The sequence below is a fragment of the Cellulomonas sp. NPDC055163 genome, from assembly GCF_053607065.1.
In genome coordinates, this window is the sequence record NZ_JBSGSU010000002.1 from 229,311 (window position 1) to 284,753 (window position 55,443).

Consider the following 55,443-nt stretch of genomic DNA (forward strand, 5'->3'; position numbering starts at 1 on the left):
CGCGCGAGGCGCGGGGACCGGGCACGCCGCCGCGTGACGCCCCGGACCCGGTGTGCGGCGGGACACGACGTGTCCCGCCGCACCGGCGGCCAGGTGGACGGCGGCGCACCCCGCCACCGCCCGGCCGGGTAGGGGCGCGCCTCGCCACCGGCCCGGCCGGGTAGGGGGGCGCACCCCGCCACCGGCCGAGCCGGGCGGCGGCCCGCACGCCGACGGGTGCAGCCGGCAGAGGGTGAGCGGGAGGGGCGTCAGCGGCGCTCCCGGCGGTACAGCCCACGCGCCCACGCGTAGCCGCCGACGCCGATGAGCACCGACCACCCGAGCGCGAGCAGCGCCGTCGAGACGTCGATGCCGGTGCCGGCGAGCAGCCCGCGCATCGTCTCGATCACCGGCGTGAACGGCTGGTACTCGGCGAACCAGGCCACCGCCGGCGGCATGGTCTCGACGGGCACGAACCCGCTGCCGAGGAACGGCAGCGCGGTCAGCAGCATCGGGGTGTTCGACGCCGTCTCGACCGACTTCGCGGCGAGCCCCATCGCGACGCACAACCAGCTCGTCGTGAACGTGACCACGACGAGGAGGCCGGCGAGCGCGAGCCAGTCCAGCGACCCCGCGCCCGGGCGGAAGCCGAGCGCGAGGGCGAGGGCGAGCACCACGAGCACCGCGAGCAGCCCCTGGACGACGGTGCCGAGCACGGGCCCCCCGAGCACGGACGCCGGCGAGATCGCCATCGTCTTGAACCGCGCCATGATCCCGCTCGTGGCGTCCATCGCCGCCGTGATCGCGACGCTCTGCGCCGCCCCGACGACCGCGAACAGCAGGATCGCCGGGGTGATGTAGTCGAGGTACGCCGCCCGGCCATCGGCCCCGGGATCGACCCCGGGTGCCACGCCGGCGCCGAACGCCCCGCCGAACACGAACACGAAGAGCAGGAGCAGGGCGATCGGGATGCCGACCGTGAAGCTCGTCAGGCCCGGGTAGCGCGCGGCGCGGAGCAGGTTGCGGCGCAGCATCGTGAGCGTGTCGGCAACAGGACGGGGGCCCGCGGTGGGGAGCAGGGTCGCGGTGGTCATGAGGCCACCTCCTTCGGGGTCGTCGGGGTGCTGGAGGAGCCGGTGGACGGCTCCGTGAGGCGCAGGAAGACGTCGTCGAGCGAGCCGGCGTCGTGCGCGGCCTTGAGGTCGTCGGGCGCGCCCTCGGCGACGATGCGTCCGCCGTCCAGGACAGCGACGCGGTCCGCGAGCCGGTCCGCCTCCTCGAGGTACTGCGTCGTGAGCAGGATGGTCGTGCCGCCCGCCACCAGGGCCCGCACCTCGTCCCACAGCGTGCGGCGGCTGCGCGGGTCGAGGCCTGTGGTCGGCTCGTCGAGGAAGACCACCGCGGGGCGCCCGACGAGCGTCATCGCGAGATCGAGCTTGCGGCGCATGCCGCCCGACCACGTCGACACCGGCTTTCCGGCCGCCTCGGTCAGCCCGAGCTGGGCGAGCAACTGCTCGACGCGCTCGCGCGCCTCGCGCCGGCCGAGGTGGTGCAGCGCGGTCATGAGCCGCAGGTTCTCGGTGCCCGTGAGCAGATCGTCGACCGCGGACGCCTGACCCGTGACGCCGATCGCGGCGCGCACGGCCCCGGGCTCCGCCACGACGTCATGACCCGCGACGTGGGCACTGCCGCCGTCCGGGCGCAGCAGCGTCGAGAGGACCCCGACGGTCGTCGTCTTGCCGGCGCCGTTCGGGCCGAGCAGCGCCGTGACGGTACCCGGCTGGACGACGAGGTCGACGCCGTCGAGCACGGTCTGGTCCCCGAAGGACTTGCGCAGACCGCGGAGCGCGATCGCAGGAGCTGGTGCAGGCATGGCGGTGTCCCGTCTCGTGGTGTGGGAGGTGTGGGTGGTGCGACGTGGCCGCGACGCCCGGGCGGGCGGGGCCGGATCAGGGCAGGGCCGAGCCAGGTCGGGGCGCGTCCGGGTCAGGAGCGGCCCGGTCGGGCGGGAGCAGTCAGGTCGGGCGGGAGCGGCCCGGTCGGGCGGGAGCAGCGAGGTCGGGCAGGAGCAGCCCGGTCAGGCACCGTCAGGCCAGGGCAGGGCGGCCCGGGCCCGACCGGCGAGGACGGTGGCGTCAGGGGCGGCGCACGATGACGTCGCCGTAGCCGGCGCTGGCGCGGATCTCGGCCGTCGGCTGGTCGCCCACCGGGCCGTCGGTGGGGAGCAGCTGGTTGCGTGCAGTGCCGTGCTCGGAGGAGACGTCGAGCCACGCCGCCGTGCCCTCCGGCACGCCGACCTCGATCGTCCCGTACGACGTCGTGAGCGTGACGGCGCCCTGCTCGACGCGCTCGACGCGGATGCCGGCGGACGCGGCGGTCGCGGTGAGCGTGCCGCGGACCCGTCCGACGGTGATCTCCCCGTGCGCTCCGGTGACCTGCAGCGATCCGGTGACCGAGCCCACGACGGTGGGCCCGTTGCTGGCGCGGATCGTCCCGTCGCCGGTGAGCTCGGCGATGCGCACGGAGCCGGCGGACGCCTTGACGGACGTGGCTCCCGTGCTCCGGCCGACGACGGCGGACCCCGCGGAGACCTTGAGGTCGAGCCGCCCGGCCTCGTCGACGCGCGCGTCGCCGGCGGTGACCTGCGCCTCGACGGCACCGAGGCGCCCCTCGGCGTAGAGGGTGCCGGTCCGGCCGCTGAGGTCGGACCCGGCGGGCAGCTCGACCGTGACGGCGATGCTGCCGGCGGCGAACGGCACGTACTGCTTCCAGGCGGGCGGGCCCGTGATCGTGAGGGCGCCGTCGTCGTGCCCGACGCGGACCTCGTCGGCCGTGCGGACGTCGCCCGCCTTGGCGGCGTCGGCGGGCAGCACGGTCACGACGACGTCGTCGCGGTCACCGGCGACGACGTGCAGGCTGCAGCCCACGGGAAGGTCGACGACGACGGGAAGGGGGGCAGGAGCAGGGAACGTGGGCATGACGACTCCAGGGCATGGGCGGCGTGGACCGGGTCGGGCGGACCCGGGTGGTGACGTGCGACGTTCGACGTGCGGCGTTCGACGCGGCGGGGTCGGGTCAGTGCACCCAGCCGGTGAGGCGCGTGCCGCCGCGGGGCTCGGCGCGCGCCTGTGCGGCCGGCGGGTCCGCGGGCTGCTCGAGCGCCGCGGCCACCGCGCGCACGAGCCAGGTGTTGACGGAGAGGCCGCTCCTGGCGGCGGCGAGCTCGACCTGGGACTTGAGGTGGTCGGGCAGGCGGAGCGTGGTGCGCGTCGTGCCCCCGGTGTCGAGGTCGGGTGCCGCAGGCAGCGCGGTGGCCGTCGGGGCGGCCGGCCCCGCGGGCGTCCAGGTGGGCGACGGCGCCACCTCCGGGCGTGCGACGGGGGCCTCGACGACGAACTCGGGGCCACCGCTGCGCAGGCGCACGTCGACCGAGCCGGGTGCGAGCTCGGCGGAGATCTCCCCCGCGGCGGCGGTCAGCGCGTCCAGCAGCACGAGCCGCACGGCGGCGTCGAGCGGTGCGGCGAGTCGTCCTGCGAGCTCACGGGCGTCCTGGCCGGCGGCGTCGGCGGCCGAGGCCAGCCGGTGCTGCAGGTCGTCGACGTAGGGGGTCAAGTCCATGACGCCATCATGACACCATGCGTGGTGTCATGACAAGAGCGACAGGGCGTTCTGTGGTGTCACATCGACGCGCGGCGACACCACGCGGCGTCGGACCGGGTCGGTCAGCTCCCGGAGCCGATCCTGACCCGACGTCCGTCGATGGTGAGTCCCTCGCGCGCGACGCGGCCCACGACGTCGACCAGGAGCTCGCGCTCGACCGTCTTGATCCGCTCGTGCAGGCTCGCCTCGTCGTCGTCGTCGCGGACGTCCACGGCGCGCTGGGCGATGATCGGGCCGGTGTCGACGCCCTCGTCGATGAGGTGGACCGTGCAGCCGGTGACCTTCGCACCGTGCGCGAGCGCGTCGCGCACGCCGTGCGCGCCCGGGAACGACGGGAGGAGCGCCGGGTGGGTGTTGACGACCCGGCCGCCCCAGCGGGCCAGGAACGGCGCCCCGAGCAGCCGCATGAAGCCGGCGCTGACCACCAGCCCCGGGCTGAACACGGCCACCGCCTCGGCGAGCGCGGCGTCCCACGCGGCGCGGTCGTCGAAGTCCCCGGGCCGGACGACGACGGTCGCGACCCCGGCCGCACGAGCCAGCGCGAGCCCGCCGGCCTCCGGCTGGTCGCTCACGACACCGACGACGCGCGCACCGTACGCGGGGTCGGCGTGCGCCGCGAGCAGCGCCGCGAGGTTCGAGCCGGTCCCGGAGATCAGGACGACGACGCGCGTCGAGGTCGGCAGGACGTCGGGGCTGGGGGTGCGGGGCGGGTTCGGAGCGGGCACGCGCCGACCCTAGCGCCCGGGATGCGCGAGAATGCTCGGGTGAGCAACCCGTACGCGCCGCCGAAGGAGGGTGCCGCGCGTCCGGACCTGCGTCCCGAGACCCCGCGCGCACCGCGGAACCCCGGCGGCCGCCCGGGTGGGTCAGGTCCGCACGGACCCGGCTCCCGCCCGCCGGCACCGCCGCGCGAGCCGCCGGACCCGGACCAGGTCCGCCGCGCGAGCCGTCAGCTGCTGCACTTCTGGCTGCTCGTGCTCGGGGCCGTCGTGACGTTCGGCCTTCCCCTGCCGTGGAAGGCGGGCGCCCTCGTGCTCGTGGGGGCCGCGCTCGTGGTCGGGGGGCTCGCGCTCGTGACGACGTGGCGGGCACGCCTCCCCGGGCTCATGCTCCCGATGATCGTCGCGGGGCTCGGCTTCACGGGCCTGATCGGGGCCGCGCTGCTCGGGACGATCGCGATGTGGCCGCTCGTGCAGGACCGCGAGGAGTGCCTCCGCGGTGCTCTGACCGTGAGCGCCCAGGCCGAGTGCGAGCACACCTTCCAGGACGGGGTCTCGGAGCGGACCGTCGACCTCGAGCAGATGATGCGGAGCCGGCCCAGCGGCGGCTGACGAGCCCCGTCAGCCCTCGCGGGAGCCCTCTCCCGCCGCTCCGCTCTCCGCGCCGTCGCGCGCACCCCGCCGCCACGGCGCGTCCCGCAGCGCGTCACGCACGAGCGGCTCCGCCGGGAGCGTGACCAGCAGGGCGCCGACGGCGACCCCGAGGGCCACGACGCCCCCGACCGGTGCCCAGGCCGCGCCGACCTCGGCCATCCGACCCGGGCCGACCGATCCGCTCGCGAGCGACACGAACCCCGCCGCGCACGCGCCCGCGGCGAGCCCGGCCGCTGCGCCGGCGACCAGCACGTCGCGGGCACGGACCGGGACCGTCCGCCGGTGCAGCCACCAGCCGGCGACACAACCGGCCAGCACGAGCACGACGGGAGCGGCGACGAGCGCACCGCCGGCCATGTCGGGCTGCGGCAGCGCCCCGAGCAGGGGCAACGCGGGGATCGGGCCCGGCACGACCTCGGCCGTCGTGAACGTCGTGCCCGCCCCGAGGTGGAACCCGGGCCCGGCGAGCCAGGTGAACGCCCACACCACCAGGTTCGGGAGGAACGCCAGCTCCGCCAGGGCCAGCACTCCCCCGCCGACCGCGTCGAGGTCGAGCGCCTCGATGACGTCGGCGATCGTCGCGCGCCCCGCGAGCACCCACAGGACGGTGACCAGCGAGGCGGCGGCGAGCACGAGCGCCACGGCGAGCACCCCGGCGGGCACCCCCGCACGCACCGCGGCCGGGACCCGCGACCACAGGGGCCGGGTCAGCCCGCGCAGCGGGGGCGCCTCGGGCCGGCGCGCGAGCCCGGTCGCGAGCCCGAGCCCCGACACGACGAGCGCGCCCGACGCCGCGAGCACCACGTGGCCGAGCGACGCCCGCACGAGCAGCGACAGGACCACCGCGACGACGACGTAGCCCCCGACCCCCGCGGCGAGCGCGAGCGACGTCGGGTACCCCGAGCGACGGGCCGACGCGTGGCACGTGTACAGCGCGAGCAGCGTGAGGCCGAGCGGCACGAGCGTCACGACGTCCGTCCCCACCGCGAGCGGGACACCGTGCGCGAGCAGCCAGAGCCCCGTGCCGAGCTCGAGCGAGCGCGTCCAGGGCACCTCCGCGTTCGACGGGTCCGCCGACGTCACGACGTACGCCGCGACCGCGGGGAGCACCACCACGAGCAGCGACAGGATCGCGCCCTGGAGCCCCGCGAGCAGGCCGGCGACCCAGCGGGCCGGTCCCTCGCCGTCGCCGCGGCGCGAGGCGCCGAACCGGGAGGTGCCGTCGTCGGCCGTGAGCAGCTGACGGCGCACGCGCTGGAGCCGCTCGGTTCCGGTCGGGGTGCTCACGGGGTCCATCGTCGCTGCCGATCGGCCCGCGGTGCGCCAGGCGGCACGGCGTGCCGGGAATGTCGCGCGGACGCCGACGGCGCCGCACCCCCGCGAGGGCACGGCGCCGTCGGCGCTGTCAGGTGCGGTGTGTCAGGAAAGCAGCTCCCGCGCGAGCGCCGCCGTCTCGCTCGGCGTCTTGCCGACCTTGACCCCGGCGGCCTCGAGGGCCTCCTTCTTGGCCTGCGCGGTCCCGGCCGAGCCGGAGACGATCGCGCCGGCGTGGCCCATCGTCTTGCCCTCGGGCGCGGTGAAGCCGGCGACGTAGCCGACGACCGGCTTCGTGACGTGCTCCTGGATGTAGGCCGCGGCCCGCTCCTCGGCGTCGCCGCCGATCTCGCCGATGAGCACGATGAGCTCGGTGTCGGGGTCGGCCTCGAACGCCTCGAGCGCGTCGATGTGCGTCGTGCCGATGATCGGGTCCCCACCGATGCCGATGGCCGTGGAGAACCCGAAGTCCCGCAGCTCGTACATCATCTGGTAGGTCAGCGTGCCCGACTTCGACACGAGGCCGACCTTGCCGGGGCCCGTGATGTCCGCCGGGATGATGCCGACGTTCGACTTCCCGGGGCTGATCAGGCCGGGGCAGTTCGGGCCGATCAGCCGCACGCCCTTGTCCTGCGCGTACGCGAAGAACTCGGCGGTGTCGTCGACCGGCACGCCCTCGGTGATGATGACGACGAGCGGGACGCCCGCGTCGACGGCCTCGACGACCGCGGCCTTGGTGTGGGCCGGCGGCACGAAGATGACCGACACGTCGGCACCGGTCTGCGCGACGGCCTCGGCCACGGAGCCGAACACGGGCACGGACACGGTCGCGGCGTGCGCGCCCGAGCCGGTCGGGAACTCGACGGACGTGCCGGCCTTGCGCGGGTTCACGCCGCCGACGACCATCGTGCCGCTCGCGAGCATGCGCGTCGTGTGCTTCTGGCCCTCGGAGCCGGTCATGCCCTGGACGATGACCTTGGATGCCTCGGTCAGGAAGATCGCCATGTCTGCTGTTCTCTCGTCTCTCGCGTCTGCGCGGGTAGGGGCGGCCGGGCTCAGGCGGCGGCGTGCGCCAGCTCGGCGGCCTTGTCCGCGCCGCCGTCCATGGTCTCGGCGAGCGTGACGAGCGGGTGGCCCGCCTCGGCGAGGATCCGCCGGCCCTCAAGCACGTTGTTGCCGTCGAGGCGCACCACGAGCGGCTTGGTCGCGTGGTCCCCGAGGATCTCGAGCGCCGCGACGATGCCGTTGGCGACCGCGTCGCACGCGGTGATGCCGCCGAAGACGTTGACGAACACGGCCTTGACCTGCGGGTCCGAGAGGATGATGTCAAGGCCCGCAGCCATGACCTCCGCGGAGGCGCCGCCCCCGATGTCGAGGAAGTTGGCGGGCTTGACGCCACCGTGCGCCTCGCCGGCGTACGCGACGACGTCGAGCGTGCTCATGACGAGCCCGGCACCGTTACCGATGATGCCGACCTCGCCGTCGAGCTTGACGTAGTTGAGGTCCTTCGCCTTCGCGGCGGCCTCGAGCGGGTCCGCCGCGTCGGCGTCCTCGAGCGCGGCGTGGTCCGGGTGACGGAACGCGGCGTTGGTGTCGAGCGTGACCTTGCCGTCGAGCGCGACGATCTCGCCGTCCTCCGTGAGGACCAGCGGGTTGACCTCGACGAGCGTCGCGTCCTCGTTCTCGTAGACGTCCCAGAGCTTCTGCAGCACCGCGGCGACCTTGGGCGCCACGTCGGCGTCGAAGCCGGCGGCCTGCACGATCTCGTCGGCCTTCGCCGCGTCGATGCCGGTGCGCGGGTCGACGGCGACCTTCGCGAGGGCCTCGGGCCGCTCGACCGCGAGCTGCTCGATCTCCATGCCGCCCTCGACGCTCGCCATGGCGAGGTAACGCCGCTCGGCCCGGTCGAGCAGCACCGAGAAGTAGTACTCCTTGGCGATCCTCGCGCCGGCCGCGATCATCACGCGGTGGACCGTGTGGCCCTTGATGTCCATGCCGAGGATGGCCTCGGCGTGCTGCGCGGCCTCGTCGGCCGAGCGCGCGAGCTTGACGCCGCCGGCCTTGCCGCGGCCGCCCGTCTTGACCTGGGCCTTCACCACGACGACGCCGGGCTGGCCGCCGAGCAGCTGCTCGGCGCCCGCGCGGGCCTCCTCGGGGGTCGTGGCGACCACGCCGCCGAGCACGGGAACGCCGTGCTTCTCGAAGATGTCACGTGCCTGGTACTCGAACAGGTCCACCTGGCTTGGTCCTTCCGTCGACCCGCGATCGCGACCTCGTCTGGCCGCAGCGCCCCGTCGATCGTAGCCGTGGATCACAAGTATCTTCACATCGAGAGATGTCGGCTGGGCCACACCTCCCGGTCCCGGCGTCAGGACGCCGAGCGCGCCAGCAGCAGCACGGCGAACAGGAACACGACGCCGACGACGCCCCAGACGATCCCCGCGACGACCATGACCGGCCCCGCGAGCCCCGCCGCGCTGCCGCCCTGCGACAGGCGGACGTCCGCCGGACGGGCCGGGTCGACGTAGACCGTGAGGCGGTCCCCGGGGTGCACGAGCAGCCCGCTGCGCCGGACGGTCGAGACGCCCTCGACGCGCGTGGCGCGCAGCCACGAGCCGTCGGGCGCCGGGTAGTCGAACGTGACCCGGTTGGAGCGCGTCGCGTTGCTGAAGTCGACGACGACCGCCTCGACCGGGACGAGCCCGGCCGTCGTGGAGCGGCGGCGCGTGGCCAGGCCACCGACGACGAGGGCGACGGCCGGCACGAGCGTCAGCACCATGACGACGACGGCGAACAGCCCGAGCCCGGGACCGGCCGCCACGTCAGGAGACCGCCAGCGAGCGCAGCGCCTCGAGCGACGTCGAGCCGTCGAGCTCGCCGCCGGGCGCGAAGGCGATCGCGAGGACGACCGTGCCGTCGGCCGTCTCGAGCCACAGCCCGAGCGCGTCGACCTCCGTGGTGCCGCCCTCTGCGAGCGCGACGTCCTCGGTCCAGGTGGCGACGACCGAGGACTCCGAGCCCGGCCACTCGACCGGCGAGCGCACGTAGTCGGACACCGACGGGTCGATGGTGCGGGACTGCTCGGTCGACCAGGACTGCTCGACGGCACCGGCCGGGGCGTCGGCCTGCCACGTCACCTGGATCGCGGGCACCCCGCGCTCCGTCGCGTCCGGCATCCGGACGAGGACCTGCTCGGCACCCGGGATCTCGGTGCCGCCCGGCTCGGTCGTCGAGCCCTCGGGCGCCCGGAACGAGCCGTACCCGCCGAGGTCGATCTCCTCGCCGGTGCCCTCCGCCGGGGTCAGCTCCGAGGGCGCACCGGTCGGGGCCATGACCGAGGCGGCCGTGGGCTCCGCGGTCGACCCCGTGCCCGGCGACGACGCGGGTGCCGGCTCGTCGGCGGAGCACCCGGTGACGGCGAGCACGGCCACCGCGGTCAGTGCGAGGCTCACGCGGCGCACTCGGTCCACGGCTGCCACCCCAATCCGTTGAAGAAGTAGGCGTCGCCCGAGGTCACGGTCGACGTCGAGTTCTCGAACGTCCCGCCCAGCGCGACGGGCCCGACCTTACCTCCGGCCTGGATGCCGAACGACGTGTTGGTGTCGAGCGTGACGTCCTGGCGGGTCATGATGCCGCGGTCGCGTGCGGCGCCCGTGAAGGTGGTGAACGCGTCGTACGCGCTCGCCGCCCGCTGGCCCGGTGTCCCCGGCGGGATGATGCCGGTCGCGCCGAGCAGGTCCAGCGCGATGCGCTCCGTCTCCGGGCCGGTGAGCTCGACCGACGCCTCGAGCAGGCTGCCGCCCGACGGGTGCTCGTTGAACGTCTCGCCGAGGAACACGTTCTCGGCGAACGCCTTCGCGTCGCCGACCGCCAGCGCCTGCGTCGAGACCTTGACCGGGTTGCCCTCGGAGTCGACGGTGACCGCGACCATGACCTTCATCTCGCCGCCGGCCTGCAGCTGGGAGCTTGTGATCGGGTCGTGACCCGTCAGGGCGGCGCTCCCGCTGATCGTCGAGGTGTAGTACACGGTCGTCTCGCCGGTCTTGACGTTGACGCGCGAGCCGAGCGCCGTCGCGGCGGCGCCCTTGACCGCGCCGCCGTTGACGATCCCCGCGGCGCTGGCGCTGCCGTCGCCACCGATCCCGGCCTGGCCGTAGACCTCGTCCGGGGCGGGCGGCGTGTAGCTGTCGCCGGTGAGCCAGTCCCAGACCTCCTTGCCGGCCCAGGCCGCACCCGCCGCGATCCCGCCGACCGGGCCCGTGCTGCTCAGCCCGGCCTGGAGCGTGGCCCAGTCGCGCTGCTCCTTGAGGAAGTCGACGAGCTGGTCCTTGCCCGCCTCGTCGACCACCCAGGTCGCGCCGCCCGCCGCCTCGACGTACGCGGAGCCGGACAGCTGCGCCTCGCCGCCGTGGATGTAGTCGTCGACCGTCACGCTCACCCCGCCGCCGAGCCCCTCGGTGACCCCGACGCCACCGGAGCCCTCGGCCGAGACCCGGTACGTGCCGTCGGACATCTTCTCGACGCGGATCATGCCGCCGCCCTTGACCGCGATGAACGTGACCGCGACGGACGCGTTGCGCTTGTCGGCGGTGTTCTCGAGCACGCAGGCGTTCGTGGGACGGTGCTTCTCGGCCTCGACCGGCACACGGCTGCCGCAGCCGCCCTGGCCCGCCGTCGCGATCTGGCACAGGCCCCAGCGCACGTTGTCGCCGAGCCACGAGCCCCGCGGGCCCACGACCGCGACGATCGCGACCACGAGGATCGCGGCGACCGTCGCGCCACCGAGCGTCTCGAGCGTCGAGGCGCCGGCGTCGCCGCGCAACGACGCCGAGCGGGCGGCGGCCCCGTACCCGCTCGTCGCGGGGTCACGCGCGGGCGGCACGACGAGGGCGCCGGCCGCGGGGGCGAGGGTCCAGAGCAGCAGCGTCGAGAGGACCGCGCCGACCCCGAGCCCGCTCGACGCGCTCGCCGCCGTCGCCGCGGCCGCCGCGGCGCCCAGCAGCAGCACGACCACCGCTCCCGCGAGACCTCCCGCGACCGCGCTCGGCAGGGCGCCCGGACGCGTCGTCGTGCTCCCGCGCCGGCGCATCACGAGGGCGGTCACGACCCCGCTCGCAGCGAGCACGAGCACCTGGAGCGCGAGCACCACGGTCGCCGCGAGCAGCCCGTCCGTCCGCAGCAGGCCACCCGCGAGGAGCGGGAGCACGGTCACCGTGGCCACGAGGTAGGCCACCACCCCGCTGACGGCACCCGCTCCGGCCGCCCGTGCATCGATCGACGTCATGTCCACCCTTTCGCCGCGCTCACCCTAGGGCGAGGCAGGGTCCGCGACGAAGGGCCCCGGGACCTGGCCGTTCACCCCGCATGAGCCCCTGGGCCCACGCGGCGTGCGCGGAGCACGACGCGCGGTGGTGCCGGCGGGCTCCGGTGGCCGCGGTGTGCACGGCGCGGTGTGCACGGCCCGGCGCGGTGTGCCCGGCCCGGCGCGGTGTGCACGGCCCGGCGCGGCGAGCACGGCGCGGCGCGCTCGGCACCGCGCGGTGTGCGCGGCGAGCACGGCGCGGTGTGCGGGGAGCGGGCGCCGGGCCCGGCGCGGCCCGGTCAGAGCTTCGTGACGGGCGAGAACCGCAGCAGCAGCCGCTTGGTCCCCTCGGTGCCGAAGTCCACCTTCGCGACGGCGTTCGGGCCCGAGCCCTCGAGCGCCACGACCGTGCCCATGCCGTACGCGTCGTGCGTGACCTTGTCGCCGAGGGCGAGGCTCGGCACGGCGGCGTCCGGGCGCGGGGTCGCGGAGCCGAACCTCGGTCCGTCCGCGGCCGCCGACCCCGACGCGCTCGGCGCGGTCGAGCGCGCGCGCGACGACGCCGCGCCGCGCGCCCCCTGGCCGGAGCGGGCGCTCCCGCTCGAGCCGTAGTACCCGCCGCTCGACGCCGTGCCGGAGCGCGAGCCGCCGGACCCGTACCCGCCGGAGCCGTAGCCGCCTGACCCGTAGCTGCCGGACCCGTAGCCGGAGCCGCTGCCCGGGCGCCGCAGCACGTCCATGCTCGACTCGCGCCGGCGCCAGTCGACGAGGTCGTCGGGGAGGTCGTCGAGGAACCGGCTCGCCGGGAACTCGTTGGGGACGCCCCACGCCGTGCGTACCGCGGCGCGCGAGATGTACAGCCGCTCCCGGGCGCGCGTCAGGCCGACGTACGCGAGCCGGCGCTCCTCGGCGAGCTGGTCGGTGTCCGCGAGCGAGCGCATGTGCGGGAAGGTGCCGTCCTCCATGCCCGTGAGGAACACGACGGGGAACTCCAGGCCCTTCGCGGTGTGCAGCGTCATGAGCGTCACGACACCCTGGTCGGCGCCGCCCTCGCCGTCGCCGGGGATCTGGTCGGAGTCCGCCACGAGCGAGACGCGCTCGAGGAAGTCCGCGAGACCGCCCTCGGGCTCGGACTCCTCGAACTCGGACGCCACCGCGTGCAGCTCGGAGAGGTTCTCGACGCGCGAGGCGTCCTGCGGGTCCTCGCTCGCGCGCAGCTCCGCGAGGTACCCGGACCGGTCGAGCACCGCGCCCAGCACCTCCGCGGGGCCGGCACCCGAGTCCACCAGCGCCCGCAGCTCGGCCATCATCGTCGCGAAGCCGCGCAGACCCGTGACGGCCCGCGTGCCGAGACCCGGCACCTCGTCGAGCCGCTCGAGCGCCGCACCGAACGAGATGCGCTCGCGCTCCGCGTACGCGCTGACCATCGCCTCCGAGCGGTCGCCGAGCCCGCGCTTCGGGACGTTGAGGATGCGGCGGACGTTGACGTCGTCGTCGGGGTTCGCGAGCGCGCGCAGGTACGCCACCGCGTCCTTGACCTCGCGCCGCTCGTAGAAGCGCGTGCCCCCGACGACCTTGTACGGCAGGCCGACGCGGATCAGCACCTCCTCGAGCGCGCGGGACTGCGCGTTCGCCCGGTAGAACACGGCGACGTCGCCGGGGCGCACGCCCGCGGAGTCCCCGAGGCGGTCGATCTCCTCGGCGACGAACCGCGCCTCCTCGTGCTCGTTGTCCGCGACGTACGCGACGATCTGCGCGCCCGCGCCGGAGTCCGTCCAGAGCCGCTTGGGCCCCCGGCCCGGGTTGCGGCTGATCACGGCGTTCGCCGCCGAGAGGATCGTCTGCGTCGACCGGTAGTTCTGCTCGAGCAGGATCGTGCGGGCGTCCGGGTAGTCGGCCTCGAACTCGAGGATGTTGCGGATCGTCGCGCCGCGGAACGCGTAGATCGACTGGTCGGCGTCGCCGACGACCGTGAGCTCGCCGCGCAGCTCGTCGTGCCCGGGCTCCACCGATCCGGCCTCCACCGACCCGCTCGCCGCCGTACCGTCCGCGACCCCGCCGCCCGCACGCGCACCGGCTGCGTCGCCTGCACCGTCCGCCGCCGCACCCTCGGCCGCGCGCCCCGCCGCCCCGACGCCCGCGAGCTCGCGCACGAGCGTGTACTGCGCGTGGTTGGTGTCCTGGTACTCGTCGACCAGCACGTGCCGGAACCGCCGGCGGTAGTGCTCCGCGACGGCCGGGAACGCCTGCAGCAGGTGGACGGTCGTCATGATGAGGTCGTCGAAGTCGAGCGCGTGGGCCTGGCGCAGCCGGGTCTGGTAGCGCTGGTACACCTGCGCGAGCACCGCGTCGAACGAGCCCGCGTCGCTCGGGGCCGTCGCCGCGAACGTCTCGGGGTCCACGAGCTCGTCCTTGAGCGCCGAGATCTTGGCCCCGAGCGCCTTGGGCGGGTACTTCTTCGAGTCGAGGTCGAGCTCGCGCGCGACCATCGTCAGCAGGCGCTGGGAGTCGGCGGAGTCGTAGATCGAGAACGTCGACCGCAGGCCGAGCGTCGCGGCCTCCTTGCGCAGGATCCGCACGCACGCCGAGTGGAAGGTCGAGACCCACATCATCCGGGCCTGCGGGCCCACGATCGCCTCGACCCGCTCGCGCATCTCGGCGGCGGCCTTGTTGGTGAACGTGATCGCGAGGATCTCGCCGGGGCGGGCCTGGTGGGTCGCGAGCAGGTGCGCGATGCGGTGCGTGAGCACCCGGGTCTTGCCCGAGCCTGCACCGGCGACGATGAGCAGCGGGCTCCCGCGGTGCAGCACGGCCTCGCGCTGCTCGGGGTTGAGGCCCTCGAGCAGCGTGTCCGGGTCCACGCGGGGGCGCCGCGGGCCGCGGGCGTGCTCGTCGTCGCGATGGTCGCGCCCGCCGCCGTCGTGGTGGTCGCGGCGGTCGCCTCCGCCGCCGTCCCTCGCCCCGGCACCGCGCCCTGGCTCCGAGCCGGCGCCGTGCACCCGGCCGTCGTCCGGCTCACCGTCCCCGCGGACCGGGCCGGGCAGCGCGACGTCGTCGGGCGTCCCGTCGGGCACGTCGAGCGTCGCCTGGGTGAACGACCGCCCGCGCGCCCCCGGGGCGCCCGACCCGGCGCCGGGCCCCGCTCCAGGCCCGCGCGAGGGCGCGGCGGCGGTCGGACGGGCGAGGTCGGCTGCGCCGAACCCGGGCAGCGGGAGGTTCTCGAAGAGCGACGTCATGGCACCACCAGCCTAGGCAACGCCACCGACAACCCCGTACACGCACCGCCGCGCGCCCGTCCCCCGCACCGCCGGCACGCCCTGCTCGCGAGGCGTCACCGCCCGCCCCGCACGGCCCCTGACGTGCGGTGCGACGCCGGCGCAGCCTCCGCCCGCCGCCGGAGCCGCCTCCGCCGCCGGAGCAACCTCCGCCGGCGCGGCCCCCGCCCGCCGCCGGCGCAGCCCCTGCCTGCCGCCGGCGCAGCCCCTGCCGTCCGCCGGCCCACGCGGAGCCCGTCGGAGCTCAGCCCTGGAGCACCTGCACCGACTCCTGCAGCCGCCGGCTCGTCGCCTCGAGCTCGCGCGCCGCGTCCCGGATGCCGTCGAGGTCACCCGTCGTGCGGGCCGTGGCCGCCTGGACGTCGCTCAGCGTCGCGACCATGCCGCGCCCGCTCGTCGCGACGTCCGCGACCGCGTGCGCCATGGCGCTGGTCGTCGCGGTCTGCTCCTCGACGGAGCCGGCGATCGTGCCCTGGTAGTCGTGGATCTGGTCGATGATGCGGGCGATCTGCGCGATCTCCGCGGCGGCCTGGTCGACCGCGCCCTGGATGCCGTCGACGCGCGCGGAGATGTCGCCGGTCGCGCGCGCCGTCTCCTGCGCGAGCTCCTTGACCTCTCCCGCGACGACCGCGAACCCCTTGCCCGCCTCCCCCGCGCGGGCGGCCTCGATCGTGGCGTTCAGCGCGAGCAGGTTGGTCTGCTCGGCGATCGCGGTGATGACCTTGACGACGCTGCCGATCTGCGCGGAGGAGTCCCCGAGCTGGGCGACCGTGCGGTTGGTCCGCTCGGCCACCTCGACCGCCTCGGCGGCGATCTTCGCCACGGCGTTCGCGTTGGCGGCGATCTCCGCGATGGAGGCGCCCATCTGGGTCGTCCCGGACGCGACGGCGTCGATGCCCCCGCTGACCTCGTGCGCGGCGGTGCTGGCCTCCGCCGTCCGCTCCGCCGACCCCTCGACGACCGAGCCCATCGCGTCGCTCGTCTCCGCGAGACGCCCGGCGGCCGCGCGCACGTCCCGGGCGACGTCGGTGACGCTCGCCGCGACCGCGGAGGTCCGGTCGAGCGTCGCGTTGAGCGCCGCCGCGAGCCGGTCGAGCTCGGTCGCGCCGCGGCCGGTGTCGAGGCGCGCCCCGAGGTCGCCGCTCGCGAGCACGCCCGCGGCCACGCCGATGGGGCGCACGATGCTGCGCGCGACGACGAGGCTCAGGCCCACGACCAGTGCGAGCACGAGGGCGGAACCCACGACGAGCCCGCGGGCGTCCGCGACCGCGGCACCCCGCACGTCGTCGACGTACACGCCGGAGCCGACGACCCAGCCCCACGGCTCGTAGCCCGCGACGTAGGAGATCTTGGGCTGCGGCTCGTCGGCGCCGGGCTTGGGCCACTGGTAGGCGACGAGCCCCGCACCGTCCGCCTCGACGACCTCGACCATCTCGACGAAGAGGTGCTTGCCGTCGGGGTCCGCGTTCGCGGTGAGGTCCGTGCCGTCGAGCTCGGGCTTCATCGGGTGCATGACCATCGTCGGGCCCATGTCGTTGATCCAGAAGTACTCGTCGCCCGAGTACCGGAGCTCGCGCACCGCTGCGATCGCCTGACCCTGCGCCTCGGCCACGGTGAGCTCACCCGACGAGGCGCGCTCGCCGTACGCGGCGACGACACCGACGGCGGTCTCGACCACCGCGCGCGTCGCGGCCTGGCGCTCCTCGAGGATCCGGCCCTCGGCCTGCCCGACGGCGAGCGTCACGACGGCGACGAGGCCGAGCGCGGTCACGACGACCAGCGCCAGGAGGCGTCCACGGATGGACAGCGAGGCGAGTCTGCTCATGAGGGGCTCCACGACGTCAGGGGATGTCGACGCCCTATCGCCCGGGCGGCACCGGGTGTGAGCGACCGCACCCGATGTCACCCCCTCAGGTGACGGTGACCGCGAGCGCCCACGCTCCGGCGGCGACGAGCGCCCCGGCGAGCTCGACGAGCAGGGTGATCCCCGTGGCCTTGAGCGCCGCGACCGTCGCGGTCCACGCCGCGCGGTGCTCGCGCCGGCGCACCCGCTCGGCGGCGTAGACCCCGAGCACGAACCCCAGCGGCAGGCCGACGACCGGGACCACGAAGAAGCCGACCACCCCGAGCACGCCGCCCCACACGAGCGTCGCGTTGCGCACCCCGGCGACCTTGAGGTGGCGCCCCGCGAGCAGGTACTTGCCGACCGAGGCGGCGGCGATCGCGAGCACGCCGACGGCGAACGTCACCCACGCGACCGCGCCCCCGGTCTCGCCGGCCCACACGAGCACCGCGCCCAGGATGATCAGGCTCCCGGGCAGCACCTGCACGACGACGCCGACGAGGCCGACGAGGATGGCGAGCCCGACGACGACCTCACCGACCGGGTTCACGCGCGGCCCCTCAGCGCCACAGCACGGCGATGGCGACGTTGAGCGCGGTGAGCCCCGCGATCGCGCCGAGCAGACCGGTCGTCACCTTGGCCGGCTTGCGGGCACCCTGCACGACGAGCGCCGTGACGACGACCGCGACGAGCAGCTTGACCGCGATCTTGGAGTTGTCCGGCTCGCCGACGTCCGCGGCCCCCGAGGACGCGAGCCCGACCATGAGCACTCCCGTCACGAGCGCCGTCAGGATGCCGTGCAGCGCGCCCCTGGGCAGCACGCGCTCACGCATCGTCGCGAGGACGCCGCCGAGCACGAGGGCCCAGCCGACGAGGTGGAGCACGAGCAGGACGTAGTACAGGGTCGTCATGCGCCACACCCTAGGCGGTGGCGCACGGACGCGGCGGGCGGGCCCGGGGTCGTCGCCGTCAGAGCAGCCGCCGGGCCGCGGCCCAGCGCGTGAGCTCATGGCGCGAGGAGAGCTGGAGCTTGCGCAGCACCGCCGAGACGTGGGTCTCGACCGTCTTGATCGAGATGAACAGCTCGCTCGCGACCTCCCGGTAGGAGTACCCGCGCGCGATGAGCCGCATGACCTCGCGCTCGCGTGCCGACAGCCGGTCGAGCTCGTCGTCGCCGATCGCCACGTCGCCCGCGGCGGTGCCGAACGCGTCGAGCACGAAGCCCGCGAGCCGCGGGGAGAAGACGGCGTCGCCGCCCGCGACCCGCTGCACGGCGTCCGCGAGGTCGGCACCCGAGATGGCCTTCGTGACGTACCCGCGCGCGCCGGCGCGGATCACCGCGACGACGTCCTCGGACGCGTCGGACACGGAGAGCGCGAGGAAGCGCGTCTCCCCGAGCAGGTCGGTGCACGTGCGGATGACCTCGGCGCCGCCGCCCCCGTCACCCCCGGGCAGGTGCACGTCGAGCAGCACGACCGGCGGGCGCAGCGCGCGCACGACCCGCACCGCCTCGTCGACCGACGCGGCCTCGCCGACGACCCGGACACGGTCGTCGAGCGACGCCTTGACCCCCGTGCGGAACATGAGGTGGTCGTCGACCAGGACCACGTCGACCGGTGCGCTCATACGGATGCCTCTCTGGTGGTGCCGGCCGCGCCGGACGCCGTGGGTGGCGCACCGGGGCCGCGGGGCGGCGCGCCGGGTGCGGGGGTCGGGGGGACGACGGCGGGGGGCGGCGCCGGGGTGGACGCGGCGGTCCGCTGGTCGGGCGGGGCGGCAGGGTCGTCGTGCGTCCCGTCGACGGGCACGCACAGGTGCACCTCGGTGCCGTCCTTCGACCGGACGGTCGCCGTACCTCCGCGCCGGCGCACCCGCCCGAGGATCGACTCGCGCACGCCGAACCGGTCGGACGGGATGGTGTCGAGGTCGAAGCCCTCGCCGCGGTCGCGCACGAACACCTCGACGACGTCGGGCCGGACCTCGAGGTACAGCGACACGGGCGGGCGCCCGTGCACCACGGCGTTGACGAGCGCCTCGCGCGTCGCCTGCAGCAGAGCCTCGGTCGCCGCGTCGGGCACCCGGTCACCCACGACGACCGTGTCGATGGTCACGACCTCGCCCCCGGGGCCGGAGCGCCCGTCTTCGACCTCGGCGACGATGGCCCGCAGTGCCGCGGCGACCGACGTACCGGGCGCGGGCCGGTCGTCGTACAGCCACTCGCGCAGCTCGCGCTCCTGCGCGCGCGCCATGCGAGCGACCTCGGCGGGGTCGTCCGCGCGCGCCCGGATCAGTGCGAGGGTCTGCAGCACGGAGTCGTGCAGGTGGGCGGCGATGTCGGCGCGCTCCGACTCCCGCGCCCGCGCCGCCCGCTCGTCGCCGAGCTCGCGCACGAGCCGCAGCCACCAGGGCGCGATGACGAGCGCGACCCCGGCGAGCACTGCGGCCGCGGCGATCGTCGACTGGACGAGCGCGCCCGGCGCGACCTCCTGCGCGACGAGCAGCAGGATCCCGACCCCGGTCAGCACGAGGCCCCCGACGAGGCGCAGGACGCTCACGGGCATGCGGCCCCCGCCCGCGCGCTCGCGCCACCGCCCGCGCTGCACGGAGTCGAGCTGGCTCCACACGAGCCCGGCGCCCGCGAGCAGGATGATCGACGGCACGACCCACGTCATGCCAAGCTCGGCACCCTGCCGCGTCGCGACGAGCGCGCCCGCACCGACGAGCAGCACGATCGCGACGGCGATGTCCGTCACGGGCCAGCGCGCCGCCGCGCCCTCGGGGCCGAGCTGGCGCTGCGCGAGCCGGGTCAGCGTCGCCGGCCGGACCTCGCCCGCCGCGGCTGCCGGGTCGCCCGTGGGGACCGTGAGCCACAGGAACAGGTAGAAGGGGACGCCGAGCCCCACGAGCGCGAGACCGACCAGTGCGAGGCGCACGTGCGACACCCGCACGTCCAGGTGCGCCGCGATCCCGAGCGCGACGCCGCCGAGCCGCCGACCGTGGGGCGGGCGGCGCAGCGGCAGGCGCACGACGCCGGCACCGGGGGCCCCCCGGGGCACACCGGGCGCCGGCGCCCGGCCGGCCGGGGCAGGAGAGGTGCTCACCCCCTGATCGTCACACGTCCCGGCTCCCCCGAGACCCCGTCCGGGGGAGGATCAGGGGTACCGCGGACGGGAATCAGGGTCGTGTCAGGGGCGCCCCCCGATGCCCGGGGGCACGCCCGGGCACCACGATCGATCCATGGACACGCAGACTCCCGACCCGGCGGAGCCCCGACCCTCGGAGCCCGGACCGGCGCCCTCGTCGTACACCTCCCCCGCGACCGCGCCGCCGCCCGCCCCGCCCGGCGGCAGCGCGTTCTTCGCCTCCGTGCGCCGCTCGGGGCTCGTCCGCAGCGACGAGCGCTGGATCGGCGGCGTCGCCGGCGGCATCGCGCTGCGGCTCGGCGTGGACCCGCTGCTGGTGCGCGGCATCCTCGGCGCGAGCGTGCTGCTCGGCGGCCTCGGGATGGTGCTGTACGGGATCGGCTGGGCGCTGCTCCCCGAGCAGGCGGACGGGCGCATCCACCTCGAGGAGACCATCCGGGGCCGCTTCGACGCCGCGCTGCTCGGGGCGGTCGCGCTGCTCGTCGTGGGTCTGAACCGCAACGACCACTGGTTCGGCTGGTGGGGCGGCCGGGACTTCGGGTGGCTCAACGGCCTGCTGTGGGTAGCGGCGGTCGTCGTCGCGGTCGTGCTCGTCGTGAAGGCCGCGAGCAGCCGCCGGACACCCCCGCCCTACGGTCCCTACCCGGGGATCCCGGTTCCCGCGGCGCCCGGCGCGACCGGGTTCGGCGCCGCGGGCCCGGGCACCGCAGGATCCGGCACCACGGGACCGGGCTCCGACGCCACCGGGACCATGTCCGACGGTCCCGTGCGCCTGACCAAGGCGTCCGAGCCGGCGCCGTCCGCCCCCTACCCCACGGCTCCCTACCCGGCGGCCCAGTCCTACCCGGCCCCGCCCTACCCCGCACAGCCGCAGTACGGGCAGCCGCAGCCCGCCCAGCCGTACGCGGCACAGCCGTACCCGACCCCGCCGTACCCCACGCAGGGCTGGGCCCCCGCACCGCCGCCCCCGCCGCGCGCCCCGCGGGCGACCACGCCCGGACCGGGCAGCACGACGTTCGGTGTCGTCGCCGCGCTCGTCCTGCTCACCTTCGCGGTCCTGCTCGCGGCCGAGCGGACCGGGGACTTCACCGGCTCGGTCGGCCTCACCGGCGGCGCCGTGGCGATCGTGCTGCTCGGTCTCGCCACGATGGTGTCGGGCCTGCGCGGCCGGCGCAGCAGCGGCCTCGGCACGCTCGCGGTGCTCACGACCCTCGTCGTGCTGCCCCTCGCGTGGGCCGGTGACCGCGACTGGAGCTGGGACGGCGACTCGCACGCCGCGATCGCCGACACCGACTTCGTCGTGACCGAGCGCGACATCGCGACCCGGGGCTACGACCTCGGGCTCGGCGACAGCACGGTCGACCTCTCGGCGATCGACCTCACCGACGAGACGCTGCGCGTGCCGGTCGACATGGGCGCCGGGACGCTCCGGGTGATCGTGCCCGAGGGCGCCGCGGTCGTGGCCGACGTGACGCTCGGCGCGGGCGACATCACCTGGGCCGTCGACGAGCCGCACGAGAAGAGCGGCGGCGTGGGTCTCGGCGAGCGCAGCTACCGCAGCGACGAGGTCGTCGACGGGACCGCACCCGAGCTCGCGCTCGTCGTGACCCTCGGCGCAGGAGACATCACGATCGAGGAGGCACGATGAGCACCGACGGACCCACCGAGAAGATCCCCACGACCCCGGCAGCCGGCACGACGCCCGACCCGGCGGCACCCGGCTCCGAGCGCGCGTACGGGACGTCACCCGAGGCGACGACGGCCGCCTACCCCACGGCCTCGACGGACCCGCTCAGCGCGTTCGACGAGCCCGCCCCGGCACCGGGCAGCCCGGCCGCGGTACCGGCCTCGGGCGCTGCGCCCGGACCGGACGCACCGGCCGCAGCCGCGGCACCGGCGCCGGAGGCCGAGGAACCCGTGCGACGGGGTGTGCGTGTCGGCACGTTCGTCTGGGGCCTCGTGATCGTCGCGGTCGGCATCGGCGTGCTCGCGCTCTCGGCGGGCTACACGCTCGACGTCGAGCTCGCGCTCATCGTCCTGCTCGGTGCGGCGGGTGCGGCGATGCTCGTCGGCTCGCTGCTCAAGGGCCGGCGCGGCGGGAGCCGCTGACGCGGCCGGAGCCGCACGCACGCACGGCCTCGGGCCGGTCCCGACAGCGGAGGGCTGTCGTGACCGGCCCGAGGCCGTGCGTGAGGAACGTCAGACGGTGACCGGGACGCCCTGCGCCGCGGTCTCGGGGGTGACCGCCGAGCGACCGGCGAGGACCCACACGGCGTAGCCGACGAGGATGAAGAGCAGACCCAGGCCCATGACCAGGGCTGCGACGCCGAACGCGACGACCGACGTGAAGAGCGACGCGCGGAGGAACGAGCCGTTCATGGCCGTGGCGCGCAGCGGGTCCTCGCGGTCGAGCTCCGCGTACGTCTTGCCCTCGGTCGCCTCGAGCGAGTGGTGGGCGATGATGTCGGCCTCGGCGAAGGCCGTCCACGGGCTCGTGACGGGCTGGCCCGCGAAGCTCGCGGCGTCCTCGGCCACGGTGATCTTCTCGTCGGCCAGGCGACCCGAGACCGTGCCCCAGGTGACGCCACCGGCGATGATGAGGAAGAGCCCCGCGATCGCGGTGATGGCACCGATGATGCGAGCGGTCCTGGCCCCGTTGTTCATTGTCCTGCTCCGTTTCCCGACTACCCCCGGATGCGGCTCTGGCAGGTACCAGATCCGGTCGCCCCGTGGGGCTGACATGACAAGAGTCCCCCGCCGTCAGGAGCTCGGGCAGGGACGTTGGTCATGCACGGGATCCGCCCGGCTCAGGCGGTCACACGCCCCTCACCAGGGCTTTTGTCCGTTTCGGGGACGGCGGGCCGGGCCCGGGGACCAGGTGTCAGCGCGCGAGCGCGACGGCCCGGCGGTACTCCGCGTCGGCCGCCTCGAGCACGCGCGGCCACCCGAACGCCGGCCGCACCGAGCGGTTGTGCGCACGGATCCCGGCGAGCAGCCGCTCGTCCCGCGCGAGGTGGACGATCGCCTCGGTCATCTCGGCGTCGTCGGCGACCAGGAGCCCGTCGGTGCCGTCGACCACGAACTCCTCGATCCCGGTGCCGTGGCGCGCGACGACCGCGAGCCCCGCGGTGCGCGCCTCGAGCGCCGCGATGCCGAACGCCTCGAGCTCGGCGGGCGCGAGGAAGACGTCGGCGTCGGCGTACGCGGCGCGCACCTGCTCGCGCGGGAGCCGGCCGCGCAGCGTCACGACGTCGCGCAGCCCCTGCGCGGCGACGACCTGCTCGACGCGCCCACGCACGGGGCCGTCGCCGATGACGGTGAGGTGCAGGCGTCCTCGCGGCAGCCGGCGTGCGGCGGCGCCGACGAGCTCGACGAGCGGGACGGCCCGCTTGCGGGGGGCGAGGCGCATGGTCGCGACGAGCCGTACCGGGCCGTCGGGCGCCGCGAGGTCGTCGAGCGCCACCCTGTCGCCCGGCCGCCCGGGGCGGGCTCCGGCAGGACTCACCGCCTCGAGCGGTGCCCACGTGTCGAGGTCCATGCCGTTGGGCACGACCCCGACCTCGGTCCCGAACGCGTCCCGCACGCGGGCCGCCGCCGCGGTGCTCACGGCGCTCAGCGCGGCACGGGCGGTGCCCCACCCTGTCAGGCGCACCGCGGTGCGCAGCGCGGGGACGGTGCCGTCGAGCATGCAGTGCCACGTGATCGCGGTGGGCAGGCGGTGCCCGAGCGCGATCCGGGCGCCGTCGAACGCGAACGGCGAGAGCACGCCCGCGTGCACGTGCACGACGTCGGGCGCGACGTCCCGCAGCGCGGCGTGCAGCAGCCGGGGACCCACGGGGTTGACCGGCAGGTCGAAGGGCAGCCGGGCTCCGAGCCGGTGCACGTGGACGCCCCCGACCACGTCGACGACCCCGCCGCGCTCCCCCGCCTCGCCGAGCGTGGCCGTGAGGACGTGCACCTCGTGACCCGCGCGGGACTGGTGCTGGGCGAGGTCGCTCACCTGGGTCTCGATGCCGCCCGTCCGGGGCGCGTAGCAGTCGGAGACGTGGACGATCCGCACCGGCACAGGGTAGCCGCCCGGGCCGCGGCCGGAGGCGGGTCCGGGGTCGTCGTGGCGACGGCCGCGTTCCAGCGCCCCACGAGCCCCACCCGGACGTGTACCGCGCCGTTGCCGAATCGTTTTGGCATTCGTGCGTCCGTTGACGCGTCCCACCCCGCTCGGCGAGCGTGACCGCACGACCGAGCCCGGGCCGGGGCCGGACGGGATCCGCGCGCGCGGACCACCGCCGGACCGGCCCGCCCAGGCAACGACGCCCGGCCGGTCAGGACCGAGGGGACCCACCATGCCGTCAGCTCCATCCCGGCCGGCTCGGCGCCCGGCGCGCCGCCGCGCGCTCGCCGCCGCACTGACCAGCACCGCGATCGCCGCCACCGCGCTCGTCGCGGCGCCGTTCTCCGCGACCGCCGCGCCCTACGACGACGAGCGGCTGTTCGTCGACTGGACCAGCTCGACCGTCGAGGCCGCCGGCACCCTGACCGGTCAGGCGCGCGACGACGCGCTCCTGCTCGGCAGCTTCCCGTCGGCGCGCTGGTTCACGACCGGGACCCCCGCCGAGGTGCAGGCCGCGGTCGACACCTACGTCTCCGCCGCCGACACCGAGGACGCCGTGCCTGTGCTCGTCGCCTACAACCTCCCGTACCGCGACTGCGCGCAGTACTCCGCGGGCGGCGCGCTCGACACCGCGTCGTACACCGCGTGGGTCGACGCGTTCGCCGCGGGCATCGGCGACCGCGAGGCGATCGTGGTCGTCGAGCCGGACGGCCTCGGCATCATCCCCTGGTACACGAACGTCAACGGCGAGGCGGAGTGGTGCAAGCCCGCCGAGGCCGACCCCGCGACGTCCGCCGCGAGCCGCTTCGAGCAGCTCAACCACGCGGTCGACGCCCTCGCGGCGCTCCCTGCGACCCGCACGTACCTCGACGGCACCCACAACGGCTGGCTCGGCGTGGGCGACGCGACCGACCGGCTGATCCGCGCCGGCGTCGAGCGGGCCGACGGGTTCTTCCTCAACGCGTCGAACTACCAGCCCACCGACAAGGTCGAGCGGTACGCGGGCTGGGTGTCCGACTGCATCGCGCTCTCGACGCAGACGTGGTGGGAGCCCGCGTGGTGCGCGAGCCAGTACTACCCGGCGACCCCCGACGACATCAGCACCTGGGGCCTGTCCGACGCCGCGTACGACCAGGCGTTCGCCGACACCGGGCTCGCGCGCGACCGGGCGGCGCAGAAGCACGCGGTGATCGACACGAGCCGCAACGGCCAGGGCGCGTGGACCGCTCCCGCGGGCAAGTACACGGACCCCGAGGTCTGGTGCAACCCGCCGGGTCGCGGGCTCGGGGTGCGTCCGACGCTCGACACGGGTGACGACGTCGTCGACGGGTTCCTCTGGATCAAGATCCCCGGCGAGTCCGACGGGCAGTGCTACCGCGGCACCGGCGGCCCGCTCGACCCCGAGCGTGGGATCGAGGACCCGCGTGCCGGTGGCTGGTTCGTCGAGCAGGCTCGCGAGCTCCTCGAGCTGGCCGAGCCGCCCGTCGCGGCACCGTCCTGCCAGGTCCGCACGACCGTGCACGGCTCGTGGGCCACCGGCTTCACGTCGCAGGTGTGGGTCACGAACACGGGCACCGAGCCGCTGCGCGACTGGGAGCTGCGGTTCGCGTTCACCGGCGGCCAGCGGATCACGAAGCTCTGGAGCGCGGGCTGGGCGCAGGACGGCGCGGTCGTGACCGTCACGGCCAAGCCGTACTCGGTGCTCCGGCCCGGCGCCACGGCCACGTTCGGCTACACGGGCGCGGGCGTGTCCGGTGCGGTGTCGCCGCTCGCGTTCCTCGACGGGGAGGCGTGCACCTCGCGCTGAGCCGGCACCCACCGTCGTGAGGGCCCCCGGCCGGGTCGGTCGGGGGCCCTCACGCGTCGCCGTCGATCTCATCCGCCGCACGCGTCACACGGCGGCACCGCCCGACCGATGAGAGGGACGTGAAGCCTCGAGACCGCGTCCCGGCGCACGCGGCGCTCGTGCTGACCGGCGTCGCGCTGGTGGTGACGTTCCTCGCGTCCACGGGTGTCCTCCGGGCGTCGGTCCTCGTGCTCGCGAGCGCGATCCCGCTGACGATCGTGCTGGTCCTGCTGGCCCGGCGCCGCGTCCGCCGTGCGGCGTCCTGGACCCTGCTGTGCGCCGCGCTCGGTGTGCTCACCGTGAACGGGATCGCGTGGGTCGCCGACGTGATCCGGCAGGGCGTCGCGCGCGCGCAGCCCGGGCTCGTCGTCGACGTCACCCTCCCGATCGGCTACCTGCTGCTCTTCGCCGCGGCGATCGCGATCCTGCTGCCGTTCGCCCGCCGGGACAGCGGCGGCCTGGTCGAGGCCGCGGTGCTGTGGCTCGCGTGCGCGAGCCTCCTGTGGACCGTCGTGGTGCACCCCGCGCTCGAGTCGACCGGTGCGCCGGTCGGCATCCGGCTGTACACGCTGCTGCTCATCGTGCTGGTGAGCGGCATCGCGGGCATGGTGCTCCGCGCCGCGCTCGTGCACCGCGCCGCGCGCCCGGCCCTCGTCTACGTGTGCGCCGCGGTGCTGCTCACGCTCGCCGGCAACGTCGCGATCGTCCTGACGACCGACGCGGCCACCGGCCTGTACGCGCCCTGGGTCGCCACGCTGTGGATCCTCGGCTACAGCTGCCTCGCCGCGGCCGCGGTCCACCCGACGCACGCGCTCGTCGCGGAGGGCGCCGAGCCCCCGAGCGACCGGCTCGGACCCGCCCGGCTCACCACGCTCGGCGTCGCGCTCGGCCTCAACCCGCTGCTCGCGGGTCTGCAGGAGGCGTTCCACGGCGACGTGGACTGGCTGCTGCTCACCGTCGGGACGGTGCTCATCGTCCCGCTCGTCGTGGCACGCATCGCTGGGCTCGCGCGTCGCCAGCTCGAGGCGGAGCGCGCGCTCGCGCACCTCGCGACGCACGACGAGCTCACCGGGCTCGAGAACCGCCGGGCGGGCCTCGAGCAGCTCCACCACGCGCTCGACCGCGTCGCGGACGGCCGTTCGACGGGCGTCACGGTGCTGTTCCTCGACGTCGACGGGCTCAAGGAGATCAACGACACGCACGGGCACGGCGCGGGCGACGCCCTGATCGCCACGGTCGCCGAGCGGCTCGTCGGGGCCCTCGGCCCCGGGCCGCGCACCGTGCGCTTCGGCGGCGACGAGTTCCTCGTGGTCGACGAGGGCGGTGCGGCCGGGGACGACCTCGTGACCCGCCTGCGCGCGTCCCTCGACCGCCCGGTGCCGTTCGGGGACCTGGTGCTCGGCACCGGCGCGTCGATCGGCGTGCACCACGTCGCGGCCGGCGAGCGCGAGACGACCGCCGAGGCGGTCGCGCGCGCCGACCAGCAGATGTACGAGGACAAGCGGCGGCGCAGCGCGGCGCGCGCCGGGACCCGCGCGGGCGTCGAGGCCTGAGCGGGCGTCGAGGCCTGCGCGGGCGTCGAGGCCTGCGCCGGCGACCGGCGCGTCAGCCCAGGGCGCCCGCGGTCACTCCCACTCGATCGTGCCCGGCGGCTTGCTCGTGACGTCGAGGACGACCCGGTTGACCTCGGGCACCTCGTTCGTGATGCGCGTCGAGATGACCTGGAGCACGTCGTAGGGCAGGCGCGTCCAGTCGGCCGTCATCGCGTCCTCGGACGAGACGGGGCGCAGCACGATCGGGTGGCCGTAGGTGCGGCCGTCGCCCTGCACGCCGACCGAGCGCACGTCCGCGAGCAGCACGACCGGGCACTGCCAGATCTCCCGGTCCAGGCCGGCGCGGGTGAGCTCCTCGCGCGCGATCGCGTCCGCGGCGCGGAGGGTCTCGAGGCGGTCGGCGGTGACCTCGCCGACGATGCGGATGCCCAGGCCCGGGCCGGGGAACGGCTGGCGCCACACGATGCCCTCGGGCACGCCGAGCTCGAGACCGACCGCGCGGACCTCGTCCTTGAACAGCGTGCGCAGCGGCTCGACGAGCGAGAACTGCAGGTCGTCGGGCAGGCCGCCGACGTTGTGGTGGCTCTTGATGTTCGCCGCGCCCTCGCCGCCGCCCGACTCGACGACGTCGGGGTACAGCGTGCCCTGGACCAGGAACTTGACCTCGGTGCCGTGCTCGCCGGCGTCCGCGACGACCTCGCGCGCCGCCTGCTCGAACACCCGGATGAACTCGCGGCCGATGATCTTGCGCTTGGTCTCCGGGTCGCTGACGCCCGCGAGCGCCGCGAGGAACCGCTCGCGCGCGTCGACGACCTTGAGCTGCACGCCGGTCGCGGCGACGAAGTCCTCCTCGACCTGCTCGGCCTCCCCCGAGCGCAGCAGCCCGTGGTCGACGAACACGCAGGTCAGCTGGTCACCGACGGCCTTCTGCACGAGCGCCGCGGCGACGGACGAGTCCACGCCGCCCGACAGCCCGCAGATCACGCGTGCGTCGCCGACCTGCGCGCGGATGCGCTCGACCTGCTCGGCGACGACGTTGCCGGCGTTCCAGTCGGGCGCGAGCCCGGCGCCCTCGTAGAGGAAGTTCTCGAGCGCGCGCTGCCCAAGCACCGAGTGCTTGACCTCGGGGTGCCACTGCATGCCGTAGAGCCGGCGCGCGGTGTCCTCGAACGCCGCGACCGGCGAGCCCGCCGACGTCGCGAGCACCTGGAATCCCTCGGGCGCGGCATGCACCGCGTCGCCGTGGCTCATCCACACCGTCTGGGCGTCCGGGCTGCCCGCGAGGACCGTGCCGCCCGCGACGACCTCGACCGCGGTCCCGCCGTACTCGCGCGCGCCCGTCTGCGCGACCGTGCCGCCGAGCGCCTGCGCCATGGCCTGGAAGCCGTAGCAGATGCCGAGCACGGGGACGCCGGCCTCGAACAGGGCCGCGTCCACGAACGGCGCACCCGCGGCGTACACGCTCGACGGGCCGCCGGAGAGGATGATCGCCGCCGGGTCCTTCGCGAGGATCTGCTCGACGCTCGCGGTGTGCGGGACGATCTCGGAGTACACGTTCGCCTCGCGCACGCGCCTCGCGATGAGCTGCGCGTACTGCGCGCCGAAGTCGACGACGAGGACGGGGCGGTGCTCCGTCGGCGCGTCCGCGAGGGTCGCGGGCGACACGGGGTCTGCTGCGGGCGGCGGCGTGGTCTGCGCGTCGGAGGTCACGCGGCCAAGGATAGGCGGCACGGCGGGCCTCGCGGGCGCCCGTCCGCGGGTGCCCGGTGGCGGTGCACGCCGGGTCGCGTGCCGTCAGCCGGGCGCTCGTGCCGTGTCGCGGGCCGCGGCGACCCGCGCGCGCAGGCGCTCGGCGACGCCCCGGGGGTCCGGCGCGTCGGTGAGCGCCCGGACGACCACGACACGCCGCGCGCCGGCCGCGAGGACCTCGTCGAGCAGCTCCTCGTCGACCCCGCCGATCGCGAACCACGGCGTGCGGGGCGCGGCGTCGGCCACCGCTCGGACCGCGCCGAGGCCGACCGCCTCGCGGCCCGGCTTCGACGGCGTCGCGAGCACCGGGCCGACGCAGAAGTAGTCGACCTCGGGGTCGGTCTCGGCGCGTGCGGCCTGGCCGCCGCCGCCCGACGAGCGCCCGAGCAGGACGCCCGGGCCGACGACCTCGCGCGCCACCTCGACCGGCAGGTCCCGCTGGCCGGTGTGCAGCACGTCCGCGCGCAGCGCCCGCGCGAGGTCGGCCCGGTCGTTGACGGCGAACAGCGCGCCGTGCTCGTGGGCGACGTCCCGTACGAGGGCCCCGAGGGCGAGCTCGTCGGCGACGTCGAGCGTGCGGTCGCGGAGCTGCACCACGTCGACGCCGCCCGCGAGCACCTCGTGCAGGAACGGCTCGAGGTCGCCGCGCTCCCGGCGGGCGTCGGTGCACAGGTACAGGTGGGCGTCGGCGAGCCGGGCGCGCAGCGCCGTCCGCGCCTGGACATCGGACATGCCGGGCAGCGTAGTCTGACCGCCGCACGGGAGCCCCGCACGAGAGCGGGGCTGAGAGGGCGTCGCAGCCGACCGTCGAACCTGATCTGGGTCATGCCAGCGAAGGGAGCACGCGCGATGAGCGCCGCCCGTACCCGCACGTCCCACGGCCCGTCCGCGCCGCACCCGGGGTCCCCGCCGGACGTGCTCGTGGTCGGCGGGGGCGTCGTCGGGCTCACCGCCGCGTGGCGCGCGGTCGACGCCGGGCTGGTCGTCACCCTGCTCGACCCGGACGGCGCGCGCGGGTCTGCCGGGGCGGTGCACGCCGCCGCCGGGATGCTCGCGCCGGTCTCCGAGGCCGAGCACGGCGAGCACGCGCTGGCCCGGGTCAACCTCGCATCGGCCGCGCTCTGGCCGGGGTTCGCGCGGGCGCTCGAGGAGGCGTCGGGCGTCGACGTGGGGCTCGTCGCGTCGGGGACTCTCACCGTCGCGTACGACGCCGCGGACGCCGTGCGCTGCCGCGACCTGCTCGCGCTCCAGCGGTCCTGGGCGCTCGACGTGCGCGAGGTCACGCCGGCCGAGGCCCGCGAGCGCGTCCCGCTCCTCGGCCCGCACGTGAGCGCGGCGACGTGGACCCCGGGCGAGCGGCAGGTCGATCCCCGTGCCGTCGTGACCGCGCTGCGCACCGCGCTCGGTCTCGGCGCCGGCGGCCCGGCGCCGGTCGGCGGTCGGCTCCGGGTCGTCGAGGCGGCGGCGACCGCTCTCGTGCGGGGTCGGGGCGTCGACGTCGTCGGCGTGCGCGACGACCGCGGCGGCGTGCACCCGGCCGGTCTCGTGGTGCTGGCGGCGGGTGCGGCGTCGGCGTCCGTCGTGCGCGACGCGCCGGACGTGCCGGTCCCCGTGCGGCCCGTGCTCGGCACGACGCTGCGGCTCGACGCCCGGCACGTGCGGGGCTTCCGCGACCTGCCCGTCGTGCGCGGGACGGTCCAGCACCGGCCCGTGTACGTCGTCGCGCGCCCGTCCGGCGAGGTCGTGGTCGGCGCGACGAGCGACGAGCGCGAACCCGCCGCGGGGACGCGCTCCGGCGACGTCTTCGCGCTGCTGCGCGACGCCCGGGCGCTGCTGCCCGGGCTCGACGAGCTCCCGCTCGTGGACGTCACGACGCGGGCCCGGCCGGCGACGCCCGACCACCTGCCGCTCGTCGGCCCCGGACCGGTCCCGGGCCTCGTGCTCGCGACCGGCCACCACCGGAACGGGGTCCTGCAGACCCCGTTCACCGCGGCCGCGCTCGACGCGCTGTACGCGGGCGGGCCGGTGCCCGACGAGGCGCGCGCGTGCGACCCCGCGAGGTTCGGCGCTCGTGTCCCCACCCCCGCTGCCGGGCCCGTCCCCGACGCCCACCTCGTCACCGTTCCCCCGAGAGGACCCGCATGACCTCCACCCGCACGGACCCGACCGTGACGCTCAACGGCGTCGGACGCCCGCTGACCGAGCCCACGAGCGTCGCCGCGCTCGTCACCGCGCTGCTCGCCGACGCCCCCGGCGACGCCGCTCCCCCGGCTGCGGCGAGTGGCAGCGCGGCACCCACCGGTGTCGCGGTCGCCGTCGACGACGTGATCGTCCCGCGCGGGCTGTGGGCCACGACGCTCGTGCGGGCGGGTGCACGCGTCGAGGTCGTGACGGCGGTGCAGGGCGGATGACCGGCGGCACGGGGTCGACCGGGTCCGGCAACCCCGGCGCGGGCGCGGCGCCCGCGTGCACCGACCCGCTCGTGGTCGCGGGCACCGTCGTCGGCCCCCGGCTCGTGCTCGGCACGGGCGGCGCGCCGAGCCTCGACCGGCTCGAGGACGCACTCGTCGCGTCGGGCACGCGCCTGACGACCGTCGCGCTGCGGCGGGTCCGCCCCGGCGGCGAGCAGTCGGTCTGGGGTCTGCTGACCCGGCTGGGGATCCGGGCGCTGCCGAACACCGCGGGCTGCTTCACCGCGCGCGAGGCGGTGCTCACGGCCGAGCTGGGGCGCGAGGCGTGCGGGACGTCGTGGGTCAAGCTCGAGGTGCTCGCGGACGACGTGACCCTGCTCCCCGAGCCGTTCGGTCTCGTCGAGGCCGCCGACCGGCTCGTGCGCGAGGGGTTCACCGTGCTCCCGTACACGGGCGACGACCCGGTCGTCGCGCGCCGGCTCGAGGACGTCGGCTGCGCCGCGGTCATGCCGCTGGGCTCGCCCATCGGCTCGGGGCTCGGCATCCTCGACCCCCGCAGCATCGCGGCGATCGCCGAGCACGCGCAGGTCCCCGTGATCCTCGACGCCGGGATCGGCACGGCGTCGGACGCGGCGCTCGCGATGGAGCTCGGGTGCAGCGGCGTGCTCGTCGCGTCGGCGGTCACGCGGGCGGCGGACCCGGCACGCATGGCGCGCGCGATGGCCCTGGCGGTCGAGGCCGGCCGCGCCGCACGGCTCGCGGGGCGGATCCCCCGACGGGAGCACGCGCTCGCGTCGTCGCCGACGACGGGGCTCGTGGGCGGCCCGCCCGGCAACCTCGACCTCGCGCTGTGACCCGTCAGTACCGCGGGAGCGTCGGGTCGACGTCCTCGACCCACGCGAGCACGCCGCCCGTGACCTGGACGACGTTGCTGCGCCCGGCCGCGTGCGCGGCGTCGACGACCCGCTGCGAGCGCGCCCCCGACTTGCAGTAGACCGCGACGAGCCGGTCGCGCGGGAGCTCGGCGAACGGGTCGTCGGGATCGGCGTCGTCGGGGACGGCGTTCGGCCCACCCCCGAGCGCCTCTGCGGTCCCGGTGCGCCCCGCGGCGACCCGGCCGGGCGGCCGCAGCAGCGTCCCGGCGGGCCGCAGCACCGACCCCGGGATCGCGACGACGGCCCGCTCGTGCTCCTCGCGCACGTCGAGCACGAACGGCGGCGCGGGCGAGTCCAGCAGGTCCCGCAGCTGGCGGGCCGAGATCGCGGTGCCCGCCGAGGAGCCGCCCGGGGGCACTTCGCACAGCTCGGCGGCGGGCTCGGCGACCTCGGTGACGGGCGCCCGCGTCGGGTCCGCGGCCACCCGCAGCTCGCGCCAGCGCACGTCCGCCGCGTCGTACAGCGCGAGGCGCCCGAGCAGCGAGCGGCCCGCACCGGTGACGAGCTTGACGGCCTCGGTGACCATGACCGAGCCGATCGTCGCGCACAGCGCCCCGAGCACCCCGCCCTCGGCGCACGTGGGGACGGTCCCGGGTGCGGGCGGGTCGGGGAAGAGGTCGCGGTAGGTCACCGGCTCGAGACCCTCCGGCGGCGCCGACCAGAACACGCTGACCTGACCCTGGAACCGGTCGAGCGCCCCCCACACGTGCGGCACCCCCGCGATCGCGGTCGCGTCGCTCACGACGTAGCGGGTCGCGAAGTTGTCGGAGCCGTCGAGCACGAGGTCGTAGCGCGAGACGAGCTCGAGCGCGTTCGCCGCAGTCAGGCGCACCGGGTGCACCTCGACGGTGACGTCGGGGTTCGCGGCCAGCACGGCCTCGCGCGCCGAGTCGACCTTGCGGCGCCCGACGTCCGCCCGGCCGTGCAGCACCTGGCGCTGCAGGTTGGACTCGTCGACCACGTCGTCGTCGACGACCCCGAGCGTCCCGACCCCCGCCGCCGCGAGGTACAGCAGCGCGGGGCTGCCGAGGCCGCCCGCGCCGACGACGAGCACGCGCGCCGCCGCGAGCCTGCGCTGGCCGCTCACCCCGACGCCGGGGAGCGTCAGGTGGCGGGCGTACCGCGCGAGCCGTGCGGGGTCGAGCGGCGGTCCCTCGGGGACGAGCGGCTCGCGGGCGACGGGCACGTGGCCGCCGGCGCTCATCGGCCCGACCCGCAGGCGGCGCCGGCCACCGGGCGAGGGCGCGGTCGCGCGGCGCCGTGGGGGCGCGCGAGCCGGGTCACGCGAGGTTCCGGGGGCCGCGTGCGCGCGGGCCGGCGGGGCGTCGGGACGGGACCGCGGGCGGCGTGGAGCACCCGGCCAGGGTAGGCCGTCGCCGGCGGTCGGGGCCGGTGCGGTCCGGCCTGCGAGCGCTCGGCCCGGGCGATTCCGGGGTGCGCCCGTCCCGGTAGGACGTGAGGGCGGTGCGGGTGCGACTGCGAGGCGGTGGGGTGCGCGTCCGCCGAGGCGCTCGGCGGCGGCCGGTCAGGCGTTCGGCGTCGCCTCGGTGTCGAGCACCCGGATGCTCGCCTCGAGCTGCTCGACCACGGCCTCGTCGAGCTCCTCGCCGGTCAGCTGCAGGGCCACCGACTTCTTCGTCTCGCGGTCCGCCGCGACCCACAGGACGCCCTCCGACGTGCCCCCGTCGTCGGGCTCGTACGTGAAGTCGGTGCGGGTGACCTCGAGCGCGTCGGTGTCGACGGGGTCCGACTGGCTCGTCACCGCGAAGCCGGGAAGCCCACCGACCTGCGCGTTCGCGAGGATGATCCCGCGCGCCTCCGCGGCCCGGTAGTAGCCGAGGGCGGGGCTCGCCGCGAGCTGCACGGTCGCGTCCGCGCCCTCGGAGTCCTGCCAGGACGTCGTCCAGCGGTCGCTGAGCCCGCCCGTCTCCACCCAGCCCTCAGGGACGTCCACCTGGAGCCAGCCGTCCTCGACGCGGGTCCAGCCCTCGGGAGTGCCGCTGCCCGAGGAGCAGGCGGCGAGCCCGAGGAGGACGGTGGCGCCCGCGGCGGCCAGGAGGGTGCGTCGGGCGAGGTTCGGGCGGCTCATGCGGGGAGGTCCTCCGGTCGGTCGACGACGTAGCTCACGGGCGGCTCGGCCGGGGCCGGCGGTCGCCAGGCCCGTCTGCGCAGCGTACCGAGGCCGAGCCCGACGCCCGCGGCGAGCACGAGCTGGGCGACGACGGAGAGCGCGAAGCCCGTCGCCGCGGCGCCGGTCACGACGATCACCGCGGCGGTCACGCCGATCGCCCCGAGCGGCACCGGGAGCACCGCGACGAGCCAGTGCCACCACCGGGTCGTCGCGACGACCCGCACCGCGAGCGTCGCCAGCACCGCGCCGAGCACGGGCGCGGCGACCCACGGCAGCCAGCTCAGCGCGAGGGCCTGCTCGCGGTCACCGGACCGCACGAGCGACGCGAGCAGCGCGCCCGCGCCGTACTCGCCCACCAGGAAGCCGACCAGTCCGGCCGCCCAGGGCCGCACGAAGCTCGCGAACGTCACCGTCGTCCCCTCCGTCACTTGCACTCGGTGTCGGGCAGGATGACGCGCGTGCCGTCCTGGCCGGGTGCGCCGAGGAAGTCGGCGTCGGTCAGGCTCGCGGTGGCGTTCTCGGCGCTGACCGCGAACCCGAACTCCCAGCCCTTCTTGATGGCGGCCTCGAACTCGGTCTTGTCCTTGACGTTGTGGTAGGTCAGCTGGCTCATCGTCGCCTCCTCGTACATGAGCTGGAGGAACGGGTCGTCGGACGGGTTGCGCGGCTCCATCGCCCCGAACGGCAGCGTGAGCGCGACCCCGGCGTCGTTGCGCTCGGCGAGCCACGCGTCGACGAGGTCGCGGTTCTCGTCGGTCACGTCGAGCGTCGTCGTCGTCACGTAGGAGTCGGTCTCGGACCGGCCCGTGCTTCCGCCGGCCTGCTCGAACGAGTCGTTGCCGAGCCCGCCGTTCACGCCGACCTCACGGGTGCTCTGGAACACGAGCTGCGTGACGTCACCGTCCTCGCCGCGCGTCACCGTGAACGCACCCTTGACGGAGCCCTCGACCGAGCCCTGCCCGACGACGACCTCGGCGCCCGCAGCCGCCGAGCCGCTGACCTCGTACGTCCAGCTCTGGTCGCCGGTGTCGTGGTTCGTCTCGACGATCACGGCGCCGCCCGCGGTGGCCTCGAGCGTGAGGCCGACGTTCGGGTCGAAGAACTCCTGCTCACCCTTCGGTCCGACCGGTCCGACGGGGTCACGCAGTCCGAGCGCTGCCTCGAGGGACAGCTCGAGCTCGGTGCGCACGTAGGAGACCTCGGGGTCCTTGGGCTGTTCCTTCCAGCCCATCGACTTGGCCGCCCAGACGCCGCCCTCGTGCTTGAGCATCTCCTGCTGGAGGAGGTAGTCGTCGAGCTGCTCCTCCATCTCCTCCCACTGGTCGCGGTCGTCGAAGACCCACGTGTCGCCGTAGGAGAACTTCACGCCGCCGCCGAGGTCGATGTCGAGGCCCGCGTTGTCGCCGTCCCCGAGCTTGCCCGCGTCGAACGTCGAGCTCGACACGGAGCCGCCCGCGCCGATGCCCGCGCCGTCGGTCGCCGTGACCCGGACCGTCCCGTCCGCGAACTCCTGCACGATGAACCCGGAGTTCTCGCCGAACGTGAAGAACCAGACCTTGAACTCGGCGGAGTACTGCTCGCTCTCCTCGTAGAGCATGCAGACCGGGGGCCGGAAGTCGTCGTCGGTCACGGGGTCCTCGGCCTGCGGGTCGCTGCCCTCGCAGCCGCCCGGCCCGAGCCCGACCGCGGTGGTGAACCGGCAGAGCGCGTTCGTGATCATGCCGGGGTACGCCGCCATCGAGAACGTCACGCCCGTGACGAGCAGGGCCGCGACCACCACGATCCCGAGCGTCTCGAGCGTGCTCGCCCCGCGGTCGGACGGGTGCGCCGCGCGGGCGAGGCGGGTCATCACAGCGGCACGGCTCCTGTCGGGCGGGGGTGGCGGACCACGACGCTACGTCGCCGTCCGCGGTGCGGTGTGGGCCCACGGACCCGTCGACGGGCCCGTCTGCGGGCCCACCACCTGATCGTCAGACGCGCGGCGTCGTGTAGGTGACGGCGACGACCGGTCCTGCGGGTGGCTCCCACCGGCTGCGCGCGACCAGGCCCGCGACGACCCCGGCGACCAGCGCCGTCGTGGCGGGAACGGCCAGGGCGGTCGCCGCCGTGCCGTGCGTGACGTCCGCACCGACGCGCCCGAGGACCTGCCCGGCGAGGAGCAGCACGTACCCGACCACCGGCATCGGGACGACGGCCACGTCGAGCAGCGTGGGCCGCGTCCGGGGGTGGAACGCCGCCGCGCCCGCCGCCGCGCCGAGGACGGCCGGGGCCAGCGCCGGCAGCAGGCCCACCGGGCCCGCGGCACCGCCGAGCGCGACGACCGCCACGAGCGCGGCGGCGAGCGAGTGCACGACGACGCCGACGAGCAGCCCGACGAGCCACGCGCGGGCGTGCCGGTGGCGGTCGACGAGCCCCGCGACGGTCCGCTCCACCTCGTGCCAGCGCTCGACCGGCCCTCGGCGACCGCGTGGCACGGGGCGGCGTGCGGGCCGCGAGGGGCGGCGGATCAGGTCATCGACCACGGGCGGACCTCGCGCACATCAGAACGACGCCCCGCCGGTGCAGCGGGCCTCCGGGATCATGAGGCGCTCGCCGGTCCGGCTCGGCGACCCCAGGTACGTCGCGTCCGCGGTGCGGGCCCCGACGTCGCGGGCGCGCACCGCCAGGCCGAGGGCCCAGCCGTCGCGGACGGCGGACCGGAACGCGGTGTCGTCCCGGACCCCGCGGTAGGTGATGACGCTCGTCGTGGAGCCCCGGTAGAGCAGGTCGCCGAACGTGCGCGGCGAGGGCAGTCCCGGGACGAGCGCGGAGCCCTCGACCCGCACGCCGTCGCTGCGGCCGGCCGGTGCGCGCTCGCCGAGCCACGCGTCGACGGCCGCACGGTCGTCGTCGTCCACCCCGAGCGTCGTGGTCGTGACCTCGCTGTCACGCCGCTCGCCCGGCGCGACGCTCCGCAGGACGAGCTCGCGCACGTCGCCGACCGCGTCGCGGGTCACGCCGAGCGCCCCCTCGTCGACGTCCGCACCGCGGACGCCCTCGAGGTGGTAGGTCCAGGTCTGCGTGCCGTCGGCGCCCGTGAGGATCGTCACGGCACCCCGGGCACCCGCCGCGAGCGCGAGCGGGTCGTCGTCCTGGCCGCGCCGCACCGACGGCCGCGGGCCCACGCCCAGCGCGGTCGCCTCGTCGAGGTCGATGACCCCGCGGACCAGGGTGCTGCTCGGCGCCGGCGGCGGCGGGGTGCGCTGCCCGCTCTCCGCGAGCCACCACGCCTCCGCCACGGGGACGCCGGACGTGAGCCGGTCGAGCTGGGCGTCCCGCACGTCGGTGGCCGTGCGGAGCTCCTCCCAGGCGTCCGCGTCCGGGACCTCCCACGAGTCGCCGACCTCCCGGGTCCCGACCGCGGGCGGGCGGCTGCCGTCCCGCGGCTCGCCGACCGCGAGCAGCGCCGTGCCCTCGTCCGCGGGTGCCACGGCGACGACCCGGACGGCGCCGCCCGAGCTCTCCTGCACGAGCACGTCACCGGTGCGCGTCGCGACGCGCGACGTCCGGACGGAGCGCCCGCGCTCGTCCGCCTCGGCGTAGACGCGGCACACCGGGGGCCCGTACACGCGCGCGGCGTCGTCGTCGGCGCCGAGGAGCTCGGGCGGCTCGCACGCGCCCGCGCGCAGGCTCACGGCGGCGACGAACCGGCACAGGCCCAGCTCCGCGCCCGCGGGGTCGGTCGCGACCCCGACGACCGCGGCGGACACCGGCAGGGAGACCAGGGCGACGAGCGCGAGCCCGACGAGCGGGACGCCGGAGGTGCGCGCGTCACCGCGTCCTGACAGCCAGCGCACCGTCGTCCGTCCTGCCTTCCTCCGTGCTGCTCGTCGACGTCGCGCCACCGGGACCGGCGGCGCTCCGCGGGGGCGGACGTCGGCCCGCATCCTACCGACGGGTCGGCATCGGGCGTCCCGCGGTCCTCCCCTACGATCGGTCGCCACCGGCCCGGATCGAGACGAAGGCGGCCCCGTGCACCAGACGAGCTCCCGCGCCGCCGCCGCGGCGGGCGTCGCGCCGACCGCCCGGCAGCGGCGGGTGGCCCGCGCCGCGCTCGCCGTCGCCGTCGCGCACGCCGTCGTCACGGTCCTCTGGGTCGGCGGGTCCGCGCTGGGCGTCCCGGCGCCCGCGCCGGTGCGCGCGTGGGTCCTGCCGCTCTTCGCGCAGTCCTGGAACCTCTTCGCGCCCGATCCCTTCACCACCGAGTCCGAGCTGTGGGTGCGCGGCCGCACGTGCGACGGGGCCACGACACCGTGGCGGTCCCCCACGCGCGAGGAGTGGTCGCTGGTCGAGGGCTCGCCGGCGCCCGTGCGCGCCGGACGGCTCACGACGAACCTGGCCACCGAGCTCGACCGCGCGCACCGTGCCCTGCCCCAGGACGTGCGCACGGTGCTCGCGAGCGACCGCCCCGACGCGGACGCGAGGCAGGAGCTCGCCGAGGACCTCGGGGTCGAGCCCGCCGAGCTCGGCACACCGCTCGCGCTCGGCTCGCGCACCGGGCTCGAGCTCGCCCCGACCGCGGCCGACGCGCTGCGTCTCGACGAGGTCGCCGCCGGGTACGCGACGCAGCACCTCGCCGCGACGTCGGCGACCGGGCCGCCGTGCGCCGTGCAGACCCAGGTCCGCTCCGTGCCGATCGGGGTGCCGGCCCGCACGGCGCCCGACGACGCCGGGCTCCCCCGCGTCGTCGTCGACCACGGCTGGCGCCCGGCGACGGTGCAGCCCGGGCAGTCCTCCGACGCGTTCGCCGACGCGCTGCGGCGGTGGGTCCCGTGACTGCCCCGGTCCGCGTCGAGGCGGTCACGGTGCGGGAGCCCGACCGCCGACGGCTCGACGTCGTCGCCTGGCTGCTCGGCCCCCCGCACGCCCTCACCGGGGTCGCCGTGGCCCGGGTCCTCGTGGGCACCGCCGCGCTGGGCTCCCTCCTCGTGAACCTTCCCGTGCGCCACTACGTGTGGGGCACCGGGGCGCGCTGGGCCCGCACGTGGCCCGACGACGACGCGTGGGGGTGGCCCGTCACGGTGCTCGGCCCCGACCTCCCCCGCGCGGGCTTCGACGTCCTCTACGCCGCGGCGCTGCTCGCCGCGGCGGCCTTCCTGCTCGGCTGGCGGACCCGCTGGTCGGGCGTCGCGCTGCTCGTGCTCGGCTCGGCGGTGCTGCGGCTCGACCCGCTCGCCGCCGACGCCGGCGACGACGTCGCCCGCATCACGCTCGTGTACCTGTGCCTCGCCCGCAGCGGGGCGCGCTGGTCGCTCGACGCGCGCCGGGCACGGCGGCGGGAGGTGCGCGGGCACGACGCTGCCGGGACGGAGGGCGTGCCCGACGGCTGGGTCGGCACGCTCGTCCACAACCTCGCCGTCGCGCTGCTCGTCTTCCAGGCGTGCCTGATCTACCTCGTCGCGGGGCTCACCAAGCTCGTCGGGTCGACCTGGCTCGGCGGCACCGCCGTCGCGTACGCGCTGGGCGACCACCGGTACGCCCCGTGGCCCGCGCTCAACGAGCTCGTCGTCTCGCTGCCCGGCGTCGTCGTCGCCGCGTCCGTCGGGAGCGTCGCGCTCCAGGTGCTGTTCCCGGTGCTGCTGCTCTGGCGCCCGACCCGGGCGCTCGTCCTGGCGGCCGCCGTCTCGATGCACGTCGGCATCGCGGTGCTGCTCGGGCTGCCGTTCTTCTCGCTCGCGATGCTGTCGCTCGACGCGGTGCTCGTCCGCGACGCGACGTACGCGCGCGCCGGGCACCTCGCTCGGGCGGCGCTCCGCCGCGTCGCGTCGTGGCGGCCGGCCGCGCGCTGACCCCCGAGACCCCGGCGAGGCGCGCGCCACCAGTCGCGCCCGGTACCCGGGGGCGCAGTGCACGCCCACCTGGACACGCACGTGCGCCGCACCCCGGCGGGGGTGCGGCGCACGGTGCGGCGGGTGGTGCGGCTCAGCGCCGGGTGACCGGCACGTCCTCGACGGCCGGGAAGCCCGGGATCTCGACGGTCACCGTCGTGGTCCCCGGGTCCAGCGGCGGGAACGTCCCCGAGAGGAGCTGACCCTCGGTCGACATCTGCCCCGGCGCGGCCGCGCACGTGCAGATCGACGTGTCGGGCTTGTCGGCCTGGACGCCGATGAACGGCTGGAGCCGCTGGCCGAGCGTGCCGTCGACGATGGCGATGTCCCGGATGTCCCGCGTGAGCGGCGTCCGGGCGTTGAACGCCTCGAGACCGAGGAGCGGGGTCGAGTCGTCGACGTTCTTGAGCGTGAACCGCACGAGGGTGCTGGCGGGGCCCGCCGTCACCTCGGTCACCTCGACCTCCGCGGGGAACGGTGTCGGGCGGCTGCGGACCTCGCCCGTGGCCGACCCCAGCACGGTCGACGTGCCGATGTCGCCCTCGAAGACGAGCGCCTCGAGCTCGGCGCGCGTCCAGCCCTCGTCGTCGCCGGCGGGCGCGGTGCTCTCCCCGGTGGTCGGCGCGGGGCCCGGGTCCTCGTCGGCCGAGCACGAGGAGAAGACCACGAGCCCGACCGCGACGACAGCGACAGCCCCGACGGCGGCGGCGATCCTCGAGCGCTTCACTTGTCCCCCTGCACGCTGTAGACGACGGTGACCCGGCGGTTCGCCTGCTTGCCCTCGTCGGTGTCGTTCCCGGCGACGGGCTCGGTCTCGCCCTTGCCGACGGCCGCGAACGTCACCGCGGAGCCCGACGCGGGCTGGAGGACCGCGAGCACCGCGGCTGCGCGCTGCTCGGAGAGCGTCTGGTTGAACGGGTCCGAGCCGTCGGAGTCGGTGTGCCCCGTGACGACGACCTCGCCGGTGCCGCGCGCGGCGATGTCGGACGCGATGGTGCCGAGGACCTGCTGCGCCTCGCCGGACAGCTCTGCGGAGCCGCTCGCGAACAGCACGTTCGCGTCGAGCGTGACCGCGACCTGCTCGACGGACTCCTCGACCTGCGCGGTGCCCTCCTCGTCCCCGGTGCGCCGCGTGAGCGAGTACGTCACCGCGGCCGGGTCGGCGCCCGCGAGGTCGGCGCCGGACGGCACCTCGGGCCAGCCCTCGCCGAGCAGCGGCCCGGGCTCGCTCGCGACGGGCTCGAGCGCACCGTCCTCGACCGGCACGTCTCCGACCGCGGTACCCCACGGCATGATGACCTGGACGGTCTCGGCGTCCTCGGTGAGCTCGGGGAACACGGCCCAGCCGACCCGCAGCGTCCCCGCCTCGCCGTCGAGGTCCGCGACCTGCGAGGTGAACGTGGTCGAGCCCGAGTAGAGCGGGCGGTAGGCGGTGAGCCCCGCGGAGTCCACGAGCGTGAGGTCCGTGCCGTGCGAGAGCGAGTACGGCGCACTCGAGTTCGGGAACGCCATCGCTCCCGTGAACGCCGGAGCGTCGCCGCCCTCGGGCGTCCCGATCGAGTAGTACACCGCCGTGCCGCCGTCGACCCGGCGCACCCCGTGCACGAGCCCGCGGATCTCCGGGTTCGTGTCCAGGTGGAACTGGTGGTAGACGAACGAGCCGAGGACGGGCGTCTCCTGCCCCTCGATGGTGGCCGTGCCGTACGGGAGCGTGTCGCGGTCGGTCGACGCGACGGCCGCTCCGGAGGCGACGAGCACCGCGGCGGCGGCGGTCAGTGCCACGACCACCGGCCTGCGGCGCGGGTGCGCGGGTCTGGGCGTCATCGTTCGGACCTTCCGGTGGGGCGGGCGGGGCCAGGCTGCATCATCGCACCAGGCTCGGCTCGAGGGCGTCGTCGAGCCAGTCGCGCGCGTCGTCCAGCACGTCCGCGAGGCTCTCGGAGGCGCCGGAGTCGTAGCCCGGGCAGCGGAACCGGAACTCGTTGCCGTAGATCGGCACCGGTGTCGGGGTCGGCGTGGGCGTCGGGGTCGGGGCCGCCGGGTCGGTCGGCGTCGGCTCGGGGGTCGGCGTCGGGACCGGCTCGTAGCCGGTGATGACACGCGTGACGTCGAACGCGCAGCGCGCGAGCGGCACGCCGAGCTCCGCGGTCGCCTCCGACTCGGTGCGCGTGACGCCCGGGGCGTTGTTGCCCGAGCGCGGCGGTGCGTCGTTCGAGGCCGTCTTCACGTACACCTCGTCGGCGAGCGCGTCGTAGCGGTACTGCGCCACCGACGCGTCGTTGCGCGACGCGTACACCGTCGCCTCGCCGAGACCGCGCGACGGGCCGAGCAGGTCCGCGAACGACACCCCGCCGGTCAGGACGATGACGGAGCCGAGGTTCGCGAGCGCGTGCTCCCGGACCGCCTCGGCGCCCGCGAGCGCCGCCGCGTCCGCCGACGTCTGGGTGCGCCCCGCCTGGTCCGTGCCGCGCAGCAGCGGGAGGACGGCGAGGAACAGCAGCGCGACGACCGCGACCGCGACGACGACGACGACGGCGCTCGTCACGAGCCCGTCGTCCCCACGCCGGCGTCGGAGCACCGACGTCCACGATCTCCGCATGCGGGTCACCTCTCTGCTGGGCCGGTCCTGGCGGACCCCGGGCACGCCTCGACGGCGGCGCGGTGGCCCCTCCGCCACCGCACCGCCGTCGTGTCCTGCTGGAACGGGATCAGGCGCCCGCGTTCCCGATCTTCGTGAGCTGCGTCGAGATCTTCGTGCCGAGGTCGAACGTGTTGAACGCCCCGACCAGCGCGACGACGAGGATCGCGGCGACGATGACGATGCCGAGGTACTCGAGCGTGCCCTGACCGGCCTCGCGGGCCTCGAGCGCCTTCTGGAGACGGATCTTGGTGCTGACGAGCATGCGGGTCATGGTGCTCTCCGATCTGCCGGCCGACCGGTTCCGGTCGACGCCTGGTGGGTGGTGCTGAACTGTCCTGGGGCCTGGTCGGAGCCGGTGGGCCTCGTCCTGACAACGAGAACGTTACGGTCGGCTCGTCACCGTTCGACGGGCCCGTGGGCCCATCTCCGGGCCCATCTACGGGTGGCTGCGGCCCGGGTCCTGGGCCCCGCCCAGCCACACCGAGACGGCCTCGGCCCGGGTCCGGACGCCCAGCTTGGCGAAGATGTGGTTGATGTGGTTCTTGACGGTCTTCTCCGACAGGAAGCACGCGCTCGCGATCTCGGAGTTGCTCCGGCCGAGCGCGACGAGCTCCATGACCTCGCGCTGACGGTCCGAGAGGCCCGCGTCGGGCCGCTGCGGGGCCACGGGCTCCGGGGGCGTCGCCCAGGACGCACGCATCGCCGCGGCGGCGGTCTCGGAGAGCAGGAACGAGCCCTCCGCGACCGCGAGGATCGACCGCTCGAGCTCGTGCGCCGCGAACGTGCCGTGCACGAGGTAGCCGTTGGCGCCGGCGTCGACCGCCGCGCGCACGACCTCGGGCGCCTCGGAGTAGGTGAGCATGAGCACCTTGGTCCACTGCTTCACCTCGGCGGCCACCTGCACGCCGTCGCGCCGCGGCATGCGCACGTCGAGCAGCACGACGTCCGGCAGGGTCGCGCGCACGACGCGGACGGCCTCCTCGCCGTCTCCCGCCTCGCCGACGACGCGCAGCCGGTCGGACGCCTCGATGAGGCTGCGCAGGCCCATCCGGATCACGGAGTTGTCGTCGACGATGACGACGCTCACGCGGGTCAGGGCGCCGTGGTCGGCGGGCACCACGGCACCGGCGGGCTCGGCGTCGGTCAGGGGGCCGCCCTCAGGTCCTGGCATCACGGAGCTCCTTCGCAGGGTGGGTGACGACGACGCGTGTCCCGGCGCGCGGTGCCGACTCGATCGCGACGGTCGCGCCCGCCTCCCGGGCACGCTCGTGCATGCCGGTCAGGCCGAAGTGCCCGCGCGGGCTCGTCCCGTCCTCGCGGGGCGTGAACCCCTGGCCGTCGTCCTCGACGGTGATCCGGACCGAGCCGTCGGGGTCCCCGACCATCGACACGTCGACCTGCGACGCACCGGAGTGGCGGGCGACGTTCTCGAGCGCCTCGCCCAGGACGGCCAGCAGCTCGTAGCGCGTGTCCGTCGGCAGGTCGACGGCGTGCTCGTACGTGAAGCGGCACGGGATGCGGTGCTGCTCCTCCCAGCGGGCGCACAGCTCCGCGAGCACCTCGACGAGCGGGCGGTCGGGCTCGTCGGCGCGCAGCCGCACGAGCAGCCGGCGCGCCTCGTCGGCGGCCTGGTCGGCGCCGCGGGCGAGGCCGTGCGCGTGCCGGACGGCCGCCGCGGGGTCGCGCTCGACCCACATGGGCAGCGCCTGCGCGGCGAGGGAGATCCCGTGCAGCGTCTTGCCGAGCGAGTCGTGCATCTCGCGGGCCAGCCGGGCCCGCTCGTCGGCCGCCGCGACCGCCTCGCGGGCGACCGCCGCGTCACGACCGGCCGCGACCGACTGCTCGTGCGCCCCGCGCACCGCGGAGCCGACGGCGACGAAGCCGAGGTACAGCGCGGGGACACCGAGGCCGACCATGAAGCCGAGGTCGTTGGTCGACGCCCCCGCCACGAGCAGGTAGCCCGCGACGAGCACGACCGCACCGAGCAGCGCGATCCGGCGGTCGAAGATCACGCCGATGATGAGCGCGGTCGAGAAGGTCGCGAGCACGAGCGGGCTCTCCACGCCCAGGAACGCGATCACCGCGAGGCTCACCAGGACGTCGAGGACGACAGCGAGCGGGTGCCGGGCGACGAAGTCCGAGACCTTCGGGTACACCAGGAACCCGAAGCTCGTGACGCTCAGGACGAGCACGCACGCGAGCACGGGGCCCGTCATGGTGTCCCCGACCATGCCGACCAGCGCGACCATGATCGAGATCAGCCGGACCACGAGCCCCACCGAGACGACCTGGTGCGCGAAGTCGCGCTGCGGGGCGCTCATCCCAGCGACCCGAACAGCGCACCCAGGTCGACGTCCGCCCCGACGTAGAGCCCGATGACGATGAAGATGAGCGCACCGGGGACGAGCACCATCGACGTCACGAGCGTCACGCGCGGGGCCGTGCGGGCTGCGGCCTGCCGCTGACGCTGCCCGCTGTCGCGGCGCATGTCCTCGGCGATCTGCTTGAGCGACTCCGCGAGCGGCGCGCCGAGCTCCTGCGACTGGAGCAGCGTCGAGACGAACTGCCCGACAGGCTCGGAGCTGCTCCGGCGCCGCAGGTCGCTGAACGCCTGCCGCACCGACGCACCGTTGGCGATCTGCTGCAGCGTGAGCGTGATCTCGTCGGCCAGCGGGCCCTTGAAGCGCTCCGAGACCCGCGCGAGCGCCGCACGGAAGTTCACGCCCGCCATGACCGTGACCGCGAGCACGTCCAGGAAGTCCGGCAGGTCCCGGTCGATGCGCTCGCGCCGTTTGCGCTGCGCCGCGGCGACCCGGCTGAGCGGCAGCACGACGGGCACGGTGAGGCTCAGCAGGGCCACCAGCACGTTGCCCTGCACGAGCAGGAGCAGGATCACCGGGGCGATGAGCACCGCCCACCACGCCGTGCGCTCGAGGTACAGGTCGACCGTCAGACCGTCGGGACGGCCCGCCTCGTCGATGCGGCGCTGGAGGGCGGCGAGCCGGCGCTGGCCGAGCAGGCGGCGCAGCTGCGGCACCTGGCGGCGCGCGAGCTTCTGGATCGGCGTCTCGCCCTCCGCGCGCCGGCGCTGCTGCCCGCGCAGCAGCGCGAGGTCCTCGACGTCGAGGTTGTCGAGCGCGTCGGTGCGCATCTGCCGGTACCCGACGAGGAGGAGCACGACGGCGAGCGCACCGGCGACCGCCGCCCCGAGGGCGAGGAGCGCGTTCATCCGTCGAACCTCGTCATCCGCCGGATCAGCAGGAACCCGCCGACGAACAGCCCGCCGCCGACGACGAGCGCCGCCCGCCCGATCCACTGCGACGTCATGGCCTCGACCGTCCCGGGCTGGATCGCGTTGAGCAGGAACAGCAGGCCGAAGCCCATACCGATGACGAGGTACCCGGTCGACGTCGACTGCGCGAGCGTCGTGCGCACCTCGCGGCGGATCTCCTTGCGCTCGTCGAGCGTGTCGGCGATGTCCCGCAGCGAGGACACGAGCGAGCCACCGCTGCGCGCGCTCACCAGGAGCGTCGAGACGAGCACCGACACCTCGCGCGACGGCAGACGCTCCTCGAGACCGCCCATCGCGGCGTCGAGGTTGTCGCCGAAGCGCATGCGCGACGCGACGCGCGCGAGCTCGGGTCCCGCGGGCGCAGCGAGCTCGCTGGCCGCGATGGCGATGGCGGCCGCGATCGAGAGGCCTGCGCTCGTGGCGTTCGACAGCGTGCGCGCGAGCTCGGGCATCTGCGCGATGAACTGCTCGTTGCGTCGCTCGCGCGCCCGCGCCAGGTAGACCCGGATGCCCACGACCACCGCGACGATGCCGAGGAGCCCGAACACGGGCGCGAGCCCGACGGCGAGGACCCAGCCGATCAGGGCGCCCCCGGCGACGGCCGCACCCGCGACGACGATGGCCGGACGGCCCTCCTCGCCCGCGAGGAGCAGCTGACGCTCGACCCACCGCCCGGGGGCGGTCTGCCGGAACGCGCGGTCCCAGCGGGCGATGCGGGCGCCGCCGGTCAGCGGGGTGTCGTCCGCGACGCCGGCGACGAGCGCACGGCGCCGCGACGCGACCGACGCGAGCTCCCGCACCCCGGCGAGGAACAGCAGGCAGGCGCCGAGCACCCCGACCAGGATGACGATGACGATCACGACGCGGCTCCCGCGCCGTGCGCCGCCGCACCGGGCTCGGCCGCGGGCCGCGGCACGGCGTGCGGCGGGGAGGCCGCCATCCCGATCGGCTCGCCCGCGATGCGCAGCCGGTCGAGGATCGGCTGCGGGATCGGGTACTGCACGAACCGCCCGGGCGGGCCGGGCGGGTTGGGCGCCTCGGGGTCCCAGCGCATGAGCGGCTGGACCTGGAAGTCCTCGCGGTGCCGCGAGGCGACGTAGCCGACCTCGACGACGCGCCGGGTCCCGTCCGAGCCGCGCAGGAGCTGCACCACGAGGTCGACGGCGTTGTTCACCTGGTCCCGCAGCGCGTGGAACGGGACCTCGACGTCGCTCATCGACGCGAGCGTCTCGAGGCGGACGAGCGCGTCGACCGTCGTGTTGGCGTGCACGGTCGCGAGCGAGCCCTCGTGGCCGGTGTTCATGGCCTGGAGCATGTCGAGCGCCTCGCCGCCGCGGACCTCGCCGACGATGATCCGGTCGGGACGCATGCGCAGCGCGTTGCGGACGAGGTCGCGGATCGTGACCTGGCCCTGGCCCTCGACGTTCGCCGGGCGCGTCTCCATGCGGACCACGTGGTCCTGGGAGAGCGAGAGCTCGGCGGCGTCCTCGATCGTGATGATGCGCTGGCGCGACTGGATGAACGCCGAGAGCGCGTTGAGCATCGTCGTCTTCCCGGAGGACGTGCCGCCGGAGACGATGATGTTCATCCGCGCACGCACGCACGCCGCGAGGAGCTCCGCGGTCGCGGGGTCGAGGCTGTTGCGGTTGAGCAGCTCGTCGAGGCCGTACGCCTTCGGGAAGAGCCGGATCGTCACGGTCGGGCCGTTGAGCACGAGCGGCGGCAGCACGACGTGCACGCGCGCACCGCGCGGCATGCGCTCGTCCGGTGGGAGGCGCGCGTCGACCATCGGGCTCGACTCGTCGACGCGGCGGTTGACGGTCGAGACGATGCGGTCGATGGTCTGCCGGAGCTGCTCCTCGGACGCGAACGCGGCCGAGACCCGCTCGACCTGCCCGAACCGCTCGACGTAGATCGTGTCGTGCCCGTTGATCATGATCTCGGACACGGTCTCGTCCGCGAGCAGCGGCTCGAGCACGCCGAGGCCGATCGACTCGTCGACGACGCGGCGGATGAGCGCGTTGCGCTCGCGCGTCGTGAGGATGACTCCCTCGGTCGACACGAGGTGCGCGACGACCCGCTCGAGGCGGATGCGCCGCTGGCCCGCGTCGAGCCGCCCGAGCTCGTGCAGGTCGACCTCGTCGAGCAGCTTGCGCTTGAACGTCGAGACGAGGACCTCGTCGAGGTCGCTGCGCGCGAGCGGCGCCGACGCCTGCTCGACCACGGGCGCCGCCGCGGGCGCCTCGGGGCGACGCTCGCCCGACCACTCACCGAACCCGGCCCTCATGGCATGACCGCCTCACGTGTCACGGTGAACGGGGGGAAGATCGCGACGCGCGGCACGCGCACCTCGAGGCGCACGCCGTCACCGCCGGGGTACGTCAGCGACTCCGGGGACAGCCCGCCCGGCAGCGAGCGCTCGACCGCGGCCGGGACGGACTCGCGCAGGCTCAGGGCCCGGGCGCCGTCGCGGACCGCCTGGTTCGTCGCCTGCGTCGTGTAGGCCGCGGCGCACACCTGCAGCACCACGAGGATCACCAGGACGACGACGGGCATCACGCCGAGCATCTCGACCGCGGAGCTGCCCCGTTCGCGGTCCTCGCGGGTCACGCGCCTCACGGCTCCCTCACCACCGACCGGTCCACGCGGACGTCCCAGGGCGAGCTGAAGACGCCCGGCATCATGAGCGGCACCCGGGAGACGACGGAGACGCCGCCCGCGTCGCTCGGGTCGAGGTTCACGCGCAGCCCGTCCCGCATGCCCGACGGGAAGCGGTCCTCGGCGGCGTCACGCACCTGCGCCGTCGTCTCGCCGAGCGAGACCGACCGGGCCGCGGCCGCCGCGGCGTGCCCCGTCCACACGTAGGTCACGCCCGCGACGCCGAGCTGCCAGAGCAGCACGCACACGAGTGCGAGCCACGGCAGGACGCCCAGCAGCTCGACGGAGGCCGAGCCGGTGTCGTCCCCGCCGCGCGCACGCCGGCGGGTCGGCAGGGCGGCCCGGCCCGGCTTCTGCAGCGAGGTGGCCGCGGCGGGCGCCGCCGTGGGCGCGGCCGAGGCGGCGGGGGCGGGCGCCTCCGCGGAGACGCGCACCAGCCCGATCTCACGGCCGAGCGCACGCAGCGCCTTCCACCACGTCGGGTCGTCGACGAGCTCGGGCGAGCGCGAGTTCGCGGACGTCTCGAGCTTGCGGCCGAGGTCCGGCAGGACCGTGTCGAGCAGCGGCGCGGGCGACAGGCGCCGGGCCGTCTCGGGCTGGACCTCGTCGACGCGCGAGTGCCGGTTGAGCAGCACGTGCACCGCGTCGGGCTTGCGGACGGCGAGCGACTCCCACCACCCGAGGTTGCGGCGCAGCGCACGCAGGCTGATGAGCCCGGGCGTGACGACCGACACGACCTCGTCGGCGATCTCGACGACCGCGGCCTGGACGGGGGTCACGTGCGAGCCGAGGTCGACCATGACGAGGTCGTACTGCTGGCGCACGAGCGCGATGATCTGCCGGATCGCCGCGGGCGTGACCCACTCGACGTCCCGGACGTCCTCGGGCGGCAGCAGCATGTGCAGCCCGGACTCGTGCTCGAAGACGGCGTCGGCCACCGTGCGCACCGAGAGGTCGTCGGAGACCTTCGCGAGGTCCGCGATCGAGGTCCGGTAGCGCGCCTCGATCAGGCTCGTGACGTCACCCTTCTCGAGGTCGAGGTCGATCACGAGGACCTTGTACGACGGGACCTCACGGCGGATGTCCCACGCGAGGTGCGTGACGATCGTGCTCGTCCCGACGCCACCCTTGGAGCCCGTGACCGCGACGACGTTCGCCCGGCCGCGCGGCCCTGCGTCGCCCTCGCGGGTCGACGCGAGCAGCGACGTGAGGTGGCGCGACCAGTCGAGCGCGCTGACGACCCGCTGCTGGACGTCGGCGAACGAGAGCGGGTACGCGAGCACACCGCGTGCACCGGCGTCCATCGCGGACGCGAGCGCCTCGGGCTCGTTGTCGCTCGAGACCACGATCGTGACGGTCGCGGGCCGGCGCAGCCCGAGGTCGCGGATCGCCTGGTGCACGGGCTCGGGACCGAGCTGGTCGTGCACGAGGATGACGTTCGGCTCGTGCGTGACGACGAGCGACGTGAGCTCGGTCGTGGTCTCCGCGACCCCGACGACCTCGACGTCGGCCGCCTCGGCGAGCTGCGAGCGCAGCTCGTACGCGAGCGACTGGTCGGCGCAGCCGATGACGACGGTGCCGGCCATCAGTTGTCCACCCCCTCGGGGATCGCCTGGCCGCCGAGGTCCTCGGCGTCGAAGTCACCCTGCTCACCCGTCCGGTCCTCGCCGGCGCCGGTGGGCAGACCCACGAGGCGGACCTCCTGCGCGAACGCGGCCGCGTAGGTGACCGCGAGCGCGTCGTTCGGCTCGAGCGCGAGCGTCACCGGCACCACCGTCTGCTGCCCGCTGTCGCTCTCCTCGTCGATCTCGACCTGGCTGCCGCGCACCGACACGACGCGGACGTTCTGGACGAGCACGCGGACCTGCTTGGGCAGGCCCGGGACGTCAGCGAACACCGCGTAGATGTCGACGTAGTCGCCCGGCCGGACCCGGTCCGCGACACCCGTGATCTGGTCGACCTTGATCGCGATCTCGCGCTCGGTCGGGCTCAGGTCGGACGGCGGCACGAGCATGTCGTCCGTGACCATCGTGCCTTCCTGGAGGTTCACGCCGATCTTGCGTCCGACCAGGTCCTCCTGCGTGACCCGGGCCGAGTCGGAGAGCCAACGCGCGGGCACCTCGTCGACCTCGAGCGAGGACTCCTCGAGCGTCGTGTACGCGGGCAGGTCGCGTGCGACCCGGTACACCTGGACCACCGACCCGACCTGCGTCGCGACGTTGCCGACGTACGCGGCGATCGCGATGAACACGACGACGGCGAGCAGCACGGACATCAGGATGAACAGAACGCCGCGGCGCTGGCGGGGGTTCACAGCGTGACTCCTTGGGGGTCGGCGGGCAGCCCGGCGGGCCGCACGTGGCAGTACGAGCAGAACTCTCCGGGCACGACGGCCGCGCACACGACGCAGCCGGCGAGCGACGACGCTGGCGGCAGGGGCACGCGCTCGTCGGACGGCAGGGCGACGACCTCGACGGCGCGGGCGTGCCCGAACCGGGCCTCCGGGTCCAGGCGCAGCGCGTCGATCTCGACGAGGTCCGCGGCCCGCGACGCCGCGACCAGGTGGTCGCGGGCCTCGGCCGGGATCCCGGACCCGGCGCAGTACAGCGAGCCGCCCCCGCCCTCGCCGGTCGCGACGCCCTTGCCGCCCACGGGGACGACGCCGCGGTCGCCCGACAGCGTGACGACGAAGCCCGAGCCGCCGGGCGCCCACGAGCGCAGGTGCTGGCCCACGCTCGGCGCGGGGTCCACGAGCTTGGAGACGCTGGGGGTCCACGCCCCGCTCCACGTCCGGGCCGCGAGCTGCCGCACGAACTCCGGCAGCAGGCCGGCGTCGAGGGACACGGACGCCGCCTGGAGCGCGAGCACGACGAGCGCGGCCGGGCCGTGCGGGAGCGTGAGCCACGAGACCGCGACGCCGCGGTCCGAGACGAGCGCGGCGTGCCGGCGCACCAGCGTCTCGTGGCGGTCCTCGCCGAGCAGGAGCAGGTGCGTCGTGCCGTCCGCCACCGCGGCCCACATCCCGTCGAGGTCGTCCGGGCCGGCGAGCACGACGGCCTCCCCGCCGAGGAGCTCGAGGACCTCCGTGGTGGGTGGGACCACGGCTCCGACGACGACCTGCTGCATGGACGACCCACTCCCCCTTCGACGTGCCCGACATGATTCACTGGCGCCCGCCGAACGGCTCGGCAGGGCGCAGCGCTTCCCCCGAACGGTCTCCACCCGCCGCGAGCGGCCGGGTGCGCCGTGGCGCGAGAATCCGAGGGCGCGGTCAGGATAGGGGGGACGAGCCGGGATGAATCGTGTGACCGGACTGTGGTTGGACGGACGTCCGGTGGCCCGCGCGGAGGTCGCGGACACCTGGGCGGGCCGGCTGCGCGGCCTCCTCGGGCGGCGCACGCTCCCGGAGGCGCTGCTGCTCTCGCCCGAGAGCTCGGTGCACGGCGCGGGCATGCGGGTGCCGCTCGACGTCGCCCTGCTCGACTCCCGCGGCGTCGTGCTCGCCGTGCAGGTCCTGCGGCCCTGGGCCGTGACCCGCCCGCGCCCGGCTGTGACTGCGGTGCTCGAGGCGCCCGTCGGGAGCTTCGAGCGGTGGGGTCTGCGCGTGGGCAGCACGGTGTCCGTCGGCGACGCTCCCGACGACCCCGCGACCCCCTGAACCGGCACGCGACGATCGTCCCGCCGCCCTCGGGCGACGGGCCGGGCCTGCAGGTTCACGTCCGGGCCCACGCCGCCGCGGGCCCTCGTGGGCCCGCGGGCCCAGAACCGGCGCCGCACGCCGGGTGAAGATCGAGTCGGGGTCGAGGGGGCCTCGTCGACGGTCTCGGGGGTCATGACATGCGCACCGCACTCACCGCTCAGGTGGCGCTCGCGACGGCGGCCGGCGGGCTCGCCTCGGGGCTGCTCGCGTCGTGGGCCGCGGAGTCGACGACGGACCTGCGCGCCGGCCTCGTCGTCCGCGCGGTGACCGTTCTCGCGCTCCTCGCGGCGGTCCCGTACGTGCTCGTGCGGCGCCACGTGCTCGACGACCGGCGCGGTCCGCTGCTCGCCGCGGGCGTCCTGGGCACCGCGCTCGGCTACGCCGCGAACCCGCTGGCGTGGGACGGCCAGGCGTTTTTCACCCAGCTCATCACTCCTCCGGGTGTACTGACGGCGGCGTTCGACCTCCTCGGATGGGTGAGCGTCGGTGCGCTCGCCGCGCTCGCCGCGAGCCGCTCCGCCGCCACGCACGGCGAACCCGTCGGGTACGGGACGTAGGGCCCCGTCCGGCGCTGGACAGGCCCTGCTGCCCGGGGGAGGGGCCGGCCGGGTCGCCGTGGGCGCGCGGCCGGTGCGTCAGCGTGCGGCGGAGATGCGCGCCGCGGCCTCGGCGTGCACGCGCTTCTCCAGCACGAACGACATGACCGGGACGACGCCCGCGAGCACCATCGTCACGAGGCGCCCGAACGACCAGCGCATCGCGGACCAGAGCCCGAGGACCGTCACGAGGTAGACGACGTAGATCCACCCGTGGGCGAACGGCACCCAGCCGATCCAGCGCAGGACGTCCTCGCCGACACCGACGACGTACTTGAGCAGCATCTCGACCGTCAGGACGAGCAGCATCACGCCCGTGACCCACGCCATCACCCGGTAGCGGCGCAGCGACCCGTCGGCCTTGTCCGCCCAGGCGCGCGCGGAGGTCGTCGTCGGGGCGGCGGTCGGGCGGGGCTGGCTCACGGTGCGGGGTCCTCTCTCGGTGGTCGGTCCATCGTCGCTCATCCGGCGCAGCCCCGAGGTGTGTCGCCGGTCACGGCGCGGGGTCCCGGCCCCGCGGGGGCGGGCCCGGCCGGTCCGGTCGGAGAAATACGGTGCGGGGACGTCGGTGGCGACGCCTACCGTGGGTGACCGTGCGCACCCTCCCGCTGCCGGATCCCGGCACCCCTCCCCTGGGCTCGCCCCGGGCGCTGCTCGTGTGGCAGGCCCGGCGCCAGCTGCCGCTCCTGCTCGGGGCGGTGGCGGTCGGCGTCGTCGGCAACCTCGCGGCCGCCGGGATGCCGTACGTGCTCGGGCGCATCATCGACGGCGGGCTCTCCGCGGGGCTCTCGGCCGAGCTGTGGGTCGGGTGCGGGGCGCTCGCCGCGGTGGGGCTCGTCCAGGTCGTGTGCAACATGTGGGGGCACCGGCTCGACGTCGAGAACTGGTTGCGCGCGGCGTTCGCCACGTCCCAGCTCGTGGGGCACCACATCACCCGGACCGGCGACGCGGTCACGGCCGAGCTTCCGACGGGCGAGGTCGTCTCGACCGTGGCCTCGGACGCGCTGCGGCTCGGCGAGGTCTACGCGATCGCCGCGCGCTTCGTGGGCGGCCTCGTCGCGTACGTCGCGGTGGGCGTGGTGCTGCTGCGGACGTCGCTCGTGCTGGGCCTGCTCGTCCTGCTCGGCCTGCCCGTCGTGGTCGGGGTGCTCGCGTTCCTGGTCAAGCCGCTGCAGCGCCGTCAGGCCGCGCAGCGCGAGGCCGCCGGGCGCCTCACGACGCTCGGCGCCGACACCGTCTCCGGCCTGCGGATCCTGCGCGGGATCGGCGGCGAGGAGGTCTTCGCGAGCCGGTACCGCACGCAGTCGCAGCGGGTCCGTGCCGCGGGCGTCGACGTGGCGCGCACCCAGTCCCTGCTCGACGCGCTGCAGACCCTGCTGCCGGGGCTGTTCGTCGCGGCGGTCGTGTGGACCGGCGCGCGGCTCGCGATCGCCGGCGACATCACGGCGGGCCAGCTCGTCGCGTTCTACGGGTTGGCGGCGTTCCTGACGCAGCCGCTGTGGACGGCGACCGAGGCCATGCGCGTGCTGACCCGGGCCGTCGTCGGCTCGCGCAAGATCCTCGCGGTGCTCGCGGTCCCCGAGGCCGGCGGGGTGGCGGGCACGGGGGCACGCGAGGCGGCCGTGGGGACCGGCGCGACACCCGTCGTCGAGGACGGCGCCGAGCTCGTCGACGAGGCGAGCGGGCTCGTCGTGCGGCCCGGCGAGGTGCTCGCGCTGGTGAGCGCCGACCCGGACGAGTCGGCGCGCGTCGCCACGCGGCTCGGGCGCTTCGCCGGGTCCGACGACGACGCGCCGACCGGTTCGGTCCGGTGGGGCCGCACGCTGCTCGACGCGCTCCACCTGCGCGAGGTCCGCGACCGCGTCGTCGTCGCCGAGTCGACCCCGCACCTGTTCACGGGTGTCCTCGCCGAGGAGCTCGACGTGCGAGGCACGGCCGACGAGGCCGCGCTGCTGCGCGCGATGCACGTCGCGGACGCCGCCGACGTGCTCGACTCCGTGCCGGGCGGGCTGGGCGGCCAGGTCGAGGAGAAGGGCCGCTCGCTCTCGGGCGGGCAGCGTCAGC

General features: G+C 75.6%; 55 protein-coding genes (2 of these 55 running past the window's edge). 14 read left to right on the forward strand and 41 right to left on the reverse strand.

Annotation, left to right across the window (positions count from 1 at the left end; genetic code table 11):
* Positions 1 to 37, forward strand: the end of a protein-coding gene (locus ACWFNE_RS04710; RefSeq protein WP_452121307.1) for an NAD-dependent epimerase/dehydratase family protein. 959 nt of this gene lie to the left of the window's left edge; only the last 37 of its 996 coding nucleotides appear in the window; its start codon lies beyond the left edge, outside the window; it ends in the stop codon at positions 35 to 37.
* A 211-nt stretch (positions 38 to 248) separates the two neighbouring features.
* Here ACWFNE_RS04710 and ACWFNE_RS04715 read toward each other — a convergent pair whose 3' ends face one another.
* The 5 genes from ACWFNE_RS04715 to purN form a co-directional block, all read right to left on the reverse strand.
* On the reverse strand, positions 249 to 1,073 hold the full coding sequence (locus tag ACWFNE_RS04715; protein ID WP_452121308.1) for an ABC transporter permease: 825 nt from the start codon (positions 1,071 to 1,073) through the stop codon (positions 249 to 251).
* Positions 1,070 to 1,852 (reverse strand): ABC transporter ATP-binding protein, encoded by a 783-nt coding sequence (locus ACWFNE_RS04720; protein ID WP_452121309.1) that lies wholly within the window; start codon positions 1,850 to 1,852, stop codon positions 1,070 to 1,072. The genes ACWFNE_RS04715 and ACWFNE_RS04720 overlap by 4 nt, the downstream gene beginning before the upstream one ends.
* A gap of 262 nt (positions 1,853 to 2,114) precedes the next feature.
* Complete coding sequence (locus tag ACWFNE_RS04725) at positions 2,115 to 2,957, reverse strand: DUF4097 family beta strand repeat-containing protein (protein ID WP_452121310.1); 843 nt, start codon at positions 2,955 to 2,957, stop codon at positions 2,115 to 2,117.
* A gap of 97 nt (positions 2,958 to 3,054) precedes the next feature.
* Entirely contained in the window at positions 3,055 to 3,597 is a 543-nt protein-coding gene (locus ACWFNE_RS04730; protein ID WP_452121311.1) for a histidine kinase, read from the reverse strand.
* Between the two features lie 104 nt (positions 3,598 to 3,701).
* On the reverse strand, positions 3,702 to 4,364 hold the full coding sequence (gene purN, locus ACWFNE_RS04735; RefSeq protein WP_452121312.1) for a phosphoribosylglycinamide formyltransferase: 663 nt from the start codon (positions 4,362 to 4,364) through the stop codon (positions 3,702 to 3,704).
* Positions 4,365 to 4,403: 39 nt separating this feature from the next.
* On the opposite strand from purN, the gene ACWFNE_RS04740 reads away from it, so the two are divergent.
* Complete coding sequence (locus ACWFNE_RS04740) at positions 4,404 to 4,970, forward strand: hypothetical protein (protein WP_452121313.1); 567 nt, start codon at positions 4,404 to 4,406, stop codon at positions 4,968 to 4,970.
* 9 nt (positions 4,971 to 4,979) lie between these two features.
* Here ACWFNE_RS04740 and ACWFNE_RS04745 read toward each other — a convergent pair whose 3' ends face one another.
* From ACWFNE_RS04745 to ACWFNE_RS04800, 12 genes are all read right to left on the reverse strand, one after another.
* Positions 4,980 to 6,308: a cell division protein PerM gene (locus ACWFNE_RS04745; RefSeq protein ID WP_452121314.1), complete on the reverse strand. Its 1,329-nt coding sequence runs from the start codon at positions 6,306 to 6,308 to the stop codon at positions 4,980 to 4,982.
* 123 nt (positions 6,309 to 6,431) lie between these two features.
* Entirely contained in the window at positions 6,432 to 7,331 is a 900-nt protein-coding gene (gene sucD, locus ACWFNE_RS04750; RefSeq protein WP_452121315.1) for a succinate--CoA ligase subunit alpha, read from the reverse strand.
* Positions 7,332 to 7,381: 50 nt separating this feature from the next.
* The gene (gene sucC / locus ACWFNE_RS04755; protein WP_452121316.1) at positions 7,382 to 8,563 is read right to left on the reverse strand and encodes an ADP-forming succinate--CoA ligase subunit beta; all 1,182 of its coding nucleotides are present in this window, start codon (positions 8,561 to 8,563) and stop codon (positions 7,382 to 7,384) included.
* A gap of 131 nt (positions 8,564 to 8,694) precedes the next feature.
* Positions 8,695 to 9,147 carry a hypothetical protein gene (locus tag ACWFNE_RS04760; protein ID WP_452121317.1) on the reverse strand — a complete coding sequence of 151 codons (453 nt, stop codon included), beginning with the start codon at positions 9,145 to 9,147 and terminating at the stop codon, positions 8,695 to 8,697.
* 1 nt (position 9,148) lies between these two features.
* A complete protein-coding gene (locus tag ACWFNE_RS04765) occupies positions 9,149 to 9,778 on the reverse strand; it encodes a hypothetical protein (protein ID WP_452121318.1) in 630 nt (209 codons plus the stop codon).
* Positions 9,775 to 11,610, reverse strand: coding sequence for a hypothetical protein (locus ACWFNE_RS04770; protein ID WP_452121319.1), 1,836 nt, complete (start codon positions 11,608 to 11,610; stop codon positions 9,775 to 9,777). Before ACWFNE_RS04770 ends, ACWFNE_RS04765 begins: the two co-directional genes overlap by 4 nt.
* Before the next feature lie 317 nt (positions 11,611 to 11,927).
* A complete protein-coding gene (pcrA, locus tag ACWFNE_RS04775) occupies positions 11,928 to 14,864 on the reverse strand; it encodes a DNA helicase PcrA (protein ID WP_452121320.1) in 2,937 nt (978 codons plus the stop codon).
* A gap of 283 nt (positions 14,865 to 15,147) precedes the next feature.
* Complete coding sequence (locus tag ACWFNE_RS04780) at positions 15,148 to 16,728, reverse strand: methyl-accepting chemotaxis protein (RefSeq protein ID WP_452121321.1); 1,581 nt, start codon at positions 16,726 to 16,728, stop codon at positions 15,148 to 15,150.
* Between the two features lie 85 nt (positions 16,729 to 16,813).
* Complete coding sequence (locus ACWFNE_RS04785) at positions 16,814 to 17,296, reverse strand: DUF456 domain-containing protein (protein ID WP_452121322.1); 483 nt, start codon at positions 17,294 to 17,296, stop codon at positions 16,814 to 16,816.
* Between the two features lie 10 nt (positions 17,297 to 17,306).
* Positions 17,307 to 17,657: a hypothetical protein gene (locus ACWFNE_RS04790; RefSeq protein WP_452121323.1), complete on the reverse strand. Its 351-nt coding sequence runs from the start codon at positions 17,655 to 17,657 to the stop codon at positions 17,307 to 17,309.
* Positions 17,658 to 17,715: 58 nt separating this feature from the next.
* Positions 17,716 to 18,372 carry a LuxR C-terminal-related transcriptional regulator gene (locus ACWFNE_RS04795; RefSeq protein WP_452121324.1) on the reverse strand — a complete coding sequence of 219 codons (657 nt, stop codon included), beginning with the start codon at positions 18,370 to 18,372 and terminating at the stop codon, positions 17,716 to 17,718.
* Positions 18,369 to 19,847, reverse strand: coding sequence for an ATP-binding protein (locus ACWFNE_RS04800; protein ID WP_452121325.1), 1,479 nt, complete (start codon positions 19,845 to 19,847; stop codon positions 18,369 to 18,371). Before ACWFNE_RS04800 ends, ACWFNE_RS04795 begins: the two co-directional genes overlap by 4 nt.
* A gap of 136 nt (positions 19,848 to 19,983) precedes the next feature.
* Between ACWFNE_RS04800 and ACWFNE_RS04805 the strand changes: the two genes are divergently transcribed.
* Positions 19,984 to 21,537, forward strand: a complete 1,554-nt coding sequence (locus ACWFNE_RS04805) for a PspC domain-containing protein (protein ID WP_452121326.1) — start codon at positions 19,984 to 19,986, stop codon at positions 21,535 to 21,537.
* Positions 21,534 to 21,998 (forward strand): hypothetical protein, encoded by a 465-nt coding sequence (locus tag ACWFNE_RS04810; protein ID WP_452121327.1) that lies wholly within the window; start codon positions 21,534 to 21,536, stop codon positions 21,996 to 21,998. The genes ACWFNE_RS04805 and ACWFNE_RS04810 overlap by 4 nt, the downstream gene beginning before the upstream one ends.
* Positions 21,999 to 22,088: 90 nt before the next feature.
* On the opposite strand, the gene ACWFNE_RS04815 is transcribed toward ACWFNE_RS04810, so the two are convergent.
* Both ACWFNE_RS04815 and ACWFNE_RS04820 read right to left on the reverse strand, forming a co-directional pair.
* Positions 22,089 to 22,553: an aromatic ring-opening dioxygenase LigA gene (locus ACWFNE_RS04815; protein ID WP_452121328.1), complete on the reverse strand. Its 465-nt coding sequence runs from the start codon at positions 22,551 to 22,553 to the stop codon at positions 22,089 to 22,091.
* Positions 22,554 to 22,770: 217 nt separating this feature from the next.
* Positions 22,771 to 23,949 carry a glycosyltransferase family 4 protein gene (locus ACWFNE_RS04820; protein ID WP_452121329.1) on the reverse strand — a complete coding sequence of 393 codons (1,179 nt, stop codon included), beginning with the start codon at positions 23,947 to 23,949 and terminating at the stop codon, positions 22,771 to 22,773.
* A 283-nt stretch (positions 23,950 to 24,232) separates the two neighbouring features.
* Here ACWFNE_RS04820 and ACWFNE_RS04825 point away from each other — a divergent pair, with 283 nt between their 5' ends.
* Both ACWFNE_RS04825 and ACWFNE_RS04830 read left to right on the forward strand, forming a co-directional pair.
* On the forward strand, positions 24,233 to 25,807 hold the full coding sequence (locus ACWFNE_RS04825) for a glycoside hydrolase family 6 protein (RefSeq protein WP_452121330.1): 1,575 nt from the start codon (positions 24,233 to 24,235) through the stop codon (positions 25,805 to 25,807).
* A gap of 119 nt (positions 25,808 to 25,926) precedes the next feature.
* Positions 25,927 to 27,399, forward strand: coding sequence for a diguanylate cyclase domain-containing protein (locus ACWFNE_RS04830; protein WP_452121331.1), 1,473 nt, complete (start codon positions 25,927 to 25,929; stop codon positions 27,397 to 27,399).
* A 72-nt stretch (positions 27,400 to 27,471) separates the two neighbouring features.
* Here the strand turns inward: ACWFNE_RS04830 and guaA are convergent, their stop codons facing one another.
* Together guaA and thiE are read right to left on the reverse strand one after the other, a co-directional pair.
* Positions 27,472 to 29,064 (reverse strand): glutamine-hydrolyzing GMP synthase, encoded by a 1,593-nt coding sequence (gene guaA, locus ACWFNE_RS04835; RefSeq protein ID WP_452121568.1) that lies wholly within the window; start codon positions 29,062 to 29,064, stop codon positions 27,472 to 27,474.
* Between the two features lie 129 nt (positions 29,065 to 29,193).
* Positions 29,194 to 29,880, reverse strand: a complete 687-nt coding sequence (gene thiE, locus ACWFNE_RS04840) for a thiamine phosphate synthase (RefSeq protein ID WP_452121332.1) — start codon at positions 29,878 to 29,880, stop codon at positions 29,194 to 29,196.
* Positions 29,881 to 29,997: 117 nt separating this feature from the next.
* Here thiE and ACWFNE_RS04845 point away from each other — a divergent pair, with 117 nt between their 5' ends.
* Genes ACWFNE_RS04845 through ACWFNE_RS04855 form a run of 3 tightly spaced genes read left to right on the forward strand, consistent with a single transcriptional unit; the run spans position 29,998 to position 32,413 of the window.
* A complete protein-coding gene (locus ACWFNE_RS04845) occupies positions 29,998 to 31,293 on the forward strand; it encodes an FAD-dependent oxidoreductase (RefSeq protein WP_452121333.1) in 1,296 nt (431 codons plus the stop codon).
* Entirely contained in the window at positions 31,290 to 31,559 is a 270-nt protein-coding gene (thiS, locus tag ACWFNE_RS04850) for a sulfur carrier protein ThiS (RefSeq protein ID WP_452121334.1), read from the forward strand. Before ACWFNE_RS04845 ends, thiS begins: the two co-directional genes overlap by 4 nt.
* Positions 31,556 to 32,413, forward strand: coding sequence for a thiazole synthase (locus ACWFNE_RS04855; RefSeq protein ID WP_452121335.1), 858 nt, complete (start codon positions 31,556 to 31,558; stop codon positions 32,411 to 32,413). Before thiS ends, ACWFNE_RS04855 begins: the two co-directional genes overlap by 4 nt.
* Positions 32,414 to 32,417: 4 nt before the next feature.
* Here the strand turns inward: ACWFNE_RS04855 and ACWFNE_RS04860 are convergent, their stop codons facing one another.
* The 6 genes from ACWFNE_RS04860 to ACWFNE_RS04885 all read right to left on the reverse strand — a co-directional run bounded on the left by ACWFNE_RS04860 (position 32,418) and on the right by ACWFNE_RS04885 (position 38,461).
* Entirely contained in the window at positions 32,418 to 33,698 is a 1,281-nt protein-coding gene (locus tag ACWFNE_RS04860; RefSeq protein WP_452121336.1) for a ThiF family adenylyltransferase, read from the reverse strand.
* A 321-nt stretch (positions 33,699 to 34,019) separates the two neighbouring features.
* Positions 34,020 to 34,583: a hypothetical protein gene (locus ACWFNE_RS04865; protein ID WP_452121337.1), complete on the reverse strand. Its 564-nt coding sequence runs from the start codon at positions 34,581 to 34,583 to the stop codon at positions 34,020 to 34,022.
* Complete coding sequence (locus ACWFNE_RS04870; protein WP_452121338.1) at positions 34,580 to 35,053, reverse strand: hypothetical protein; 474 nt, start codon at positions 35,051 to 35,053, stop codon at positions 34,580 to 34,582. Before ACWFNE_RS04870 ends, ACWFNE_RS04865 begins: the two co-directional genes overlap by 4 nt.
* On the reverse strand, positions 35,050 to 36,474 hold the full coding sequence (locus ACWFNE_RS04875; protein ID WP_452121339.1) for a hypothetical protein: 1,425 nt from the start codon (positions 36,472 to 36,474) through the stop codon (positions 35,050 to 35,052). Before ACWFNE_RS04875 ends, ACWFNE_RS04870 begins: the two co-directional genes overlap by 4 nt.
* 121 nt (positions 36,475 to 36,595) lie before the next feature.
* A complete protein-coding gene (locus ACWFNE_RS04880) occupies positions 36,596 to 37,147 on the reverse strand; it encodes a hypothetical protein (RefSeq protein WP_452121340.1) in 552 nt (183 codons plus the stop codon).
* 18 nt (positions 37,148 to 37,165) lie between these two features.
* The gene (locus ACWFNE_RS04885) at positions 37,166 to 38,461 is read right to left on the reverse strand and encodes a hypothetical protein (RefSeq protein ID WP_452121341.1); all 1,296 of its coding nucleotides are present in this window, start codon (positions 38,459 to 38,461) and stop codon (positions 37,166 to 37,168) included.
* Positions 38,462 to 38,636: 175 nt separating this feature from the next.
* Here ACWFNE_RS04885 and ACWFNE_RS04890 point away from each other — a divergent pair, with 175 nt between their 5' ends.
* Positions 38,637 to 39,440 (forward strand): DUF5819 family protein, encoded by an 804-nt coding sequence (locus ACWFNE_RS04890; RefSeq protein WP_452121342.1) that lies wholly within the window; start codon positions 38,637 to 38,639, stop codon positions 39,438 to 39,440.
* The gene (locus ACWFNE_RS04895) at positions 39,437 to 40,453 is read left to right on the forward strand and encodes an HTTM domain-containing protein (RefSeq protein WP_452121343.1); all 1,017 of its coding nucleotides are present in this window, start codon (positions 39,437 to 39,439) and stop codon (positions 40,451 to 40,453) included. Before ACWFNE_RS04890 ends, ACWFNE_RS04895 begins: the two co-directional genes overlap by 4 nt.
* A gap of 133 nt (positions 40,454 to 40,586) precedes the next feature.
* Here ACWFNE_RS04895 and ACWFNE_RS04900 read toward each other — a convergent pair whose 3' ends face one another.
* From ACWFNE_RS04900 to ACWFNE_RS04960, 13 genes are all read right to left on the reverse strand, one after another.
* Entirely contained in the window at positions 40,587 to 41,219 is a 633-nt protein-coding gene (locus ACWFNE_RS04900) for a hypothetical protein (RefSeq protein WP_452121344.1), read from the reverse strand.
* Positions 41,216 to 42,316: an OmpA family protein gene (locus ACWFNE_RS04905; RefSeq protein ID WP_452121345.1), complete on the reverse strand. Its 1,101-nt coding sequence runs from the start codon at positions 42,314 to 42,316 to the stop codon at positions 41,216 to 41,218. Before ACWFNE_RS04905 ends, ACWFNE_RS04900 begins: the two co-directional genes overlap by 4 nt.
* Before the next feature lie 40 nt (positions 42,317 to 42,356).
* Entirely contained in the window at positions 42,357 to 43,091 is a 735-nt protein-coding gene (locus ACWFNE_RS04910) for a hypothetical protein (RefSeq protein WP_452121346.1), read from the reverse strand.
* 109 nt (positions 43,092 to 43,200) lie between these two features.
* Positions 43,201 to 43,395 (reverse strand): hypothetical protein, encoded by a 195-nt coding sequence (locus ACWFNE_RS04915; protein WP_452121347.1) that lies wholly within the window; start codon positions 43,393 to 43,395, stop codon positions 43,201 to 43,203.
* Between the two features lie 174 nt (positions 43,396 to 43,569).
* Positions 43,570 to 44,304 (reverse strand): response regulator transcription factor, encoded by a 735-nt coding sequence (locus ACWFNE_RS04920; protein ID WP_452121348.1) that lies wholly within the window; start codon positions 44,302 to 44,304, stop codon positions 43,570 to 43,572.
* On the reverse strand, positions 44,291 to 45,454 hold the full coding sequence (locus ACWFNE_RS04925; protein WP_452121349.1) for a sensor histidine kinase: 1,164 nt from the start codon (positions 45,452 to 45,454) through the stop codon (positions 44,291 to 44,293). The genes ACWFNE_RS04920 and ACWFNE_RS04925 overlap by 14 nt, the downstream gene beginning before the upstream one ends.
* Positions 45,451 to 46,362, reverse strand: a complete 912-nt coding sequence (locus ACWFNE_RS04930) for a type II secretion system F family protein (protein WP_452121350.1) — start codon at positions 46,360 to 46,362, stop codon at positions 45,451 to 45,453. Before ACWFNE_RS04930 ends, ACWFNE_RS04925 begins: the two co-directional genes overlap by 4 nt.
* A complete protein-coding gene (locus tag ACWFNE_RS04935) occupies positions 46,359 to 47,285 on the reverse strand; it encodes a type II secretion system F family protein (RefSeq protein WP_452121351.1) in 927 nt (308 codons plus the stop codon). Before ACWFNE_RS04935 ends, ACWFNE_RS04930 begins: the two co-directional genes overlap by 4 nt.
* The gene (locus ACWFNE_RS04940) at positions 47,282 to 48,712 is read right to left on the reverse strand and encodes a CpaF family protein (protein ID WP_452121352.1); all 1,431 of its coding nucleotides are present in this window, start codon (positions 48,710 to 48,712) and stop codon (positions 47,282 to 47,284) included. Before ACWFNE_RS04940 ends, ACWFNE_RS04935 begins: the two co-directional genes overlap by 4 nt.
* Positions 48,709 to 49,035, reverse strand: a complete 327-nt coding sequence (locus tag ACWFNE_RS04945; protein WP_452121353.1) for a TadE/TadG family type IV pilus assembly protein — start codon at positions 49,033 to 49,035, stop codon at positions 48,709 to 48,711. Before ACWFNE_RS04945 ends, ACWFNE_RS04940 begins: the two co-directional genes overlap by 4 nt.
* A gap of 5 nt (positions 49,036 to 49,040) precedes the next feature.
* The gene (locus ACWFNE_RS04950) at positions 49,041 to 50,669 is read right to left on the reverse strand and encodes an AAA family ATPase (RefSeq protein WP_452121354.1); all 1,629 of its coding nucleotides are present in this window, start codon (positions 50,667 to 50,669) and stop codon (positions 49,041 to 49,043) included.
* The gene (gene cpaB / locus ACWFNE_RS04955; protein WP_452121355.1) at positions 50,669 to 51,397 is read right to left on the reverse strand and encodes a Flp pilus assembly protein CpaB; all 729 of its coding nucleotides are present in this window, start codon (positions 51,395 to 51,397) and stop codon (positions 50,669 to 50,671) included. The genes ACWFNE_RS04950 and cpaB overlap by 1 nt, the downstream gene beginning before the upstream one ends.
* A complete protein-coding gene (locus ACWFNE_RS04960; RefSeq protein WP_452121356.1) occupies positions 51,394 to 52,209 on the reverse strand; it encodes a hypothetical protein in 816 nt (271 codons plus the stop codon). The genes cpaB and ACWFNE_RS04960 overlap by 4 nt, the downstream gene beginning before the upstream one ends.
* Before the next feature lie 208 nt (positions 52,210 to 52,417).
* Here ACWFNE_RS04960 and ACWFNE_RS04965 point away from each other — a divergent pair, with 208 nt between their 5' ends.
* Positions 52,418 to 52,741 carry a DUF192 domain-containing protein gene (locus tag ACWFNE_RS04965; RefSeq protein WP_452121357.1) on the forward strand — a complete coding sequence of 108 codons (324 nt, stop codon included), beginning with the start codon at positions 52,418 to 52,420 and terminating at the stop codon, positions 52,739 to 52,741.
* 179 nt (positions 52,742 to 52,920) lie between these two features.
* Positions 52,921 to 53,340: a hypothetical protein gene (locus ACWFNE_RS04970; RefSeq protein WP_452121358.1), complete on the forward strand. Its 420-nt coding sequence runs from the start codon at positions 52,921 to 52,923 to the stop codon at positions 53,338 to 53,340.
* A gap of 78 nt (positions 53,341 to 53,418) precedes the next feature.
* Here ACWFNE_RS04970 and ACWFNE_RS04975 read toward each other — a convergent pair whose 3' ends face one another.
* Positions 53,419 to 53,802, reverse strand: a complete 384-nt coding sequence (locus ACWFNE_RS04975; protein WP_452121359.1) for a DUF3817 domain-containing protein — start codon at positions 53,800 to 53,802, stop codon at positions 53,419 to 53,421.
* Positions 53,803 to 53,972: 170 nt separating this feature from the next.
* On the opposite strand from ACWFNE_RS04975, the gene ACWFNE_RS04980 reads away from it, so the two are divergent.
* On the forward strand, positions 53,973 to 55,443 hold the 5' portion of the coding sequence (locus ACWFNE_RS04980) for an ABC transporter transmembrane domain-containing protein (protein WP_452121360.1). It continues 407 nt past the right edge of the window; 1,471 of the gene's 1,878 nt are visible here — the first part of the coding sequence; the start codon lies at positions 53,973 to 53,975; its stop codon lies beyond the right edge, outside the window.

Excerpts from the sequence above, each read along its gene's own strand:
- pcrA (WP_452121320.1), bottom strand. The coding sequence starts at position 14,864 with ATGACGTCGCTCTTCGAGAACCTCCCGCTGCCCGGGTTCGGCGCAGCC.
- ACWFNE_RS04855 (WP_452121335.1), top strand. The coding sequence starts at position 31,556 with ATGACCGGCGGCACGGGGTCGACCGGGTCCGGCAACCCCGGCGCGGGC.
- sucD (WP_452121315.1), bottom strand. The coding sequence starts at position 7,331 with ATGGCGATCTTCCTGACCGAGGCATCCAAGGTCATCGTCCAGGGCATG.
- ACWFNE_RS04730 (WP_452121311.1), bottom strand. The coding sequence starts at position 3,597 with ATGGACTTGACCCCCTACGTCGACGACCTGCAGCACCGGCTGGCCTCG.
- ACWFNE_RS04780 (WP_452121321.1), bottom strand. The coding sequence starts at position 16,728 with ATGAGCAGACTCGCCTCGCTGTCCATCCGTGGACGCCTCCTGGCGCTG.
- ACWFNE_RS04875 (WP_452121339.1), bottom strand. The coding sequence starts at position 36,474 with ATGACCCGCCTCGCCCGCGCGGCGCACCCGTCCGACCGCGGGGCGAGC.
- ACWFNE_RS04910 (WP_452121346.1), bottom strand. The coding sequence starts at position 43,091 with ATGCGGAGATCGTGGACGTCGGTGCTCCGACGCCGGCGTGGGGACGAC.
- ACWFNE_RS04825 (WP_452121330.1), top strand. The coding sequence starts at position 24,233 with ATGCCGTCAGCTCCATCCCGGCCGGCTCGGCGCCCGGCGCGCCGCCGC.
- ACWFNE_RS04970 (WP_452121358.1), top strand. The coding sequence starts at position 52,921 with ATGCGCACCGCACTCACCGCTCAGGTGGCGCTCGCGACGGCGGCCGGC.
- thiS (WP_452121334.1), top strand. The coding sequence starts at position 31,290 with ATGACCTCCACCCGCACGGACCCGACCGTGACGCTCAACGGCGTCGGA.
- ACWFNE_RS04725 (WP_452121310.1), bottom strand. The coding sequence starts at position 2,957 with ATGCCCACGTTCCCTGCTCCTGCCCCCCTTCCCGTCGTCGTCGACCTT.
- ACWFNE_RS04930 (WP_452121350.1), bottom strand. The coding sequence starts at position 46,362 with ATGAACGCGCTCCTCGCCCTCGGGGCGGCGGTCGCCGGTGCGCTCGCC.
- ACWFNE_RS04925 (WP_452121349.1), bottom strand. The coding sequence starts at position 45,454 with ATGAGCGCCCCGCAGCGCGACTTCGCGCACCAGGTCGTCTCGGTGGGG.
- ACWFNE_RS04810 (WP_452121327.1), top strand. The coding sequence starts at position 21,534 with ATGAGCACCGACGGACCCACCGAGAAGATCCCCACGACCCCGGCAGCC.
- ACWFNE_RS04770 (WP_452121319.1), bottom strand. The coding sequence starts at position 11,610 with ATGACGTCGATCGATGCACGGGCGGCCGGAGCGGGTGCCGTCAGCGGG.
- ACWFNE_RS04860 (WP_452121336.1), bottom strand. The coding sequence starts at position 33,698 with ATGAGCGCCGGCGGCCACGTGCCCGTCGCCCGCGAGCCGCTCGTCCCC.
- ACWFNE_RS04815 (WP_452121328.1), bottom strand. The coding sequence starts at position 22,553 with ATGAACAACGGGGCCAGGACCGCTCGCATCATCGGTGCCATCACCGCG.
- ACWFNE_RS04940 (WP_452121352.1), bottom strand. The coding sequence starts at position 48,712 with ATGAGGGCCGGGTTCGGTGAGTGGTCGGGCGAGCGTCGCCCCGAGGCG.
- ACWFNE_RS04805 (WP_452121326.1), top strand. The coding sequence starts at position 19,984 with ATGGACACGCAGACTCCCGACCCGGCGGAGCCCCGACCCTCGGAGCCC.
- ACWFNE_RS04795 (WP_452121324.1), bottom strand. The coding sequence starts at position 18,372 with ATGAGCGCACCGGTCGACGTGGTCCTGGTCGACGACCACCTCATGTTC.
- ACWFNE_RS04915 (WP_452121347.1), bottom strand. The coding sequence starts at position 43,395 with ATGCTCGTCAGCACCAAGATCCGTCTCCAGAAGGCGCTCGAGGCCCGC.
- ACWFNE_RS04920 (WP_452121348.1), bottom strand. The coding sequence starts at position 44,304 with ATGCCAGGACCTGAGGGCGGCCCCCTGACCGACGCCGAGCCCGCCGGT.
- ACWFNE_RS04790 (WP_452121323.1), bottom strand. The coding sequence starts at position 17,657 with ATGACGACCCTGTACTACGTCCTGCTCGTGCTCCACCTCGTCGGCTGG.
- ACWFNE_RS04950 (WP_452121354.1), bottom strand. The coding sequence starts at position 50,669 with ATGGCCGGCACCGTCGTCATCGGCTGCGCCGACCAGTCGCTCGCGTAC.
- ACWFNE_RS04720 (WP_452121309.1), bottom strand. The coding sequence starts at position 1,852 with ATGCCTGCACCAGCTCCTGCGATCGCGCTCCGCGGTCTGCGCAAGTCC.
- ACWFNE_RS04745 (WP_452121314.1), bottom strand. The coding sequence starts at position 6,308 with ATGGACCCCGTGAGCACCCCGACCGGAACCGAGCGGCTCCAGCGCGTG.
- thiE (WP_452121332.1), bottom strand. The coding sequence starts at position 29,880 with ATGTCCGATGTCCAGGCGCGGACGGCGCTGCGCGCCCGGCTCGCCGAC.
- ACWFNE_RS04960 (WP_452121356.1), bottom strand. The coding sequence starts at position 52,209 with ATGCAGCAGGTCGTCGTCGGAGCCGTGGTCCCACCCACCACGGAGGTC.
- ACWFNE_RS04845 (WP_452121333.1), top strand. The coding sequence starts at position 29,998 with ATGAGCGCCGCCCGTACCCGCACGTCCCACGGCCCGTCCGCGCCGCAC.
- ACWFNE_RS04865 (WP_452121337.1), bottom strand. The coding sequence starts at position 34,583 with ATGAGCCGCCCGAACCTCGCCCGACGCACCCTCCTGGCCGCCGCGGGC.
- ACWFNE_RS04715 (WP_452121308.1), bottom strand. The coding sequence starts at position 1,073 with ATGACCACCGCGACCCTGCTCCCCACCGCGGGCCCCCGTCCTGTTGCC.
- ACWFNE_RS04905 (WP_452121345.1), bottom strand. The coding sequence starts at position 42,316 with ATGACGCCCAGACCCGCGCACCCGCGCCGCAGGCCGGTGGTCGTGGCA.